The organism is Bradyrhizobium sp. UFLA05-109, from assembly GCF_054185165.1.
Genome location: NZ_JBBIAR010000033.1, coordinates 57,672 through 104,082 on the forward strand (window position 1 = coordinate 57,672; position 46,411 = coordinate 104,082).

Annotated in this window: 38 protein-coding genes and 5 pseudogenes (1 of these 43 running past the window's edge); 22 read left to right on the forward strand and 21 right to left on the reverse strand. The window is 58.3% G+C overall.

The features are described from left to right. A protein-coding gene (locus Q3C01_RS23895; protein ID WP_458147749.1) for a hypothetical protein crosses the window boundary here: on the forward strand, positions 1-541 show its 3' portion. 398 nt of this gene lie to the left of the window's left edge; 541 of the gene's 939 nt are visible here — the last part of the coding sequence; the start codon falls outside the window, past its left edge; it ends in the stop codon at positions 539-541. 38 nt (positions 542-579) lie between these two features. Here the strand turns inward: Q3C01_RS23895 and Q3C01_RS23900 are convergent, their stop codons facing one another. Continuing rightward, positions 580-2,568 (reverse strand): tetratricopeptide repeat protein, encoded by a 1,989-nt coding sequence (locus tag Q3C01_RS23900; protein WP_458147750.1) that lies wholly within the window; start codon positions 2,566-2,568, stop codon positions 580-582. Between the two features lie 664 nt (positions 2,569-3,232). Between Q3C01_RS23900 and Q3C01_RS23905 the strand changes: the two genes are divergently transcribed. Next, positions 3,233-4,075 carry a hypothetical protein gene (locus Q3C01_RS23905; RefSeq protein WP_458147751.1) on the forward strand — a complete coding sequence of 281 codons (843 nt, stop codon included), beginning with the start codon at positions 3,233-3,235 and terminating at the stop codon, positions 4,073-4,075. Positions 4,076-4,149: 74 nt separating this feature from the next. Continuing rightward, positions 4,150-4,677 (forward strand): hypothetical protein, encoded by a 528-nt coding sequence (locus Q3C01_RS23910; protein WP_458147752.1) that lies wholly within the window; start codon positions 4,150-4,152, stop codon positions 4,675-4,677. 21 nt (positions 4,678-4,698) lie between these two features. Here Q3C01_RS23910 and Q3C01_RS23915 read toward each other — a convergent pair whose 3' ends face one another. Next, positions 4,699-5,454, reverse strand: coding sequence for a hypothetical protein (locus Q3C01_RS23915; RefSeq protein ID WP_458147753.1), 756 nt, complete (start codon positions 5,452-5,454; stop codon positions 4,699-4,701). Between the two features lie 120 nt (positions 5,455-5,574). Beyond that, positions 5,575-6,699: a Fic family protein gene (locus tag Q3C01_RS23920; RefSeq protein ID WP_458147754.1), complete on the reverse strand. Its 1,125-nt coding sequence runs from the start codon at positions 6,697-6,699 to the stop codon at positions 5,575-5,577. A gap of 309 nt (positions 6,700-7,008) precedes the next feature. On the opposite strand from Q3C01_RS23920, the gene Q3C01_RS23925 reads away from it, so the two are divergent. The 4 genes from Q3C01_RS23925 (at position 7,009) to rpsU (ending at position 9,165) form a co-directional block, all read left to right on the forward strand. After that, positions 7,009-7,662 carry a restriction endonuclease gene (locus tag Q3C01_RS23925; protein ID WP_458147755.1) on the forward strand — a complete coding sequence of 218 codons (654 nt, stop codon included), beginning with the start codon at positions 7,009-7,011 and terminating at the stop codon, positions 7,660-7,662. After that, entirely contained in the window at positions 7,647-8,069 is a 423-nt protein-coding gene (locus tag Q3C01_RS23930) for a P-loop NTPase (RefSeq protein WP_458147756.1), read from the forward strand. The genes Q3C01_RS23925 and Q3C01_RS23930 overlap by 16 nt, the downstream gene beginning before the upstream one ends. 280 nt (positions 8,070-8,349) lie before the next feature. Beyond that, entirely contained in the window at positions 8,350-8,589 is a 240-nt protein-coding gene (locus Q3C01_RS23935) for a hypothetical protein (RefSeq protein WP_458147757.1), read from the forward strand. A 300-nt stretch (positions 8,590-8,889) separates the two neighbouring features. Continuing rightward, on the forward strand, positions 8,890-9,165 hold the full coding sequence (gene rpsU, locus Q3C01_RS23940; RefSeq protein WP_458147790.1) for a 30S ribosomal protein S21: 276 nt from the start codon (positions 8,890-8,892) through the stop codon (positions 9,163-9,165). Positions 9,166-9,576: 411 nt separating this feature from the next. Here the strand turns inward: rpsU and Q3C01_RS23945 are convergent. From Q3C01_RS23945 to Q3C01_RS23960, 4 genes and pseudogenes are all read right to left on the reverse strand, one after another. Next, positions 9,577-9,783, reverse strand: a pseudogene (locus Q3C01_RS23945) (ISL3 family transposase); the annotation flags it as partial. A gap of 106 nt (positions 9,784-9,889) precedes the next feature. After that, a pseudogene (locus tag Q3C01_RS23950) lies at positions 9,890-10,285 on the reverse strand (type II toxin-antitoxin system VapC family toxin). Beyond that, positions 10,285-10,530, reverse strand: a complete 246-nt coding sequence (locus tag Q3C01_RS23955; RefSeq protein WP_458147758.1) for a type II toxin-antitoxin system VapB family antitoxin — start codon at positions 10,528-10,530, stop codon at positions 10,285-10,287. Before Q3C01_RS23955 ends, Q3C01_RS23950 begins: the two are co-directional and overlap by 1 nt. Positions 10,531-11,053: 523 nt before the next feature. Beyond that, positions 11,054-11,251: a hypothetical protein gene (locus Q3C01_RS23960; protein WP_458147759.1), complete on the reverse strand. Its 198-nt coding sequence runs from the start codon at positions 11,249-11,251 to the stop codon at positions 11,054-11,056. Positions 11,252-11,329: 78 nt separating this feature from the next. Between Q3C01_RS23960 and Q3C01_RS23965 the strand changes: the two genes are divergently transcribed. Beyond that, positions 11,330-12,031, forward strand: coding sequence for a DUF5343 domain-containing protein (locus Q3C01_RS23965; protein ID WP_458147760.1), 702 nt, complete (start codon positions 11,330-11,332; stop codon positions 12,029-12,031). 355 nt (positions 12,032-12,386) lie between these two features. Then, entirely contained in the window at positions 12,387-13,277 is an 891-nt protein-coding gene (locus Q3C01_RS23970) for a transposase (RefSeq protein ID WP_458147761.1), read from the forward strand. Between the two features lie 88 nt (positions 13,278-13,365). Here Q3C01_RS23970 and Q3C01_RS23975 read toward each other — a convergent pair whose 3' ends face one another. Both Q3C01_RS23975 and Q3C01_RS23980 read right to left on the reverse strand, forming a co-directional pair. Continuing rightward, complete coding sequence (locus Q3C01_RS23975) at positions 13,366-13,512, reverse strand: hypothetical protein (protein ID WP_458147762.1); 147 nt, start codon at positions 13,510-13,512, stop codon at positions 13,366-13,368. 38 nt (positions 13,513-13,550) lie between these two features. Continuing rightward, positions 13,551-14,063, reverse strand: coding sequence for a hypothetical protein (locus tag Q3C01_RS23980; RefSeq protein ID WP_458147763.1), 513 nt, complete (start codon positions 14,061-14,063; stop codon positions 13,551-13,553). Between the two features lie 1,008 nt (positions 14,064-15,071). Here Q3C01_RS23980 and Q3C01_RS23985 point away from each other — a divergent pair. The 3 genes and pseudogenes from Q3C01_RS23985 to Q3C01_RS23995 all read left to right on the forward strand — a co-directional run. Further along, complete coding sequence (locus Q3C01_RS23985) at positions 15,072-16,322, forward strand: hypothetical protein (protein WP_458147764.1); 1,251 nt, start codon at positions 15,072-15,074, stop codon at positions 16,320-16,322. A 651-nt stretch (positions 16,323-16,973) separates the two neighbouring features. Continuing rightward, positions 16,974-18,575, forward strand: a complete 1,602-nt coding sequence (locus tag Q3C01_RS23990) for a hypothetical protein (protein ID WP_458147765.1) — start codon at positions 16,974-16,976, stop codon at positions 18,573-18,575. Between the two features lie 684 nt (positions 18,576-19,259). Further along, positions 19,260-19,508: pseudogene (locus Q3C01_RS23995) on the forward strand (conjugal transfer protein TraA); the annotation flags it as partial. 14 nt (positions 19,509-19,522) lie between these two features. Here Q3C01_RS23995 and Q3C01_RS24000 read toward each other — a convergent pair. From Q3C01_RS24000 to Q3C01_RS24015, 4 genes are all read right to left on the reverse strand, one after another. Then, positions 19,523-19,819, reverse strand: a complete 297-nt coding sequence (locus Q3C01_RS24000; RefSeq protein ID WP_458147766.1) for a hypothetical protein — start codon at positions 19,817-19,819, stop codon at positions 19,523-19,525. A 7-nt stretch (positions 19,820-19,826) separates the two neighbouring features. Further along, on the reverse strand, positions 19,827-20,141 hold the full coding sequence (locus Q3C01_RS24005) for a hypothetical protein (protein WP_458147767.1): 315 nt from the start codon (positions 20,139-20,141) through the stop codon (positions 19,827-19,829). A 106-nt stretch (positions 20,142-20,247) separates the two neighbouring features. Beyond that, positions 20,248-20,379 (reverse strand): hypothetical protein, encoded by a 132-nt coding sequence (locus Q3C01_RS24010; protein WP_458147768.1) that lies wholly within the window; start codon positions 20,377-20,379, stop codon positions 20,248-20,250. A 254-nt stretch (positions 20,380-20,633) separates the two neighbouring features. Continuing rightward, positions 20,634-21,863 (reverse strand): Fic family protein, encoded by a 1,230-nt coding sequence (locus Q3C01_RS24015; RefSeq protein ID WP_458147769.1) that lies wholly within the window; start codon positions 21,861-21,863, stop codon positions 20,634-20,636. Positions 21,864-22,262: 399 nt separating this feature from the next. Between Q3C01_RS24015 and Q3C01_RS24020 the strand changes: the two genes are divergently transcribed. Beyond that, on the forward strand, positions 22,263-22,559 hold the full coding sequence (locus Q3C01_RS24020; protein WP_458147770.1) for a hypothetical protein: 297 nt from the start codon (positions 22,263-22,265) through the stop codon (positions 22,557-22,559). On the opposite strand, the gene Q3C01_RS24025 is transcribed toward Q3C01_RS24020, so the two are convergent. Continuing rightward, positions 22,525-23,034 (reverse strand): hypothetical protein, encoded by a 510-nt coding sequence (locus Q3C01_RS24025; protein ID WP_458147771.1) that lies wholly within the window; start codon positions 23,032-23,034, stop codon positions 22,525-22,527. The two genes, Q3C01_RS24020 and Q3C01_RS24025, sit on opposite strands and share 35 nt — an antisense overlap. A gap of 303 nt (positions 23,035-23,337) precedes the next feature. Here Q3C01_RS24025 and Q3C01_RS24030 point away from each other — a divergent pair, with 303 nt between their 5' ends. Together Q3C01_RS24030 and Q3C01_RS24035 are read left to right on the forward strand one after the other, a co-directional pair. Then, entirely contained in the window at positions 23,338-23,715 is a 378-nt protein-coding gene (locus tag Q3C01_RS24030; RefSeq protein WP_458147772.1) for a hypothetical protein, read from the forward strand. A gap of 863 nt (positions 23,716-24,578) precedes the next feature. Beyond that, the gene (locus Q3C01_RS24035; protein WP_458147773.1) at positions 24,579-24,746 is read left to right on the forward strand and encodes a hypothetical protein; all 168 of its coding nucleotides are present in this window, start codon (positions 24,579-24,581) and stop codon (positions 24,744-24,746) included. A gap of 456 nt (positions 24,747-25,202) precedes the next feature. Here Q3C01_RS24035 and mutL read toward each other — a convergent pair. Beyond that, a pseudogene (gene mutL, locus Q3C01_RS24040) lies at positions 25,203-25,838 on the reverse strand (DNA mismatch repair endonuclease MutL); the annotation flags it as partial. A 320-nt stretch (positions 25,839-26,158) separates the two neighbouring features. Between mutL and Q3C01_RS24045 the strand changes: the two are divergent. Further along, positions 26,159-26,470 carry a hypothetical protein gene (locus Q3C01_RS24045; RefSeq protein WP_458147774.1) on the forward strand — a complete coding sequence of 104 codons (312 nt, stop codon included), beginning with the start codon at positions 26,159-26,161 and terminating at the stop codon, positions 26,468-26,470. A 56-nt stretch (positions 26,471-26,526) separates the two neighbouring features. On the opposite strand, the gene arfB is transcribed toward Q3C01_RS24045, so the two are convergent. From arfB to Q3C01_RS24070, 5 genes are all read right to left on the reverse strand, one after another. Then, entirely contained in the window at positions 26,527-26,943 is a 417-nt protein-coding gene (gene arfB, locus Q3C01_RS24050; protein ID WP_458147775.1) for an alternative ribosome rescue aminoacyl-tRNA hydrolase ArfB, read from the reverse strand. 117 nt (positions 26,944-27,060) lie between these two features. Continuing rightward, positions 27,061-28,443: a M16 family metallopeptidase gene (locus Q3C01_RS24055; RefSeq protein ID WP_458147776.1), complete on the reverse strand. Its 1,383-nt coding sequence runs from the start codon at positions 28,441-28,443 to the stop codon at positions 27,061-27,063. Then, on the reverse strand, positions 28,440-29,732 hold the full coding sequence (locus Q3C01_RS24060; RefSeq protein ID WP_458147777.1) for a M16 family metallopeptidase: 1,293 nt from the start codon (positions 29,730-29,732) through the stop codon (positions 28,440-28,442). Before Q3C01_RS24060 ends, Q3C01_RS24055 begins: the two co-directional genes overlap by 4 nt. Before the next feature lie 1,069 nt (positions 29,733-30,801). Then, positions 30,802-32,520, reverse strand: a complete 1,719-nt coding sequence (locus Q3C01_RS24065; protein WP_458147778.1) for an outer membrane beta-barrel protein — start codon at positions 32,518-32,520, stop codon at positions 30,802-30,804. A gap of 437 nt (positions 32,521-32,957) precedes the next feature. Further along, positions 32,958-33,128 carry a hypothetical protein gene (locus Q3C01_RS24070; protein WP_458147779.1) on the reverse strand — a complete coding sequence of 57 codons (171 nt, stop codon included), beginning with the start codon at positions 33,126-33,128 and terminating at the stop codon, positions 32,958-32,960. 191 nt (positions 33,129-33,319) lie between these two features. Between Q3C01_RS24070 and Q3C01_RS24075 the strand changes: the two genes are divergently transcribed. The 4 genes and pseudogenes from Q3C01_RS24075 (at position 33,320) to Q3C01_RS24090 (ending at position 42,735) form a co-directional block, all read left to right on the forward strand. Continuing rightward, complete coding sequence (locus Q3C01_RS24075; protein WP_458147780.1) at positions 33,320-33,499, forward strand: hypothetical protein; 180 nt, start codon at positions 33,320-33,322, stop codon at positions 33,497-33,499. 819 nt (positions 33,500-34,318) lie between these two features. Beyond that, a complete protein-coding gene (locus Q3C01_RS24080; RefSeq protein WP_458147781.1) occupies positions 34,319-40,270 on the forward strand; it encodes a DUF3320 domain-containing protein in 5,952 nt (1,983 codons plus the stop codon). Between the two features lie 219 nt (positions 40,271-40,489). Continuing rightward, positions 40,490-41,802, forward strand: a pseudogene (locus tag Q3C01_RS24085) (DUF2130 domain-containing protein). A gap of 492 nt (positions 41,803-42,294) precedes the next feature. Continuing rightward, entirely contained in the window at positions 42,295-42,735 is a 441-nt protein-coding gene (locus Q3C01_RS24090) for a hypothetical protein (RefSeq protein ID WP_458147782.1), read from the forward strand. A gap of 291 nt (positions 42,736-43,026) precedes the next feature. On the opposite strand, the gene Q3C01_RS24095 is transcribed toward Q3C01_RS24090, so the two are convergent. Then, positions 43,027-43,635: a hypothetical protein gene (locus Q3C01_RS24095; RefSeq protein WP_458147783.1), complete on the reverse strand. Its 609-nt coding sequence runs from the start codon at positions 43,633-43,635 to the stop codon at positions 43,027-43,029. Between the two features lie 755 nt (positions 43,636-44,390). Between Q3C01_RS24095 and Q3C01_RS24100 the strand changes: the two genes are divergently transcribed. Both Q3C01_RS24100 and Q3C01_RS24105 read left to right on the forward strand, forming a co-directional pair. After that, positions 44,391-45,338: a S1/P1 nuclease gene (locus Q3C01_RS24100; RefSeq protein ID WP_458147784.1), complete on the forward strand. Its 948-nt coding sequence runs from the start codon at positions 44,391-44,393 to the stop codon at positions 45,336-45,338. Positions 45,339-45,383: 45 nt separating this feature from the next. After that, on the forward strand, positions 45,384-45,926 hold the full coding sequence (locus tag Q3C01_RS24105; protein WP_458147785.1) for a hypothetical protein: 543 nt from the start codon (positions 45,384-45,386) through the stop codon (positions 45,924-45,926). Positions 45,927-46,411: the final 485 nt, after the last annotated feature.

The following is a 46,411-nucleotide window of genomic DNA, read 5'->3' on the forward strand; positions in this document are numbered from 1 at the left end:
CGCTTGGGAGGCGCGCTACTGGCATGCCTGCGATACGATCCTAGACCAAATGGGATCTTCGCTGGAGCAATGGCTCGGCGCCGCCGATGCGGCCGCTCCGCGCCAGCTACTCGACGAGGCGGCGAAGGCTTTGGAAGCAGCCGTCAAACTTCGCGTTCTGGCCGCCAAGGAACAGTTTGAGGCGCTGAAGAAGGCCGAGCGCGAGCGCCTCGCGGCCGAGGCCAACCTGCGGGAGCCCGAACACCAGATCGGCCTGTTCAAAGGCAGTTACGACGAAATTTGGTCAGAACGCTGCCCCGCGTGCAGCTGCCGCGCCTTCATGACCGGAGAACAGACCGGCGAAGACATCAGTGAAGAGCGCGATGAATACGCCATATGGGAGATCGTCGACCGCGAGTTCGCCGGCGAAGAATTTCGCTGCCCAACGTGCGACCTATCTCTGGTTGGCAGCGATGAAATCGCCGCTACCGGCCTGGACACGCTTCATGAGGACCGGCAGGAACGAGAGATGGAGTACGAGCCCGACTACGGGAACGATTGAATCTCTCGCGATCTGCTCTCACTTTCGATAATCGCGCCTTATCGAGAGTGCGAGCGCGTTACGACCAATACCGCATCAAGATAATCAGCAAATGCTTTGTCACCGTTGGACCGAAGCACATCGCGGGCTCGCTCTAACTGAGCCAATGCCCTTTTGAGTAATTGTCTGTTTCCCTCCAGCTTTGCGAGCTCAATCTGAGCAACGCCTTGGCCACCACTGCATTTGCCCCACTGCACAGGCACGCGCGCCCGGCTAAACTCCTTGAGCGCGAAGCCATAGGCGGCGATAGCTTCCGACAATCGCGTCTTATTGCTTTCTCGTCTCCCGAGGCCTAGCAGCGCTGTCCCGAGGTTGTACTGCGCTGAGGCCCATTTCAGCGGCACGCGGTCGCGCGTGTATTCTTGAAGTGATGATTGATACGCCGCGACCGCGTCCTTATATCGAGCCGTACCGATCTCGAGTTCAGCTAAGCTTAGGAGTGCATCACCGAGATTGTTCTGCGCAGCCGCCCAAAGCAATGGTACGCGATCGCGCCCATACTCCTCAAGCGCCGCCCGAAAAGCAGCGACGGCCTCTTCCAAACGTGTCTTGTCTTTTCCCTGCTCGCCAATTCTTAGAAGAACACCTCCAAGATTGTTTTGAGACATGGCCCAGTCGAGGGGAACACGCTCCCGGCGATATTCTTCGAGGGCCCTCCGATGAGCGGAAGCTGCTTCTTCAAATTTTGCAATGTCGCCCTCACGTTCCGCTTGTGAACTCAGTGCATTGCCAATGTTATTCTGTATCGAGGCCCAATAGAGCGGTTCTACCTCTCGCGTTCTACCGCTGAGCGCGGCGCGATAGGCTACGATGGCCTCTTGAAACCTCGCGGTCCCGTTCTCACGATCGCCGAGTTCGACAAGCACATTACCGATACCATTTTGGAGTGAAGCCCAAGAGCTCGGTGACTTCTCTTGCGAGCATTCCTCAAGCGCCGCGCGATAGACGACAAGCGCCTCCTCCAAACGCTTGGGGCTACTTTCACGTTCTCCTAGGCTTTTCAAGACGCCTGCAATATTCTCCTGGGTGTCGACCCATTCGAGTGGCGCTTGGTCACGCGAGAATTTGGAAAGCGCCGCTCGATGCGCAGCGAGCGCCTCCAGCAGGTGACTTGTGTCGCGTTCACGTTCACCAACCCCGGATAGGGCAGCCCCGAGATTATTCTGCGTCTGAGCCCATGCGATGGCGTCATTTCCCGGCGACAGCCGATCAAGGACACGCCTCCACAATTGGATTGCGGCAAGAAGGGCTTCGTTGTCTCCAAATTCGTCGCCTTGGTAGAATAGTGCACGAGCTTCTTTGCTCAAGTACTCAACTAGCGCCGCGCGATGACCGTCAGCAGGTAACACCTTTGCCGCAGCCGAAAAGTGTCGCGCGGCCTCGCGATAGCGCAGTCGTGCCATCGCAATATCGCCGCGTTGAGCGGATGTCTGCGCTGCATCAAGAGAAAGAGCTGCGATCGATCGCCTTCTTTCCTCCAATATCTCAGAAAGCAAGTGATCCGCTTTGGAGAGATCGCCGACATCGATCGCCACTCGCGCCCTGGTCTTTAGATCTGCAATTCTCGCGGTGTCGTCGGGCCGAGTTGAAGCTGGCGCCTGAAGCCCTTTAATCCGCTCGGCGACTTCAACAAGCTTGCTCGCTAGTCGCTCTGGGGGGACGTTGGCTTCGCCCACAATATTAAGGGCAGCACGAATTTGGCGCTCGTTTATTTCGAGCTTTTCCTTTAGGAGAGAGATCGTTTCTCCATGTGAGGCAATAAGTTTCTCGAGCACCTCGGTTCGTGCTTTGACCAATGATACAAGCACTTCTGGAGGTATGCCGCAAATGACAGAGATTGTGCTCAGCGCTACATTGCCGCCGACGCTAGAGGCACAGGATTTTGCCTCTACCTTTCCTGCCAACCCTTGAGCAACGGATACATTTGCGCTGTTGATCTCGGCCCAGACGGTGACGGCTACAAACACAATCGACAGGCGCCAGATCATGGATTCGTACCGTTCTGTTCCCACTCACTTTGACTTGCTGTTACAGTCTGCGCCACTGGTCGTACCGCCAGAGATCGTCGCACCAACCACGTTGCCTCCGACAGCCACACTGCCGCACTGGGCTTCCACAGCTCGTGCGCGAGGCTCCTGTGGCTTGGTTGGGGGAGAGAAATAGAGGAGGAGTGCAAAAGCTCCCGAAGCAACGGCTGCAAGCCCGGCGCCCAGCCACGCTAAAGTTTCGCGATTCCGTTTTTGCTGGACCAACTTCCAACATTTTGAGAACAGCTTCATCGCATCGCCTTCGAGTAGAAGGTTATTATTAGACAACACAGGATAGTATCGTTCGGACCGAGCTTTTTCCAGGGCCAAGTCGATCTGAGTTCGACTATCGCTTGTTATTGGTCAAACATGCGTCGAGAAGTCGTCGAATCGCCTCGGGGCGAGTGAGCGGTGACTGCTTCTGCCGAGCAATCCAAGCGTCCAACGCCACGAGTTGCTCTGGGCGTAGACGCACACCAAGAAGGGTTCCCTGCCCGGTCGCAGGCCGCCCTCTTTTTTTGATAACAGAATTGTTTGACTTGGCCATAATTTTTGTTATCATAAATCAAGCCGAAAGAAGGCGGCAACCTTCTCTCGGCTCTAACCATCGAGCACGAGGTAGATCATGCTGAAGGCTGATTCAAATGATACCACAATCGCGTCCCGAAACACCCCCTCTTCCGAAGTTGCTGTTGCGGCATCGCAGCCGTCGCTCCTGAATGACAGCGCCGGGGCCAATGAACCGGCTGTCAACAGGAGTAAGAGAATGACCCGACGAAACGCAATGACATCGGCGGCTGCGACCGCCGCGAGTCTGGCTCTGACGCTTAAGCCGACGGGGGCCGCACCGCAGCGCCGCGGCCTTTTGCCGAAGCATGATGCGGAATTCACTGCGTTGCTTGACGAATACCGGGCGGCCAGAAGGGATCTGTTCGCTGCAGAGGATCGTCTGGAATCTGCTCGGGAGCTGTTACCCGAGGAGTTTTGGTACGTCAGGAATTTCTCCCCGAGCATTGTGCTTATTCCCGGTCGCGGCAGAATGCCCGATCAGATCGCCTCCTCCCATGAAGACATTGACGCCTTCATGGCGACTGTAGATGTGTCGCCTGAGAGCCGGGTCGATCCAGAATCCAATATGAACGTATGGGCCCGAGAGCGCCGTGCAGAGCTTGAGACGGTAAAGCAGCGCTACGAGGACGCATGCAGATTAGCTGGCGTTACGGCAATCAAAGACACATTCCAGCGAGCCGTCCAACGCGAGAAAGATGCACTTGAGGCGATTGCGGTAACTCAGCCGCGGACAATTGAGGGGTGCTTGGCCCAAGCGGCCTTCCTGTCAACCTATCTCGAGCAAGAGGAGACGGATGAGCAGGAATTCGCGCAGCGGCTTTGCCGCAGCCTCGCTCAAGCGATGGCTCGTCTGGCCGATACTCCAATGCCCCGGGTGCCGGACTATCGGTTTGTCTGATCTCGCTACGGGCGGGATCAAATCCCGCCCGTTTGACTTTCGATAACCCACAATTATCAGAACGGACAAACGCGATGGACACCGAGCTCATCGTGCAGGCCACGAGTCTGCCTACCGTGATGGAAGAGCTGCGCGAGCGCGCCGGCGAGTATGTCAAGAACGCCCACTCGAAGAACACCCTGCGCGCCTACAAGACCGACTGGGAGCACTTTCATGCCTGGTGCGCGGCGCACCACCGCTCCTCACTCCCTGCCGATCTCTTCGAGACGATTGTGCCCTACCTCACTGCCCATGCCGGAACCCTCAAGGTCTCGACCCTCCTCCGACGGCTGACCGCCATCCGGGTCATTCACCGGACCCGAGGTGCCAAGCTCGACACCTCGGACGAGCGGTTTCGAATTTTCTGGCAGGGACTGCGCAACAAGCATCGCGTGCGCGCGACGAAGAAGGCTCCGCTGATGTCTCCCGACTTGCGAAGAGCCATCCAAGCGTTGCCAAACACATTGCAGGGGCATCGCGATCGCGCCCTTCTCCTGATCGGTTTCGCTGCCGGAGCTCGCCGGCTTGTGGACAGCGCAGGATCCCGCGGCGCCTGGCTGTAATATCGCTGATCATGTATCTCCTTAACACGAGCGAATCGATCTCAGCCGACCGTTGATCCCGGGGATTGATTCCAGCTCGCGCTCGGCATCAGCCTCGGCGACACTCATCACATGTTCGCAGTCTGACCGCCGAAATGTCCCTGCTCCGATTTCCTGTCGAGCATGACCAAGGAGGAACTGTCGTGAGTTGTGGGCTTCGGCTGTATTGACGCCGCCGCTAAATCCATCGGTCACCTCAGGCGAGTCCGCGGTATCTAACAGCCGATCCAACATCCAATAGGTCGTCTCATTGACGCTGAAATCTAGGAGATGAATCAGATCAAGTCGGGTCTGACCATCCAACGGCTGAGGTACGGCGATACTTTGAACCGCTGCGACCGGCGACTGTTTGGTGGGACCGAGATATCGCCATCCAGCAAGAAAAAGCATAAGCCCGATGAACAGCGGAAGCAGGTAGATCCAGGTGTTCGGCTCCCTTTGATAATTGGGAATGCCAGCAACGGCGGCGAGCGCCAAAAGCAATACGGCCCACAACCTGGCATCGGTCACCACCCTCGAGAGCGCGGTCATCAGCCTTGGCATTTTTGACTTCAGACCATCCCAGTAAATCAGGATCGCCATAAGGACAACGGCGACTAAAAAGCTACCGATCGCCGCACCTAACTTCACTTCCAAGAAGAGAACGACGGCCTCAAATCCCGACGCAAAGACGATGGTGCCACCAAGAAACCAGCGGGCGGCGCCTTCCCAATTCTTCGGTAAATCAGTGTCAGCCAATTTCACCCCCAAGAATCGCAGGGAAGAGAATCACGCCCTTCCTGCAATTCCTAGTATGACGCGATCGCGTCCGTAAAGTTAGAGGTCACCGCTTTCGAAGCTGCTCCAAACGGCGCACTTCTACCCTCCTCGCGACGTAGGACCGCTGAGGTTCAGATGGTAGCGCGTATGCCGTAGCTCGCCCGTTCTCGTGAGAGCCCCCTTCGCGACTAGGTCCTGTAGGTCGCGGGTGGCTGTCGCACGGGGAGCCTTCGTGATGCTGATGTAGTTTTCAGCGCTCAAGCCGCCCTTGAAGCCATCGATGCCCTCTTTGAACATACGAGCGATGGCCTTCTCCTGGCGGGCGTTGAACTGCCCGCGCAGACGTTCATAGAGCTTCGTCTTCGCAATATAAAAGTCGACGCGCTTATTGGTGTTTTCCTGCGCTTCGCGGACGATGTTTCCGAAGTACAGCAGCCAATCGGTTATCTCCATGCCCTTGTTGTTGTGTTCAAGAGCCTCGTAATAGGCCTTCCGCTTGCGTTCGATCGTATAGGCCAGCGCAATGAGCGTTGGCTGGCCGAGATTTTGGGCGAGAGATTTTTCCGCCAGCGCGCGAGCAATTCTGCCGTTCCCATCCTGGAATGGATGAATGCTGACGAAATACAAATGTGTGAGGGCGGAACGCGTAATCGCCGGCAGGGGGTGAGCTCCTTCGCGTGCGGTGTCGTTAAACCACGCGACGAATGCAGCCATCTCTTTCGCCATGATTGCATGAGGCGGCGCCTCAAAGTGAACCTTGCGGTGACCGATCGCGCCGGAGACCACCTGCATGGGTTCAGGATGATTGCGGTAAGCGCCGATCGTCTTGATGGTCCTGTCGTCGCTCATCAACAGGCCGTGCCATCCGAACATGGTCTCGTCGGTCAACGGCTTCGAGAAATTGAGATACAGGTCGACCATCATTTGCGCGATCCCGCGCTCGGCGGGAGGCACCCCGGCTTCCTCACCTCCTAAACCGAACTGATGCCGTAACGACGACTGGACACTATCCCGGTCCAGGATTTCACCCTCGATCTCTGAGGTCTTCAGGGCCTCATCGCTGATGAGCTCGATCCGAAGGTTCTCCTGATCGTCCGGGCTGACGTGCTTGAAGGCGCCAATGAACTCCCCCGAGCGGAGCAGGAATTCCGCCTCTAGGGGTTCAAGGGCGGTCGCGTCATAGGTAAAGCGGGGCCAAGTCGGCTCCTCCCAATTCCAAGCCATGAGTTATAGACCTCGTTTCTATAGCTCACCGCGGCCTCTTGGATGAGCTATAGCGAACGATCCTATAGCTCATTGAGGAACTGTGAGGCAACATAGCACCTCTTGACTGTCGTAACTCACTTTATGCGTGTTATCCAGAAAGTGAGTAAGAAATGGTATCGTCCACCTACCAGCGTTCAGCAAATTGCTGGTTGAACTCCGCCAGAAAGCGGGGATTTCCAGCCAGGGGAATTCGCGACCCTCGTTAAAAGCAGCCAGCAAACGGTGAGCCGCTGGGAGGCGGGGCTCTCGCGACCACGCGACGGCCAAATGCCGCTGATCGCCGCCGTGCTGAAGGCCGACGTTGCCGATCTCCTCGAGGCCGCCGGATTCATCCGGAAGACCGCCGTTGTGAGCTTTGACCAGCCGTTTCCGATTGATGGCCTAACCCCGGACAGTTTCGAACGCTTCTGCCGCCATTTCCTGCAAGCCATGTACCCTGAGGCCCGCGTCGAACATGCCGGCGGCCAGGGGCATACCCAGGACGGGCTCGATGTCACCGCCTCCTTTCCTGAAGGCACAACGTTCAGCTTTCAGTGCAAACGGGTCGGCGAATTCGGGCCGCAAAAGGTTCACGCAGCCGTCGCCAAGCATCCCGTCGCCGCTGCGAAAAAGGTTCTCCTGCTAACTAAGGTCGCAAGCCCACAGGCCCGCACCGCCATCAAAGACCATCCGGACTGGGAAATCTGGGACCGGGAGGACATCTCCTACAAAATCCGCCAGATTCCCGTCGCCGACCAGGTTGGGTTGGTCGACATCTTTTTCCGGGGACAACGCTTCGCCCTCCTCGGTGTCAATGAAGCAGGCCCATGGGAGACCAGTGAGAAATTCTTCGCCGCCTTCAACATGCCGAGGGCGTGTTCAATCATGTCTGGCATCTCGTCGGTCGCAAGGGTGATCTGGAGGCCATGGATCAGGCCTTAGGCGATCCGAGCGTTGCTGCGATCCTGCTGATCGGGACCGGCGGTTCGGGAAAATCTCGCATTCTCAAACAATCGATCGAGGCTTTCGAGGGGGGCCATAAAGGCGTCGCGGTCCGCTATCTCTCGCGAAACGCCGAACTCACGAAGAAGAGCCTCGAAGAGTTGGGCGGCAAGGAGAAGCTGCTCGTAGTCGACGACGCTCACGATCAAACTGATCTTCAGATCCTCTTTCAGTACGCTGCCGATCCCTCCAACAAGGCCAGGCTCGTCCTTTCTCTTCGCCCCTACGGTCTGGACCACATCAAGGCCCAAGCCAGCACGTTTTCCCTGATCGGCCCTCCGCTTCGGGAAATCGCGCTGGAGCGGCTGACCCTTGCCGAAGCGAACAGCTCGCGACCCAGGTCCTAAAGAAGCACGGCGGCCCACTCCCCGCGGCGAAAGATATCGCCCGCCTTACGCGCGATTGTCCGCTAGTCACCGTGGTCGGCGCACAAGTCGTCGCCAAGGAGAAGCGGCAGTTTAACCCAACTCGGCCTCGCAGCCGTCCAAGCCGGCAGCCTTCAGGGGACCATTTTGCATTCGAGGACCGCGGGTGTGCACCGTCTGTGCATTGGCGCGCATTTGGTGACCGGAACCTTGGGGGGCCGCGGGCAGTTGATCAGCAGTCCCCGACAAGCGGAGTTTTCCCATGCGCGAGAGGCGCAGGACGGCTGGCCCAGCGTCTGCCCGCTCCACCAAGGCATCGATTGAGCCTCTGAAGACCGGTTATGCCTTAATCGTCGACGGCCATGTCAAGGCGACCTTCACGGCGAAACCGAGCGCCCTGGAAGCTGGCACAGAGCTGAAGAACCGATTCCCTCGGCTTCAGGTCAAGATCTACGACGCCGAAAACAAGCTCAGCGAGGTTGTTGAGATCGGCCGCGCTTGACGCGCCGATCGGCGGCCGTTTGAAGTTGGCACCATCATGAGGCGAAGCACAATGGGTACCGGATGCTAGTCATTCGAGAGGACGAGCGCATGCGACGTGCAAGCAGGGCTTTATCGATTGACAGGGCGGCATGACAGTGGTCGCTGGTGATACGACCACAGCGTAGTGACAATTAGGTCGGTTTGTTCGAAGCCGGCGATGAACGTCAACGCCACCATCCTCGAAAACGCAATGAAGCTCCTGCGCAATTGGCTGCCATGCAGGATGTGTCGCAATTCGCAGCCCCATCGAGGAGGATTAATGCAGGTACTTGTCCGAGACAACAATGTTGAGCAGGCACTCCGTGTTCTTAAGAAGAAGATGCAACGGGAAGGCGTCTTCCGGGAAATGAAGCAGCGGCGCTCCTATGAGAAGCCGTCGGAAAAAAAGGCCCGCGAGAAATCTGAAGCTGTTCGCAGGGCTCGCAAGCTCGCTCGGAAGCAGGCGATCCGAGAAGGATTGCTGCCCGCACCGGTCAAAAAGAAGCCTTTTGAGCGCAAGCCGCCCCTGCCGGAGATCAAAGCACGGGCAGAGTAGAGAGTCCTTTGTTCAGGAGAATGCCACAGGTCGGCGAACGTTATGTTCTCGGATCTGCCCCATGATGGTTGCGTCACTTGTGACGCAGCAAAAAGGGACGCAGATCAGCAATCAGAACAGTCCAGATCAGGACGGCCAGGTATCGGATCGCGACGAACAGCAGCGCCGTTAGCGGCCTAGTAGCCGGATTTCGGACCGGCGAAGAAGAAGTAGCGAGGACCCGGCGCCGAACAGGCAACGCGAGAGTTCGAGGCCCCGAAGGCGCCTGGATGGCACTCTGAGCCGGCGGCCTCGATGCGCCTGTTGGCCCGTTGGCTACCTCGCAATCACACACGAAATGTCTGCTTCGTACCAAGAGCGTGTCAACCGGCGTCCAATTTTGGCTCTGACGCAATCTTGGTGCAGCTCCGATTATTCTGCGCCAATTAGTCTGGCTTGAAGCAGATCGATTTTCCCGCGGCCGTACATTTGACGTCTGACGAGCTTGAGGCGCGTGATCTGACCTTCAGTCTGCCCGTTGAACCACGGCGAAGTGATTGCTGCCCGAACGGCCGCTTCATCCTTGACGACGCCGTTGGCGAACGAGCCTACGAGACTGGTGCGGGCGCGCTCGATCCATGGCGCGAACACCGGACGGTTTTCTGTAAGTCGGTCAGCCGCTCAATGATTTCATTAGCATCGCTCGCAAAAATGTCTTGCGGTGAGCACTCCGGCGCCGACGGCGTCATGCAGCTTCGATGTCGGTCTGCGGGAAATCGGTGCCTTTGAACATCAAAGGCTCCCCTAAATGGCGGGCGCATCCATAGGCAAAAGAGCCCCCGAAATTGAGCCGTGCCGGGTGCCGCCCTTTGCCTTAACGGTCAAAGGCGTCGAGCGCGATCCGAGCCGTTTCGGGCGGCACGTGCACCATGCTGATCTCCATCAGCGCCAGGTAGCTCTCGACCGCTTCCGTAGCCTCAGCGATCGGGAGATCAAGCACTCAGGCTACGGCGATCGCTGCCTCCCACACTGCCAGCGGCGAGGTCAGGCGCATGGCCGCTAGGTGAAGGCGCGCCAACAGCTCCCGCGCTTCATCTTCGTCGGTCAGCAGGGCCGTCAGCGCCGAGGCATCGATAAACATCAGGCATCCCCGTAAAGGCCGTCGCGAAACGCCTTGTCTGCCGGCTTGCCCTTTTGCAGATTGCCCCTGGCCCGGAGATCGCGACAGAACTGCACGCCCAGATGGACTAAGGACGGCTTGCCCTGTTCGCGCTCCAGCTCATGAGCAAGCGCCGTGTGCACCGCCTCGGTGAGCCCGATCTTCTTGAGAGCCGCGACCCTGCGGGCCAGCGCGTCGGTCTCGGGATTCTTGATATGCAAGGCCATTCGGCGGTCCTCTAGCTGCAGTCGTGTATCCCTACATATCATTCCGGATACACAATTGAAGGCTGGCCAATTCCTCGCCAAGTTTTTTTAGAAAGAGCGGCGCCGATCTCATGCTTAATGTTCTGTGAAGTTGCTGAATCCGGGTCGAGCTCGCGAGCTTCCATCCGGTTTCGGTCGGTTCGGGCCGGGCGTGCCTGGCTCCCCCACTTCCCAGCGGCGCCCCGGACCTTACGTGCAGATCGAATCCTTCGAGATCGGGCACTGTCCGTATTTAACCGCTAGTGTCCTAAGTCGAATTTTGCAATGTCCTGATTTGTTCGCGTCCGCCACCAGAACGCCAAGGTCTGTTCATCCCTCACACGGACGAGGCGTTTGTGAGTATACCTTGGTACCTGCGAACACTTGGCGAACGGCACACAACCGCACAACCAGATAAATCGCCCTTAGGTTGCTAACGATTATTCCGTCTCGCGTTCATGTAGATGAACGTAGAAGTATGTTCATCTACATGAACAAGGCGGCCTCAATTGGCGGCTTCTTTCATTTTCACATCGGCCAATGGGAAGCCAACCTCAATACACGCCTCGGGATGGCGTATTGCCTCTTCATATTTGGCCTCTGAGCAGCAATAGGCCGTCTCGCCCTCCAAGCGCACCAACGCAAGTGCGTGAAACTCACCATCCGCGCCGCGCACAGAGACTTTATGATTTTTCGCAGTCATTCTGATTTCTCCCGCTTGACTTTCTGCGTGGCTGCATTTAGTAGAATAGCCACGCAGAACCGATCAGGACATTTCACCATGAATGATAAGGCCAAGGCTATCTCCCCGCCATACGCTACATTCAGTGCTTTTATTAGCTTTATCAATAAGCTGCGCGACACCACCGTTCCTAGCCGGATCGATCCTTCTGTGTTCGGAAACGCATCGGGCAGCTTATCCTACAGTATAATCGCTTCGCTGAAATACCTCAAGCTAATCAACGACAATGGCGCGCCCACGCAGGATTTCATTTCGCTGGTCAAAGCATCCGACGATGCGCGGCCGGCCATCTGGAAGAAGATCATGGTGGCAGGTTACCCGTCGCTCTTGTCAAGCGATGTTGACCTAACGGCTATTACGGCGGGCCAGTTCGATGAGCACCTTCGCAAGGAATACAATGTGCAGGGCTCGACCGTGGACAAAGTGGCCTTGTTTTTCATCGCGGGCGCCAAGTTGGCGGACATCCCCCTCTCAGGACTGCTGCTAGCCCGAAAGCCCGTCGCCACTTCGACAGCAGCAAAAAAGAGCGTGAAGCAGCGTAAACGCTCTGATGTTGGAGACGATGAAGGCGATGATGTCGAGCCCGACCCTCCGCCTCCACAAACCCAAAAGGCGCTCGAATATCAGCTTATCGATTTGATGTCGGAACCGGACATCGACGCCGACGTGAAGAATTCAATTTGGTCGCTCGTGCAGTACCTCACTGCACGGAAGGCCAAGAAGGCCTCCGGAGAAGCCTAATGAGCCTCTCCGCAACTGAGGAGCATGTTTTGACTAGGAGGGTTTGAGCCCCCGACGCGCTAGCCGAGCTAGGGGGCGCACAAAAGGAAGGGCCGCCGCGTCACCCGTCGAAAAGGAACGCAAGCGGCCCTGCAATCGGCTCTAGTTTCTCAGGGCTCTCCCCTACAAGCGTGGAGATGTCGGTCCGAATCCGGCACCCTGAACCACCGAATTAGCGGGACCGACGGCGTTGGCGCTCCCTAGCTACCAACCCCGGGATTGCGCCCCGAAGCGATAACCAAATCTGGATATACGCCTTGGCGGGCGTGTTTTCTAGAGTCGCGGACGGGCCATCCTTAACGAGGATTGCGCCCTCATGAACGTTCTCTCCCGCGACCAACAGATCCAAATCATCGCCTGCCTCACCGAAGGCCAGAGCATGCGCGCCACTGAGCGCATCACCGGCGTTCGCCGCGACACTATCATGCGCCTTGGCGAGCGCGTTGGTCGTGGCTCTGCCGAGCTGCATGACCGCATGATGATCGGCATCCGCACCGGCCGCTTAGAGCTTGACGAAATCTGGGGTTACGTCGGCAAGAAACAAAAGAAGGTTGAGCGCCACGAGCTGAGCCATAAGGACGATCAGTACACGTTCATCGCACTCGCCTCCTCCGCCAACGCGATCATCAGCTACCGCACTGGCAAGCGCGATAGCGAAAACACTGACTTGTTCGTGCAAGACCTTCGTCAGCGCGTGCTTGGCGTTCCTGAGATCAGCACGGACGGCTTCCACCCGTATAAGAACGCCATCCGCGACGCCTTCAACGGGCGCGCCTCGCATGGCGTGATCGTAAAGACCTACAGTGTAGTGAACCTGGCTGTAAAAGACGCCGCGCGCCGCTATTCGCCGGCCGAAGTAATTGCCGTAGAGCGCGAGGTAGTAAGCGGCATTCCGGGTCATATCTCGACCAGCTACGTTGAACGCCAGAACCTGACCTTGCGCATGACGCAGCGTCGGTTCGCTCGCCTCACTAACGGCTTCTCAAAGAAGCTCACCAACCACGCTGCGGCGGTTAGCCTGTACGTGTCTCATTATAACCTCTGCCGCGTCCATGAAGCGCTGCGGACCACGCCAGCGGTTGCACTGGGCGCAGCCGATCGCGTCTGGACGATTGGGGATTTGATCGATACCGTGCTGTCGCTGGAGCCGAACCGGCCGGTTCGCGTAACTCGTAACTTCCGAGTAATCGACGGCGGAAAAGCATAGCGTGCAGGTACCTGCACGAGTGCAATTAATTGCACAAACAAAAAACCCGCCGTTATCGGCGGGTTTTTCCTATTCGATTAGAGAGCCTTTAGGCGGCGCGCTTTGTTGCTTGCGCCTGCTCGTTCGAAGCGAACCAAGAGATGCGCTTGAAGTTGCCAAAACCAACCTTCTTGATGGCTTCAACGAAAGCGCCTTCTAGGGCAGCCCTAAACTCAGCGTTCTCATATGGGTTCATGATCGTCTCCGCGGCCTCTGGGGGTACATATAAGGCATTCACTGCTTTTTGGTTACATATAGCCATGCACCTTTCACCTCTACGTTGTCAAATAAAGGTATTTTTAGTAAAGGCTCGGTCAGGGCTTGAAAGAAGGTTCGGTCAGCCGGACTTCTCAGGTGGAACTTGATGTGAGCAGCTTTTCTAAGTGCATGAGATAACGCAAGAATTCCTCCGAAAAGACCCGTTAACGCCTTCCCATAGGCGTCCACGCCCAAGTCTTCAAAATCAAACCTCGGGGCGAACGTCATGTTCCGGACGCGGAGGACATATCCATCATATCCGGGTAACATTGTGTGATTGGCCTCACATATAACCCAGCACTCGTCGCTGACATGGAACCCATAGACTTCTGCCTTTGGATGCCCAACGTCCGCCAAGGGCGCGAGAACTCCGATGGTAGCTACGGCAAATTCTTCGAAATCCTGACCGTAACCCTCGCACTGCTTTTTCCATGCATCGAGCACAGCATGCCAAGAACCGTCTTGAACGGATAACTGCTTTAAGGACATGGGGGAACAACTATCGCGGGAAGAATCGATATCCCACACTAGCCAAGCGGTAGGATGAAAGCTAGTTCGACGAAAGGTGTCCTAATTCCCCTCCGCGAGTATCCTAATTAGGACAGCACCCGAGATCGGATGGCGACAGAGCCGTGCACCCGCACCAGGTTTGAGGCACTAGCAATATGTGTTCTCCGACACTGGGCGCGCCATCATCGTCCCGGAGATCGAGCCCATGGTCTCCTCATCGCGCCAGCAGCTTAGTTGTTCATGTCCGCAACTTCCTTGATCGTCGCACCGAGTGCGAGCACGTGCTAGCAAGCGACCTCAGATGGAGCGGCGAGTCGTCCGCTTGGCCGAGGCCGATGGCGATACCCTTCAGTTGGTGAGACCGCAATCCGCGAAATTCGCTTCACTCGGCCACAACCGACGAGCCGTCTGTGCCGCTCGATCCACCCTATTTGCTGGACCCCGATGAGCCTTCGCAATCCGCCTCAAGCGTCGCGGGTTGGGCTCCCACTGAGGTGCGCAAAGGGCTGCAGAACGAGGGCCGATGCTTCCCCTCTTTTTAGAGGGCCATCCGGGCAGGTGCCCGGTATCGCGGCCCGCTATATGACTGGGAGCTGCGTGGACGGGGATACCTGAGACGCGATGCAGCGGTTCCAAGGTCGGTCAGTGCAGCTGGTGGATTGGTTGTTGCTCGCCGGTGTCGGACGAGTCACCGCCAACGGGTGGCCTACGATGTTGTCAGCGGACAACAGGGGCGACATTCGGCACGTTGTCAGCTGACAACAATGCCTCAAATGAAAGCTCCGGTTGGGATGACCTTTCCTCAGACAGCCAAAAGTCGTCCGAAAGGGGCGGCTTGCGAAGCAATTCACCGATCTGGGGCGAATGAGCCCGGTCGATTGGCTGGCCAATATTTTCGCGCAGCTTTTCGTCCTAAAGGCCGAACATTCCGCTGCAAAGCACTAGCGCGGACCGGTTAGCTTCTCGCCTCCGTTGAGGGAGGCTGCTTTGTCAACTACAGCGATTGAACTTAGGCGCGAGACCTATATCGCGCCGGCGATTGTAACACTCGGCGTTCTGTTTGCCGTGTTCTACCGCAACCCGCTGCTCTTGACCGACCCCCAGATGTTCAGCGAGGACCTGTTCATCTATTTCAACGAGGACCGCCTGTTCGGCGCGGACGCGCTGGTACGGCCCTATGCCGGCTATCTCCAGATTTGCTGCCGGATTATCGCTTTCGTCACCGGGTTTTTCCCGGCTCGATATGCCGCAGAATTATATGCGACGTTTTTCGTGGGAACGATCTTCGCGACCGCAGCGGTGATCTATGCCTCGCCGATCTTCACTGGCTGGGGAAAAGTACTTGCCGCTCTGGCATTGGTCTACTCACCGACCGGCTCCGAAACCCTATTCGGGATGCCTTACACCCAATGGATCATGGCACCGGTTGCCGGGCTGGCGTTGTACGAAAGTCCTGCGTCCAAGGGACGAATGGTGGTTCTGCTCGGTTATTTCGCCTTGATCGGCCTGTCGTCTCCGATGGTAATCCTTGCCGCGCCGTTCGTGCTCTGGAAGACCTTCAGCGAGCGCACCCGCTACGCGCTCTGGCTTTGCGCAATCACCGCGCTCTGCGTCGCTGTTCAACTCCACGGCATTATCACCCGATCCGCGGCGAATCCGGCCGATGGGACTGTGGTCGAGCGCGCCTTCGCGGCCAGCAGCATTTTCTATAGTTGGCTTACAGGTCCACATTATCCGGGCTTTTGGACTGCGTTGGCGATATCGCTGCCGACATTCGTGCTCGCCGCTTGGTACCTCTGGGACAATAGAACTGAGCGAGCCATCATCTATTTGGTCGGCTACGGCGGGCTCGCACTGATCGCCGGTTGTTTGCAAGTCGACGCCTCGCTTCACGCCAATCAATTCCTGTTCGGCGCGAGATACTTCTATCCCCCGATAGTTCTGTTCGTCCTTGCCCTCATTGCAATCGAGCAGAAGACCGAGCGGGGTTTTATGACATTGCCGATCGCAGCTGTCTCGTTAGGGCTCATCTACGCGGCGCGCGTCACCAACATGAACGTTCACTTCACCAACCGAAATTGGATTGAGACGGCCGAGTGCGTCGAGCACAGCGCCGACTGCATCACGGGGCTCAATCCGGGCAACACCGGCTCGGTGCGCGTGCCCTCCGACGCCGAACTTAAGACTATGTCCAGTCACGAGCGTGTAGCGTTTCGCAATTCTGAAAGAACCCCATGAAGCGATATGCTCAGGGCGCGAGCGTCGTACTGATGTTTGCGCTGGTCATCGTGGCTGTCGCGCTCGTCGCGCGAGCGGGGGGATTTTAGGCGGTGATGTGGCTGAGATCGAGCCCAGTGAGGACCGATCGCTTGTTACCGGGTCGGTGGCTGCGATACGAAATCCCGCATGGACGCGATGTTGGTTTTTCAGAAAGTCGGATCCGCCTATGCAAGCAGCGGCAGTTCAACAACGCTGGTTACAGTAAGAAGATAGGTTTTCACGGGTACGTCCCTTGTCTTGAGAACGGCATCACGCCTTGACGTTCCTGGGCGCAAAAAAGAAACATCCGGACGCCGAAAGCCGTTGCTGCGTCAAGGCCTCTGAAATTTCTCAAAATTCAGGTTCCGCTATAGCATCGCCGATATCAATCGGACTGTGATAGCATCCGCAACGGGCGAGGCATCCAAAGCAGCACACTGGACCACCATCCACAACCACTATGGGCGACGCCAACGAGAGCCTTTCGACCGAGCATTCTCCTCGACAACGGTTGCGTCACCTTTGAGCTTTCTTCGCCGAGGCTGAACGAATGCAGAGGCTCGCCATTAACGACAGGTTTCAACGCTCGGAAGTAGGACAGCGTGGATCTTGTCAAAAAGGGAAAAAATGATGAGCGGCAGCAGAACATTTCTCCTGGCTCTGTTGTCGATCACGCTTACATCTTGCCTTGCAGGGAATGGGCTCGCGGCGCCCACAATTTCGGCATACTACCTGACTGGCCCCGGAGCAGAGAAAGGCACGCCGGACTACTACGCGAGTCTGCAAAATCTCAAGGAGCTCAGCGAAAAGATCGAGCACGAGCAGACAAACTTCAACAGCCTCGTGCTGTCGTTCGTGCACCCCAGTTTGACCAAATACACGTCGAACGATCTGACCTGCACGGGACTTTTTGGTTATACCTGCAGCAGCGACAAAGGCACAACCACGACTGTGCCCACGGAGACTAGAGATCCGAAAGCCGATTTCCAGACTCTGAAAAGGATCGTTGCCGATCTAAAAGCCCGTGGAGTGGCAACCTCTATAGCAGTCGGCGGATGGAACTTCAGTTGTCATCCCAAGATCTACGATGCAACCGCAGGAAAGAAGGATTCATGCGGCCCCAATGATGAAGTGTATGACACCTTCCCGAACCCTTCGGCTGAAATACCTCGTCCTCACTTTGAAAGCAGCATCAAAGGAGGCGACGCGGACAGCGCATACAAGAACATTGTTGCACTCGCAAACGATCTTGGGGTTGCGGGCATCGATGTCGATTATGAAGAAATCTGGCACGCCGACATCAACGCCAAGGCTTGGACGCTCACTCCCGACAAGATCACGCCACCCGCACCAACCAATGGTGCCATGAAAGCGGAGATGCTAAACAACAAGGCTTTAATGGAGCTTGGCATCGGAGCAGACGTATTCGACAACACGATGAAGCTCAATCCTGACAGCAACAAGCTTCCACGTGCCATGCCCCAGACGGTCGAGAAGTTCGCTGCGATTCTGAGGTCGCTGCACAACGCGATCACAAGCATCAATCAATCGTTGAAACTCAGCGTTGCAGCCCCTGCCAACGGCGGCATCCCCAATATGTCGGCCAATTGGGATACTGTCGCTCCGAACTCGGGCATTTACGGGGGTGTATGGCGGGGCGGCAATCTTTATGGCCTGATCTACAACACCGCCCTGCTCCACAAGGCGGAGATCGACAAGTTAAGCCAGGTCGGCATTATGACATACGATCTTGGTGAACTGGACTGTGAGCGCACCCGCCTCGGGACTCACATTCCATGTGATCTCGTGGGACAAGTAAACTATTACTACGCTCAGTTCGCGGTTTGGCTCAAAAATGGCAACCGAGTGCCTGCAGATTCGAAGCTCGCAGACTTGCACGCAAAAGTCTCTGGATCGAGAACCGGCGCACGAGCGTCAATTCCGCCCCGCAAGCTCCTGATCACGCCACCGATCACGGTCGGCTTTGAAGTGGGACAACCAGGAAGCGGGAATCTGCCACTTACCAGAGATGATCTGACGAAGATTATTGATGAGACAATCAAGCATTCTCGGTCAGGGATCATCATGTGGGATTTATACAAGGACGTCCGCTTCGATCGAGATCAATGGAAATCCAACTGGGCGACACCGAAGGACGTGCTGAAGGAGGCTTGCGCGAAAATGGGGCTTTCCGGACAGTATTATAACTGCGAGGCCAACATCCCACGCTAGAGGAAGTCCAGTTACTCAGGGTCGTATCCTGCGGCCCTGTAAGAGGTTCGGGCTCTGCCGGCGTGAATTTGTCGAAAGGGAAAGCCAATAATTTCCTATAGGGCCGCGATTGCCTGCTCGGCCGAGGCTTGCCAGATTGCTGAAGCTTTGAAACCGAGCGTCCCATATGCACGTGATTTTTGCCAAGGAGCACCCTTGGATCTCACGAAACTCTCGCGTGGAACAAGAATCGGGTAGCATGCCTTGAGTTCTCCAAACGAGAGCTGGTACGCGCTGTTTGCGAAGAGATGACCGCGAATTCACTCCGAGCAGCCGCCGATTGTGCAGGGTAAGAATAAATCGTGCTTGCGTCATTTCGGTTGGGCAGCTTCAGGCCAATTTGTGAACTCAATCTCGAATCGACGAGCACCGGCGGGCTTCGTCGTAAAATTGATAGTCTTTCCGGAGAGAGCCGCCAACGAGCCGTATGCGAACTTAAACACGGCCTTTCCCGAAGCTGCGATGCCAGCAGTCCTGTTGTCCTCCATGACAGAGGAGCCGATCCCCTCCAGAAGCTGGCCAACAGCAACCTTCGAGTGCGCGATGAACGTCGAGAGAAGCCAGGTACGTCCCCTTCTCACCGTCCCACTCGCTGACCGATATTGCCGTAAGGAGCGGTGCGCCAGCCGAACGGCGCGGAACGAAGCGCAGGAAAAGAAGGTGGCGGCAGACCCGGAAGCGGAAGCACGTCGCCTCCGCACCCGGGCGCTCGTGCGCCATGCCCGCGCCGTGGATGCGATTTTCGAGGCGCAGGAAATGGGCGGCGAGGCAAGTCCCGAGCAGGTGAAAGAACTACAAAGGGCGCGCCGGGTCTTCGAGAAAGTGCGGCCCTATGGCTCGGTCGACGCCGAAGCCGCCTACAAAAAGAACCCGGAGCTTGCCCAACGGGCGGCGAACTTCTCGCTCGGTTAGCCATTGTCAGGGCTTGCCTTTTCGCGAGGTTGCGACGAGCCTCGCCCCAGCTTTTCATACCAGTGCCGCAACTGCACCAAGAGCATCCCTACATCAAAGGAAAGCTCTGCCACGTCTGATGTCGCCGTGTCGATGTACGCAGCATCCACTTGTTCTTGATCGAACGATATCTCTCCCGTCTTGCGCGTCCGCTTGCTGCGCAGAGGAGGGTGACCGATTTCCATAAAGTCAAAAATATAGAGAGAATGGACGATCTTGTTACGCCTGGTCGCTTCGGTCCGGAGTCGTTGCATGATTTCATCAAAAGACTTCAGCCATGTCTCCTGCTGCTGGCTTCCGTCTGCGATTTCCGAGGAATGAACGATCGATTGGAACCAAATCTATCTTCTGGCTGTTCGACAGAGTACGAATGACACCATGGCTGACATGCCATCGGTCCAAACCTATGGCGAGCTGAATGATCTGGTTGAGCTTCGATTCTGCGTCCTGAAAGACGACTACATATGTGCCGATGAATTGAAATAGGCGCTCGATCTCGGCCTTTTCCTTCTGCTCCTTTTCGTCCAGGGCGGGCGGCTCCGCGGATGGATTTTTTTTACTCGGGATTTTGCTCAATCGCGGCGACGAGACTCTTCCACGTGACGACCATTTTAAGCCCTTCTCTTAGCTCCTGATCGAGGTGCGATTGCCCAACATCTTTTCAAGCTCTGCTTCCACGCGCTCAACCGAGGCCGAATCGTTCAAAGAGCGAGGCAATCAGGGGATGCAGATAGGTCGCGAGGTTGGATGGGATTTCCTTCTGAGGAACGATGGTCTCCAGCATGGCCTCATCACTGCGCGCGCCGCCTTCCATGAAGAGGTCTCCCATTGGGCTCGCCCAGCCGCCGACGATGAGTAAGCAAGTCTACCTGCACTCCAACGGCTTCGCGCTGATCATGCTTTGGTGCGAGCCCACGGACGATCCTGACTTCGACGCGGACGGCAAACGGACGGCCAAAGAATGCCTGCAGCATCGTCGCGCGGTTCTCCTGAATACCGTCAGCGCCTTTTGGTCTAGGATGCGACGCGCCGGAGCACGCATTCCGCGGCGATCGAATCTCGCGCGGGTCACGGCCCCCTGGGTCCGACCGGCTCTTCTTCTAGATCCAACTGATTGGGAAGTAGAGGCTCTTCGCCGAACGGACGATTGATGATACCGAGCGCTTCGGTGGCGGCATAAACGCGATTGCGCGAGTAACCGGTACGTTCTTTCAGAATACCCGCTTCTTCTAATTGCGCGATCGCCTGATGGACCTGCGGCGGACTGACGTCCAGCAGTTCGCCAAGCCGCTTGGCGGTCACGACCGGATAGTTGTGAAGTTCGTCGAGAGCGCGCGCGGCCGCCGACCCCTTGCGGAATTTGCGGCGCTCCCGCCAGACATCGGATAATTCGGACAACGCCTCACGGGTCCGAATGAGTTCTTCAACCGTGTTGGTGACGGCGTCCGCCATGAAAGTGATGATCGGCTGCCAGTCCAACCGTTGTTGGGCATCCTTGAGCGAGGCGTAGTACATACCCTTTTTGCTCTCGATATATGGCGACAGGTACAACGGCACATGCTTCTCGGCCGCCATCATGAGCGGAAGGAGGAGACGACCGACACGGCCATTGCCGTCGCGGAAGGGATGGACCGCTTCGAAATGAGTATGCGCTATCGCCATGCGCGTGACGAATCCTTGTGTCATCTGCTGCATTCCCTCGTTCCGCAGAAAGTCGACAGTTTGAGCGAGGCAGCCGGGGACGTCTTCAGGAGGCGGAGGATTCAAACTCGAATACGCGATGTCCTTATTTCCACCGATCCATACGACGCGCGTGCGAAGGTCGCCCGGAACGTCCTTATAATCCCGATCGTCCTTCATCACGGCGCGGTGGAGATCACTGATCAGATCCATCGTGAACACGCCGTACCCGTCCTTTGCTGCCAGCGGAATGAATCCATCGAGTGCCACGGCGTAGTTGCGTACTTGACGCGCTTCATCCCTGGCCCCGTCGTCCCCCGTCTCCTCGACTGACAGCAGTTCGTCGAGAGTGCTCTGGGTACCTTCGATTGACGACGAGCTCACCGCCTCACGCCTGATAAGCACGCGGCTGACGATGTAGGGGTCTTTCATCTGGGCGGCGATGGCATCGACCTTACCGAAGGCCACTTGGGCGGCATCCAAGGCTTTCGCCGCAGCGGCTACCGATACGCCCTCCTCCGGGGGTGCCGGTGGAATGATTCCGTAATGGGAATCGTACGGCGGCGGCAAACGTTTCAAGGTTTCCCGGATGGTATGGCTGAGATCGCTACGCTTCATGGGAAGCCCAAATTAAGGGATGGATTTCCTATTTATAATTAGGGTTTCTGAAAAAAGCCATACCATGTTGCGATCTCAAGATCACGAATGTAGGTTTTCGGAATCGACTAAAGTTCCCATTGCAGGCCGTTGTTTCCTATATGTTCTATATACAGTGGCATCCGGCAATACCGCAGGCTCCATGTTGAAGCCCCCGAATAGACGGAAAGGCTGGCCGCCAAAATGGCTCTCGGCAGAAACCCTACTCCAATCGCGTCTGTCGGACGGAAGACGAGATGCCAGCGCTTACTAGCGAGCCATCCTGGACAACGCATTCTGCCGAAGTTCAGACGCCGCCGCCAACCGCACTGGCGGGATAAAGTTGGAGCATGAGAGCAATTCATAACGAACCGCGTCGAAATGTTAGACGAGCACGCGGTCGACAGTTCATTCGCGCCGCCGTGTGGCTCGGCATGGAAACCCAATACAGGCTCGACTTGGCCCGAAAGGAGGAAAACCAGCAGCTTGCAGGTCTCTCGTGGTGACTTCACGCTGGATCTGTCTCTGTCTCATCCGAACGTTCTGCGTTTCGCGACTCAAGGCCGTCGTGGTGATCCTATCACCGCAATCAAGGACAAGGTGATCGAAGATGACGTGAAGGGTGCCGCCGTGGCGCACGGCGTCACTTTAGTTGGGCAGCTTCAGGCCAATTTGTGAACTCAATCTCGAATCGACGAGCACCGGCGGGCTTGGTCGTAAAATTGATAGTCTTTCCGGAGAGTGCCGCCAACGAGCCGGATGCGAACTTAAACACGGTCTTACCTGAAGCTGCGATGCCAGCAGTCCTGTTGTCCTCGATGACAGAGGAGCCGATCCCCTCCAGAAGCTGGCCAACAGCAAATCCTTCGAGTGCGCGATGAACGTCGAGAGAAGCCAGGTACGTCCCCTTCTCACCGTCCCACTCGCTGACCGATATTGCCGTAATTCCCGCGTCCTTCAACAGCCCATCGGCGACGCGACAGGTGTATTGAAGGCTGACAATGATGTGCCCATTCCGATCGCCTACCGGCTCTCGATCGGTCCCGTCGATGGTGCAATCATAGCGCCGGGTGGAGTCCGCGAGCGCAACCGCATTCAGCCCGAGCAAATCGAAAACGGAACATAGTACAACAACGAGAAAGGGCTGTTTCATTTGCGTATACTTCGCGGATATGCCTCCGGAATGGTGTACAACTTGACGCTACGACCGATTCAAGCTCATTTGACACGTTGGCCTCCTCACTCTGGCAACGGCACCATTCGCGGCTGATTCGACCGAGAGGCACGCAAGTGCCAGCTGAAATGCAAGGTTTGATGCTGCTGGAGGGCAGCACCAGGAATCCTTCGTCCGCGGGATGATCTCGTACTTCGCCAACCGACTCGTGGAGCGCGCGTGACTGGCGCGAGCGAATCATCGAGGCGTCCGCGCTGATCGAGGCCGGCATCGACTTCTCCGATGAAGGCGACGTATCGGCGAAATTGCTCGCGCCGGCGCGCGCGAAGATACCTGATCTTCGACAAGCTGGTGCTCTGCGGGCCCCGCACCGGGATAGCTGAAGCAACGGTTGCGCGCGAGCTGAACAACATCAAGGTCGCTCTGCTGGAGAGACGGGACCGGGTTCTTGATGATTTCGTCCACGGCATGACGGGAGACGAACGGATGAAGAAGGACGCGGTCGTGAGCATCGTCAATACCCAGTCCAACAGCCAAGGCGCCGTTCAGCAGGTTGGAGTTGGCGAATTCTCTCAGTCCGCGATCATCAACCGCCATCAACAGCTCGTGGCGGCGATCGACGCGGAGCGCTTTCCTAACTGGTCCAGAACACCATACTGAAAGCATTGCGGCCACGAGGGGACCCGCTGCCCGACGAACATCGCTATTACAGGCTACAATAAGCCTCTACAATTTCAGACCTGGGTCGCGCCTGGATCACAGCTGTACGGCCCCAAACACACCTGACATCGAACATCTCACAAGATCTCTCCATCGATCTGGAACACCGAATGGCAGATCACTGCTGCTGCTCGATCTGCTTGCAGATTCCGCTCGATATGGCGCACCATTCCGAAACGATCTCGCACACCGCTCCGAGATGATCTCGCCCAGCATTCCGGGATGATGTCGCCCGGGGGTGACGAGGCGTCTTCCGGCTCCGATACGGTGCTTTCGGCTTTGCGAAGAGGACCTGGATGCCGATGGAGAGGCTTGCGATGCGCCATATACGCGATGATTTGGTGAGAGTCCTTTCCGACGTGGGTGTTCTCCTTTAATTGCGCGCCCGACGGCGGTGGCGACGCTTCAAAGGGCGAGCGGCATCAGGCTGACGGTTATGCTCTTACAGGGAGCGCAGCGATGGAGCGGGATTGATCGGCGGACGCCAATCGCCATCACCGCGCGGATACCCGCCGTCAGATCACGAGAAGGGCATCTCCATGAAGATCCACAAGAGACGGATCTGGCGACAATGCCTTTCCGGCGGCCGGAGCTGTTACTGTCGGCTATGGTAGCTATTGAAAGGGCATATGGCTGTGCCGACCGTGCTCCCTGTCATCGGCGTCACGGCACTGATGAGCGCAATGGTACTGTTGACTGGAAAGTGGCACGGGTCGCCGTCACAAATTTGTAGCTTTCGGACGCCGAACCTTTCTGCTGCTCCAATTTTTCCATATGCTGGGGGCCTCGTAGAGGGGGAAGCCATGACCGAACGCATGCAAGTAGGTAAGGCGCCGCTTGATCGGCTCTTAGAGGCGGCCCGGAAGGAGCTGCTTGATTTCGAGCGGCGGGAGAACGAGTTTCGCAAGAAGGATCGCGAGGAACGCGCCGCAGAGCTGCGCCTTCCCTTGGATAGGATCAAAGTCCACTAACGCCAAGCCCGAGTTCATAAGATCGCCACATGACATTTTTAGCTTGATCGATGCGACGGGTGTGGCCGTCGCACAGCTCCCCGTCCTCTCGACGGCCTAGACCACCAGACCGGGCGGGGAGCTTGGTTTTGCTTCGGATGTCACCTGCTGCCCTGAAACCAACATAGTCCCAGGTCGCCTCTTCGCGATGGACCGGGCGCCATACTTGCACGGTTTATTCACGTCTGATTGCCCACAGGAATGACACAGCTTCACCCGCTTTCAAAGCGGCGGTGAAGATGGCGCACGTTTGGTTGACCACGCTCAGGTCGAAGCTCGGCAGAGGAGCCTCAGCCGCTTGGGCATACTTTCTTCTATACTGTTCTTTCAGGGCCAGGCTTTCGGTTTGGACCGCTCCCCCACTGAGGCCTTTGTTTCCCTTGTGCAAGATGTTCGCTTGCCCTCTGTTTCTTTAGTGCCGGAGCCCGTCCGCCTACCGGCAGCGCCGGGCAGGGCGGCGGCCCAGGTGACCGGCGCGCGCTCTTCGCCGGCGAGCGTGAAGGCAATGTCGGGACGGGCCATCGCCAGCCGCCGCACCACCTCGCGGATCGCCTCGGCCTCGGCGCGATCGGTCTTCAGGAATTTCAGCCGCGCCGGCGTCGCATAGAAGAGGTCGCTGACCTCGACGCGCGTGCCATGCGCCAGCGCCGCCGGCATGATCTCGGACTTCTCGCCGCCCTCGACCGACAGTGCCCAGGCGTGCGGCTCGCTGGCGTGGCGCGTGGTGATGGAGAGCCGCGCGACCGAGCCGATCGAGGGCAGCGCCTCGCCGCGGAACCCGAGCGTTCGGATTTGCAGGAGGTCTTCGTCGTCGAGCTTCGAGGTCGCGTGGCGCTCGACTGCGAGCGACAGGTCCTTCGCGGTCATGCCGCCGCCGTCATCGGTGATGCCGATCCGCCGCCGGCCGCCGCCATCGGTGAATACGTCGATGCGGCTCGCCCCGGCATCGATGGCATTCTCCACGAGTTCGTTGACCACGCTCGCCGGACGCTCGACCACCTCGCCGGCGGCGATGCGGTTAACGATCTGTTCGGGAAGTTGGCGGACGGGCATGGGTTCACTCGGCGAATTGACCCAATCTAACGTCGCTCGGACGCAAATGCATGGGGAAGCTTGAGCTTCCCACATACCACATATAGGCCATTTCCAGCTTTGAGCGGCCCTTATGAATGCGGCGTGCATTCGCGCGCTGCCGCACATGAGGAGCGCAATACCGCGAAACCGCCGCGAAATCCCTCAACGATCACCACACCAGACGGTTTGCATCACAGGCGCACCGTTCGCACACCCTTACGCGATGAAATGGTCCGGCCCAGGCGAACGGTGCGTAGAATCACCGGACCGTTCATCGCGAAAAAATCCAGGAGAAATGGATGAAGTTGGTGAAGACCTCCGTGATCGTATGCGCCATCTCGACTCTGATTGCGACGCCCGTTCTTGCTCAAGGTGCGTCAACCGACGCTAAAACGCGCGGCACCGTTCAAAGCAAGCCCATGCAGGGCGGCCTGTCAGGCAGCGAAGATGAGGACATTGGCGCGCAGCAGGGCGCTGTCGGCGACAAGGTGGGCATGAAGTCGACGAAGGGCACGAAGGGCACGGTCGGCACCACCGGCAGCGCCGCGCACAAGGGAACGGTCGACGATTCCACGTCAGGTGGTGCTGCGGCAACCGGCAAACGCTACTGACACCGAGATTCGAAACGGCGAAATCTCCGGTCGCCCTGCGGCCGGAGATTTTTTGCTCAATCGTCGAAACCGCCGCCGCGCCTGGCCTTGATGTCGCCGCGGCGCTTCTTGCTGTCGAGCCGGCGCTGCTTGGAGGCGACGGTCGGTCGTGTCGCACGGCATGGCGTCGGCCGTACCATGGCCTCGCGCAGCATCTCGAGCAGGCGGTCGATCGCGTCCTGGCGGTTGCGCTCCTGGGTGCGGAAACGCTGCGCCTGGATCACGATGACGCCGTCCTTGGTCATGCGCTGGCCGGCGGGGCGCGCAAGGCGCAAGGCAGCGTCCTCCGGCAAAGTCAGCTTGCGCGTATCGAAGCGCAGTTGCGCTGATGTCGCGACCTTGTTGACGTTCTGTCCGCCCGGGCCGGAGGCGCGGACGAAGCCGATCTCGATGTCGTCTTCGTCGATGACGAGATCGCGGGAAATCCGCAGCATGTGGCACCATTCGTGATGCCCCGACCTATCGCGGGCACCCTCATTTGGCAATGCTGCATCATGGAAAATGCGAATGGCCGGGGCAAGCCCGGCCATTCAGCGCGGAGAAGCGCGAGTTCAGTTCGACTTCGGCGCGGCCGCAGTGGCCGCTGCGGCGGGCTGCGCGGCCGCCTGGGGGGCGCGGCCGACAGCGACGGTCAACAAGCCCTGGCCCCACAGCCGCTTTGCGGCCTGCCTGGCGTCGTCCAGCGTCACGGCATCGACGATGGCATTGTGCTTCTCGATATAATTGATCGGCAGCTTGTCCTGCTGATATTGCAGCAGCGCCTGGGCGAGCTTGGCGGAGGTGTCGAGCGAGAGCATCTGTGAGCCCTTGAGATAGGACTTCGCTTCGTCGAGCTCCTTCTGCGTCGGTCCCGCCTCGGCGATGCGGTGCACCTCCTTCTCGATCGCATCGATGGTGTCGCCGGCGCGATCGGCGCGCGTGCCGGCGCTGCCGATAAAGACGGCCGAGTGCTCCATCCACAGCAGCGATTCCGACACCGAATAGGCGAGCCCGCGCTTCTCGCGCACCTCGCGATAAAGCCGGGAGGACAATCCGCCGCCGCCCAGGATGTGGTTGACGATGTAGGCGGCCATGAAGTTGGGATCGCTGCGCTTCACGCCGGGGCCGCCGAAGGCCATGACGGTCTGCGGCACGTCGAGCGGCACGAAAGCGCGCTGCGGCGGCGCGACTGGCTCGACATCGGCGACCGGGGTGAGGTTCGCCTTGGCCGGCAGGCCGCCAAAGGTCTTGTCGAGCAGCTTGCCGAGGGTGTCCGGATCGACGTCGCCGACGACCGCGACCTTCAAGGTGTCCTTGGCCAGCACGCGGCCGACATAGTCCTTCAGGTCGGCAACGGTTATCGTGGGCACGATGTCCAGCGTGCCGCTGGCCTGGCGTCCGTAAGGATGGTCGCCGAATGCGATCTCGAGAAACTTGCGGCTGGCGAGCGCCGTCGGATTTGTGGTGCGCTCGCGCAGCCCCGAGATGACTTGAGAACGAATGCGCTCGACGTCGGCGGTGTCGAAATGCGGCGAGGTCAGCGCCATCCGCAACAGGTCGAAAGCCTCATCCTTGTTGTCGCGGAGCATGCGCAGGCTGCCGTGGAAGGTGTCACGGGTGGCGCTGAAGCTGAGCTCGATCGCGCGGCGCTCGAGCCGCTCGCGGAATGTTTTGGAGTCGAGATCGCCGGAGCCTTCGTCAAGGAGGGCGCCCACCAGGTTAGCGACGCCGGACTTGTCAGCGGGATCCTGTGCTGCGCCACCGGCAAAGGAATACTCCATCGCGATCAGCGGTACGGTCGCATCCTGCACGAACCAGGCTTCGATGCCGCCGGGCGAGACCAAATGCTCAATCTTGGCAGCAGCGTACGACGGCGCCGGCGCCGCGAGCGAGATTACGAGCCCACCTGCAAGGGAGAGCGCAGCGCGTCGTGTGCAAAGAAACGAATGGGTCACGAACGCTTCTCCTCGCGCTTGGCCGTGGTGGTGTCCTTGATCAGATAGCCGGTGACGGAACGCTTCTTTTCGAGCCATTTTTGTGCGGCAGCGCGTACCTGTTCAGCGGTCACGGCGCGGATGCGATCGGGCCAGCTGCGGATGTCCTCGATGGACAGGCCCGTGGTCAACCCGCCACCATACCATTGCGCGAGCACCCCCTGATCGTCCTGGGCGTAGATCGCTCCCGCGATGAGCCCGCTCTTAACTCGTTCGAGATCCTCGGCGCGGATCGGGTTCCGCGCGATGTCGGCGATAATGTTGTCGATGACCTGCTCGACCTCCGCGAAGCTGACGCCCTGCTTAGGCGAGGCCGAGATTGAGAACTGGCTCGGGTCGAGCGAGGTCGTTGAATAGCTGGCACTGGCCGAGACTGCGAGCGGCTTGTCAACGACCAGCGCGCGGTAGAGATAGGAGTTGTTGCCGCCGCCCATCAATTGCGCGAGCACCTCAAGTGCCGCGCTTTCGCCGGGCGCCGCGGTCGCGGCTGAGGGCACGAGATAAATGCGGTGCACGCTCGGCTGCTCGACGCGCGGATCGGACAGGGTGACGGTGCGCGGGCCGGCGGGCTCCGGCTCCTGGGGACGGATGCGTTGTGCGGGAATCGCGGGCCGTGCCGGAATCGAGCTGAAATTGTGCTCGACAAGCGGGCGCACGTCGGCGGCTTCGACGTCGCCAGCGATCACCAGGATCGCATTGTTCGGTGCATAAAAGCGGCGATAGAAGGCGAGCGCGTCCTCGCGATCCAACTTTTCGATCTCTTGTCGCCAACCGATGATCGGCCGTCCATAGGGATGATTGAGGTAGAGCGCTGCTTCCATCTGCTCGTAAAGCCACGCATCGGGGCTGTTGCCAACTGACATGTTGTGCTCTTCGAGCACGACGTCACGCTCGATCCGCACGTTCTCGTCCTTCAGAACCAGACCGGTCATCCGGTCGGCCTCGAGGTCCATTATGGTCGACAGTTGTTCGCGCGGGACGCGCTGAAAATAGGCAGTGAAATCAGTGGACGTGAAGGCGTTTTGGTCTCCACCGACGCGATGCACGATCTGCGAAAGATCACCGAGCGCATGCTCCTCCGTGCCTTTGAACATGAGATGTTCGAGAAAATGGGCGAGCCCGGATTTGCCAGGCGCCTCATCTGCGGAGCCTACTTTGTACCAGATCATCTGGGTCACCACCGGTGTGCGATGATCCGGGATCACGACCACTTGCAGGCCGTTACCAAGCGCAAAGCTGGTGAGTTGCATGGAGCTCGCAAGACTCTCTTCTGATACGCCACCTATTGCGAAGGCGCACGTCAGGACCCGCGCTAGAAGGCAAACGACCGATCGAGATGAGGACGTCGGAAACTTTGACAGCAGTCGTAGTAGAATTTTCAAAACGAAAGCCCGATCGCGCCGTCGATGGGGCCCGGCATTGTTTTCAAAATGGTTCGTCAACTGCTGGATCGGCATGGCTTTTTGCAAGCTCCATTGCGATTGGTTCTGGATGAGCAATTTGGTCATGATCGAAGTCATCTGTCGGATGCTCCATCCTTTTGGCTAACCAATCGACAGATCGCTTTGCTGCAGGGGATATCGTCGGCCAGGCGTGTCGCCGACGAACCCAAAGCATTAGTCGTGCCAAAGGAGAAACCTTTTGAACTACAACGTAGTCCCCTAAGCAGCCTGTCAGACTCTTCACACATCGTCATACATCGGACACGGTGCGGGCGCGTTGGAACAGGTGCGGCTATCGAGAGACTCCTTCTTGCGAAGCACAGTTGGACCCGCCCGGCGCGTTGCTGGCACGCCCATACGTGTCCTCCGGAATGACATGAGCAAGTGCATGGGTGGTCGCGATCAGCGCCAGTTCTAGAACTTGTGCAAGGTCCCCGCACCCATGCCGCTGTTCGGCTCGTGGTCAGCTCAGCGATTAAGGCTGCAGAAAGCTGTGATCGGAGTTTCGGTTAAACTTGCGCGAGCGTAGAAATGGCAGCTGTCGCGCGAGTGCAGAACGATCTGAGCTTGCAGTAGAGAAATCGTTGCGCGATTTGCAGTTGCCGTAGCTGACCGTGAGCGAACGCCATCTTCGCCAATAACGCATTTAGGATGTGGCGGAGCGTAATGGCGAAACTATCGGCTAAAGCACATCATTCTAGCCGGCCGCAACGCCGGCCTCCCGTCATAACGATGCAAGCTTTTGAGCTTTGAAGGCCCAAAAGCTTACAGTTTTGCGGCGTCCGGCCGACACGAGGCACGGAACTTGAGCTTTCGCCTTTGTTGGTCGCCCTGTAGCCGGCGTCTTCCGAAGCTTAGCGCGACGAGCGAGCGAGTTTTAATGAAACTTGTAGGAGACCTGCAGGAACGTGCCCCATCTTTCCATTTGAAAGCTTGCAGGAATAGGCCCATAGGTCACAGGATAGCTGGGCGCCTGCTCGGCTTTGGCGAATAGATCACTACCTCTCGGACTCCACATCGCCCAGTAACGGCCGCCGACGCCGACGCTGAAATTGCTGGTGATGAGGTACGACAGAACGCCTTCTATTTGTATTCCATGGCCACCGCTCCCGCGTTGATCGATGAAGGTCGTGAAGCCGCGCAGCAGATGGTTATCGCGCCCTTGGAAATCCGCCCAGGGCAGGTATGCGACATCGGCGCTCAAGCGCCAACGATCGAGCAACATGGTCTCAGCGTTAAGGCCGATACGCACTGCATTCCAGTTGGTGTCTTGGCTGCCAATCGTCCTTTTATCGCCCGGCGCGAGACATTGAAGCGAAGCGATCCGAACGCATCCTGTCGAGTCAGACGTTTGGCCGTAATAGGTCCAGCCGGCGAATCCACCGATCTTGTACGTGCTGCCCCGCAGAAAATCATAACCGGCATCGGCCGTGTAGTACATGAACCTTCCGTTCGCCTGACCCGATATCGTGTTGGTATAGGCCATGGGATTGCCGAAGTCGCCGGCTAAGCCCCAATCCTCATCATTCATATTCCCGCTACTAAAGCGCCCCAAACCGATATTTCCCTTCAGGAAGATTCCCCAGGGGCTGTCAAGTCGTTCGAACAACTCACCGGAAATCCCATCCAGCTTGTGATAGGTCAGCCTCGACACCAAAAGATCGGACGGACCATTATCCCATTGAAATCTTCCTCGGCTCAGCCAAAGCCGTGTGCCGCTTTCTAGCGACCAGCCTGCAGTGGACGGAATCGCAGGTGCGCTAAAGGCCGGCTCTATCGCGTAGAGCGGCGTATCGGACCATCGCGTCGTCCCTGGGTCGGCGTTAAAATGGTAGTTCACAGCGACCTTGCCGATGTGATAGCCGCTGGACAGGTTAGTGCCGTTAGCTGGGACCATCGCCAGAGGCGGATACTGCAGCGTCGGAGGGGTTGCCACACTTGGTCCCCCGAACCTCAGATAATCATATCCGATATTGACCGACCACGTCGGCGTGAGCGCGTGCTCGACACCTGCGCCGATGATGCCCCCGATACGGTTATAGTCGAAATGGGTTGCATTCTGTGGCCATCCAGATGGGTAGGTCTCGCTAGGAAACTCGTTACCGTTGGCGATATCGCCGCGGTTGTGTTGCCAGGCCAAACCTGCTTTGAGATAGGCAAGCGTGTGGCCCTGCGGGCCAAAGGCATAACCCAGCCTGCCCGTCCCCGTGACGAAGACGTCAGGACCTGCCTTGCAGTTTGCGCTCACGACAACACCGGAAGCTGCAAGACAGGTGTTTGCACCATCCGAGATGGCGCCGCTGGCATTCAATTCAAGGCCAAAAACCCAGCGATCCCTCTGCCAATTGTAGCCGATCTGCGCTCCTGCCAGGAATACTGGGGTATCGACCACGTCGCCATAGATCGAGCCACCGTAGGGATCACTAAATGATGTCCGGCCGTAACCCCCGCCGACGTGCCCACCAAAATATCCTCCGGTCCAGCCCCATACTGCAGGCGGGACTTTTACTGCCGGCTTAAAATCTGCGCAATTGGCAACCCCATTTGCAACGAGCGCAGCTGTTGCGGTCCCCCAAAACAAAAGTTCAGATCTCATATCACCTCACGTACACACAACGCGCGCGCCATCTTGCAACGAAGGCCGAATGACCGACGTTGTCGCGCTGCTTCCACGGGGCGTATGTGTGCAGGATCTAGGCCATCGGAGGCGGCGCGCATTCCCTGCAGTTGCTCGTCAGTGATGTCGCCTTCGCAACAAGACCGATGAACTTTGAAACAAGTCCGCGTCTGATGTCGGTCATAACGCGCACGCTACACGCTCGGCATCCAGTGCTGGAGCCGAATATCCGGCGCGCTCCTCGACACGCGCGATGATTGACGGCGTAGATAACCGAGATTCGCCGACTACTCGCAGTCTGCGTGTGGCACGGTCATTTTGAGCGCGCTACGTGAATGATGAAGATCAGTATGCCGGGGGCGAGGACTTGAACCTGCGCCCTGAGAGGTAGAAGCTCCCCGCTCTTTCCCGCTGAGCTACGAGGGCATATGGCTGAGGTCATAATTACCGCTAATCGATCCGACGAAGAAGGCTGGCGCATCGAGCGCCTCGAGGAAGTGCGCGATCGCTTGCGCGAGAAGGGATTGAGGAACGTTCTCGCGCTTCACGATCACAAGGGCAATCTCTACGTCGATTGGTCCGAGCATCCCAGCACGTACAAACTAGCCACCGCCATCAACATATGGGCCGCCAACCACCACGAGCCATACTCGCACCATTCCGTACGCGGCCGCCCGCTTGTGTGGGAATATGGGCCGCTACAATCCGTTCGACGGTCCAGCCTTCCCCTGACGGCAGAGCGATTTCCATGACGGCACTTTGGACTGGGTCACAATGAATGGTGACCAAAAACGGCGTCGACACCACCGACAGGAAGTATTTCATCGCGAAGAACCGTGTGCATGAGGAAAATCCACCGGGATACACCTGGGAGCGGCACATGGAAGAGAAAGACTGGGTCGACTTGACCGATTTCCGACGAGCCATGAATTTCGCGCGCGCAAAATGGCCGAAGTGATGGCTGCGCACAGGATCTCCGATATACTCTCGCCGAGATTTTATGGAGAGCGTCGCGATGGCGAACGACGTCGGGCTTGTCGACGAGATCGCACTCGATGAGGCGGCTACGATCATAAATATGAAGTTCGTAAGCTCGAAGGACAGCGCAAAGGAATGTGCGCGATCTCGGCGACGCAGAGTTCGTCTGTAAGAACTGAGAGACTTGTACGCGGAGCGCGCGTCGTCTGAACAGTTTGCTTGCCGGCGCTGATTACATGCTCGCCGGATGGAGCCGCGGCGGCGCGATGGGACTGCCTGCCTAGATTCCCTGCGCCGCCTGTTCAATTTGGCGCTGCGCGCGCTCGTATTTGCTTTCGGAGCGCCGATCCCAAATAGAGTGAGAGCCCTCTCCACATAAGCGGGGCCAAGTTGGCGGGAGAACCAAAACGATTGCGGTCGGGGATGGCGACGGAGACTCGCGATGCCCCTGATTAAACAAAGCGAGCTTGCCGCCGACGCATCAGTTAGGCGCGTTTCCACAGTTCGCCTCGAAACATTCGAAAAGCAAACCGCAACGTCGTCGTGCTCGCTGGCGTGCTCGTAGCGCTCCCGCGGCGCGCGAATTTGGGCAGGGGCGCGCAAGTTATTCCATTTTCCAATGCACAACTCAAAAATATTGTCGAATTGCGGAAGCAAGCTGGCGTATTATCGCAAGTTGCGCAGAACGAAAGAGTATCGGCACGCAACACGTTCTGCGGCGCGGCTAGCTCTTGCACTCCGCGCATAATATCGACTCGAAAAACGTTTATCTTAACTTCATTTTTTGGGGTGCAATAGCTTGGAGCAGACAGGAGCTGAAGGATCGGCGGCGGGAACCCTTAAAATAGCTTGCACCACCGCCGACAACATCAATGTTGCCTTCTATCAGAATGCGGTTCCGATTATCCGCGAACTGGCGCTCGAAAATAGTGAAGGCCGCGACCTGAGGGAGCTTTCGGTACACCTCGCGTCAGAGCCCGCGTTCATAACGCCGGGGGTCTGGCGTATTGAACAAATCGCGGACGGGGCAACTCACCACATCCGTAGCTTGGACCTGAAACTGGACCCGGCGTTCTTAGCAGCCATCAATGCTTCGAGACGAGCCGAGTTGCGCATCCGTGTGGAAGCGGCTGGCGAAACCCTGGTCGAGAATGCCATTGAGGTCAATCTGCTGCCGCCGTCGCACTGGGGCGGCGTCAATGCCGCGCCCGAACTGTTGGCGGCCTTCGTCAGACCCACCGATCCCAGCGTCGACGTCATCCTGCGGGAAGCCTCGGGCAAGCTCGCCGCTGTGGGACGAGACGACGCCATGGACGGGTATCGTAAGAAGACCAAGGCTCGAGCCTGGGAGATCGCCGACGCTCTTTGGGCGGCGCTCGTTTCCCACTCGATCGCCTACGTTCTTCCTCCGAAGAGTTTCGAACGGTCGGGCCAGCAGATTCGCGGACCGAGCGAAATCCTTTCTCGGAAGGTCGGCACCTGCCTTGATCTGACGCTTCTCTATGCGTCCTGTCTCGAACAGGCAGGCCTCAATCCGGTGCTGGTCTTAACCGAGGGTCATGCTTTCGTTGGCCTATGGCTCGTTGATGAGGACTTCTCGAGCCTTGTCATCGATGACCCGCAGATGCTGCGCAAGCGCGTGCAGCTCGAAGAGATGGTGCTGGTTGAGACGACACTTCTCACCGGAGCGCATCCAGGACGCTTCAAGCAAGCCGTCGATGCCGGCGCAAAGCTAATCGCCGAGGACGCGACATCGCCGTTCGAACTTGCCATCGACGTCAGGCGCGCGCGAAGTGCCAAAATTCGGCCTCTCGATCTCTCCGGTTCCGGCGAACCGACCATCACACCGGCTGGGGCACCTTCCATCGCCCAGGAAGTCGGTGACGTTCCGAAATTCGAGGAGGATCTCGATAAGCCGCGCGAACCCGTTTCCGAGCGGAGCCTGGATCGGCTCGAGATATGGAAGCGGAACCTCTTAGATCTCACGCTGAAGAACCGCCTACTGAACTTCAGGGACGCGAAATCCACCATCTCGATCGAGTGCCCGGATGCGGCAATGCTCGAGGACAAGCTTTCCGGCGGGGATCGCTTCAAATTGCTGGGAAGGACGACCGTCCTCGACGGTTCAGATGGGCGCGACGCCTCTCTGCTCGCGCAGCGTCGGCACGACGACGCCCGTCAGGATTTCATTAAAGAGGCAATGGCCCGCGGCGAACTGCACACCGTCGTTCCGGAGGCTGAGCTTGACGGGCGCCTCACCGACCTCTTCCGCGCCTCCCGCCTCGCTTTTGAGGAAGGCGGCGCAAATATCCTGTATCTGTGCCTAGGCTTCCTGAAGTGGACGCCGCAGGAGGGCGCGGGACCTTACCGCGCACCGTTGATCCTCGTTCCGGTTCAGCTTGAGCGCAAAAGTGTGCGTTCTGGATTTCGGCTGGCGCTACACGAGGATGAAGCGCGGTTCAATCCGACATTGCTACAGATGCTGAAGCAGGATTTCGACCTGTCGTTACCGGAGCTTGAAGGAGAATTGCCGCAGGACGCCAAAGGTGTCGATGTCGCGGGGATCTGGAAGACGATCAGACGTCATATCAAGAGCATCAAGGGCTGGGAGGTCACCGAGCAGGTCGTGCTCGCAACGCTCTCCTTCACGAAGTACCTGATGTGGAAGGATCTTGTCGACCGCTCCGATATCCTGAAGCGGAATCCTGTCGTCCGCCATTTGATCGATACCCCAACGCACACCTATGATGGATCGGGAGCCGCCTTCGCCGCCGAGAATACGATCGACCAGATCGTAGATCCGGCTGAGCTCTTTACGCCGTTGTCTGCCGATTCCTCGCAGGTCGCTGCCGTTCTGGCCGCTCAACGTGGGGCCGATTTCGTGCTGTTCGGCCCGCCCGGTACGGGCAAGAGCCAAACGATCGCGAACATGATCACCAACTGCCTTGCCCACCAGAAGACAGTGCTGTTCGTGTCGCAGAAGACGGCGGCACTGGAGGTCGTGAGACAGCGCATGCACGCGATCGGCCTTGGCAACTACTGTCTTGAGGTCCATTCGACGAAGGCTCAAAAGTCGAGCGTGCTCAACCAGCTTGCCACCGCCTGGCGCGAACGCAATCTTGTCACCGAGGAGCATTGGTCGGCTGCGGCCAGCGAACTGAAGCGGCGGCGCGATCAGCTGAATGAGCTTGTTTCCGCGCTGCACCGGCGTCGGCCTAATGGGATGACGGCTTATGAGGCCTTCGGACGCGTCATTGCCGACCGCGAACGGTTTCCGGATGTCGGACTGACATGGCCCGCTGGGACGATGCACGCTCCCGAAGACCTCGCGAGGATGCGCGAGACTTGCGCGGATATTCGCACTGCACTTGAGGCCATCGGCGATCCCGTCAGCCATCCGCTCAAGGGCATCGAGCAGACCCGCTGGAATCCGGCCTGGGTGCAGTCACTTCAGCAGCTGGTCGACCGCCTCCATCTCGCGTTGCATGAAGTAAGGGCCGCTGCCGCCGATCTGGCGTCTTCGATTGAGCTCGACGGCAGCGCCAGCGATGATGCTCTGCTGCCGCAACTGATCAAGCTCGTCTCGCTAATGCTCCACGCCGATGCCGCAGACGGAGCGCTTTTGCTCTCCGCCGACGCACCAGAACGCGTGAACGCATTGTACGATCTTGCAGACGTCGTGGCTCGAGTGAACGAAACGGCATCGGAACTCTCTGTCCGATACGATCTCAAAGCTGCGCTGCTTGACCTGCAATCGCTCGAGCGGGATTGGATCGACGCGTGCGCGTCGAACATGTTCGTTCGAAGTGGAAAGAAAAAGAAGGCCAGACTAGCATTGAGCCCATATTGTTCGGACGAGGTGCCCGACGATATCGGCCGAGACCTCGTAGTGCTGCAGGATCTTGGCGTCCTGCTACGTGAAATTGAGAACATCAAGCCTCGCTTCAGGGGCATGGAGCGCTTGTGGCGCGGAGTGCAGAGCGAGGTGTCGCGTTTCCAGGGGCTGATCGACTGGGCCGCAAGCATACGCGACGCGGTCGATGCCTATCCGATCGAGGGAACCGCGCCGGATCGGCTTCTTTCGCACGTCACAGACCTGTTGTTACGCGACATTTCACGCTTTCGGTCGGGGGGACAGATCCGTCAGGCCTTCGAAACAATGTATAAGGCATTTCCGACGATGCACCGAACGGCCCAAGAGCTTGGTGTATGTATCGGCCTCGATGATCCAGACGACATCGTCAAGATCGAGAGCGGCTGGATTGGGGCCCTTCTCCAACGAACCGCCAACTGGAAGGCAAACCTCAACAAGGCTCCGCAATGGGCGACTTGGCGTTCGGCCGCTCAGACGGCCCGGACGGCCGGACTTTCCCCTCTTGTCGATGCCGTCGAAATCGGGACCGTAGATGGCAGCGTCCTCACCAGCATCTTCGATTATGCTTATGCACGCTGGGTCGCTGAAACCATCGTGAACGAGGACGCGACCCTCAGTAGCTTTCTAGCAGTGAAACACGAGGCCACGATCGAGGCGTTCGTTGCCGCCGACCGAAAAGTTGCAGAGCTCGCGAGAGATATCGTGAAGGCCCGCATCGGAACGGCAATCCCAACCCAGACCAACTTCGGCAAAGATCCGGAATGGGGCACGCTTGCGCGTGAAATCAGCAAGAAGGCGCGACAGATGCCGCTTCGGCAACTGTTCGGCCGCATCCCAAGCGTGCTGACCCAACTTGCCCCGTGCGTGATGATGAGCCCACTTTCCATCGCACAATATCTGCCCGCGGAAGCCAAACCTTTCGACGTGGTAATCTTCGACGAGGCTTCCCAGATCCCGGTATGGGACGCGATCGGAGCGATTGCACGCGGCAGCCAGGTCGTGATCGTTGGTGATCCGGAACAACTGCCTCCAACAAACGTGGGACAGCGTGGCCTCGACGATGATGACGACGACGGCTCGATCGTCCAAAGCCAGCAGAGCATACTTGACGAGTGTCTGGCATCGAACGTCTCGAGCATGCGGCTATCATGGCACTATCGCAGCCGCCACGAGAGCCTGATCGCGTTCTCGAACGCCAAATACTATCGCGGCGAACTGACGACCTTCCCCTCACCAGTGACGCGCGATACCGCCGTGCGCTACGTTCATGTCGACGGAGGCGTATACGAGCGGGGCGGCGCCAAGGTGAACCGGAAGGAGGCCGAGGCCGTCGTGGCCGAGGTTGTCAGGCGCATGAGGACATCTACCCATTCGATCGGCGTCGTCACCTTCAACGGCGAACAGCAGCGTCTGATCGAGAACTTGCTTGATCAGGCCCGCCGGGCCGACCCATCGCTGGAGCCGCATTTCGACCGCAACCAGACTAGGGAGCCTATTCTCGTCAAAAATATCGAAAACGTGCAGGGCGATGAACGTGACGTAATCATCTTCTCGGTCGCCGTCGGGCCAGACAAAACGGGACGGGTCACGGCCCAGATCTCTTCATTGAACAGCGAGGGCGGCCACCGCCGCCTCAACGTTGCCGTCACTCGTGCCCGTCGCGAACTTCTGGTATTCGCGACCTTGCGGCCCGAGCAGATTGACATGGGACGCACCAGCGCCAAAGGCGTGGTCGACTTCAAGCACTTTCTCGAGTTCGCCGCGAACGGCGCGCGCGCCATCGCCGAAGCGTTCGCGCCAACCGGGCGCGACACGGAATCGCCGTTCGAGGACGCTGTGATGCGAGCCCTCCAGGAGAAGGGGTGGGAAGTGCATCCTCAAGTGGGCGTCTCGTTTTTCCGGATCGACCTCGGCATCGTCCATCCGGATTCTCCGGGACGCTACCTCGCAGGGGTCGAATGCGACGGAGCTGCCTATCACCGATCCGCAACCGCGCGCGATCGCGATCACCTACGTGAAATGGTGCTCACGGATCTCGGCTGGCGAATCCGCCGAATCTGGAGCACCGAATGGTGGATGGATTCATCGGCCGCGATGGAAAAGCTTCACACCAGGCTGATGGCTGATCTCGAGGCCGAGCGTGCCTCCCGTCCAATCGTTGCCATAAATGATGAAGCTCAGTCTCCACTGGAGGCGCCCCCACCTGCAGGTGGCCCCGACCTGCCCGTTGATGCCGAAATCTCGAGCGGAGAGACGCAGGCCGAAGCGGAGCAGGCCGAAGTCACGTCTGAACCGGCAAACGACGACAGACAGCCCGGCGAACAGACGAAAGTCTACGCGCGAGGACCGGCAAACGAATCGCGTGAGATGGCAAAGAAACCGGCCACATATGTTCGGGCTGATCCCACTAGCGTTGCTACGCCGGACCGAGAGCGTTTCTATGACGTCGGTTACCGCGGAACTCTGCGCAGCATGGTTGACCACGTCATCGCGATCGAGGGCCCTATCTACTTCGATGTCCTCGTTGAACGCATTGCCCGCGCTCATGGTTTCCTGCGCTCCGGCGAGACCGTGCAGAAAATCGTCACGGCATCGCTCGGTCGTAATCGCTTTCCGACGACCAAGGATGGTGAACGGCAGATCATATGGCCGCAGGATGGCGCGCTTGACGACCGCACGCCTTATCGAGAGGCTGGCGGGCGCGATCACGCAGACATTCCTGTCCCTGAATTAGCGGGACTTGCCCGAATGCTCCGGAGTAGTGGCCTGGAAGAAGATGAGGACATCATCCGCGGTATGCAGGACCACTTCGGTTTGGGACGCCTCGCAGCTTCGACACGCGAACGCTTCGAAGCCGCTGTGACGATCGCGGGTTAGAGGAACAGGTCCCGTTTCGCTTCGTCCTGGCGATGCCGTGGCGCGCCGAGATCAGCTCCCGATTACCGGCGGTCCGCTTATGTGTAGACCGCCATGAGCTGGTTTCAGTGGAAAAGCTGACGAGAGTGCTCGATGCCGCCGCTAGTGTGTGGAATTCGCGCTAAAACAGCGTCATTCACGTGACGAGCGTTTATGCAGGTGGCAGAGACAAGAGGATACATGAAGCTCGCAGCAACCATGACCGCCGTCGCGCATGAGCCTATGCTCCAATGCCCACACTGCAGAAATGAGATTAAGCTGACGGAATCGCTTGCGGCTCCGCTCCTTGAAGAGACACGCAAGCACTTCCAGACGCTGCTGACCAACAAAGACGAAGAGGTCTTCCGGAAGACCGAAGCGTTGCGCTTAGAGCGTGAGCAGATTGCGAGAGCGCGCGAAGAGATCGAAGATCAGGTGACGAAACGACTTTCAGCCGAGCGCGCCTTGCTGGTCGCGACGGAAGCCAAAAAGGCCCGCGAGGCCACTGCAGCAGAGCTGCAGGCCAGAGAGACGGAGGCCGCGGAGCTTCGTCAGAGCCTTGAGGCAAACAACGCTAAACTCGCTGAGGCGCAGCAACAGCAGGTGGAGCTGATTCGCAAGCAGCGTGCTCTCGATGAGGAGAAACGCGAACTTGAACTCACGGTCGAGAGGCGGGTTCAGGCATCCATCGACACCATTCGTGCAAAGGCGAGACAGGAAGCTGATGAGGCAACGCGCCTGAGAGTTCTCGAGAAGGATCAGACGATTGAATCGATGTCGCGCACAATCGAGGAACTCAAGCGCAAGGCCGAGCAAGGGTCGCAGCAATCTCAAGGCGAGGTGCTCGAGCTTGAGCTCGAACAGCTTTTGCGCGGGCGATTTCCCTCAGATCTTATCGAACCTGTCGCCAAGGGCGAACTGGGGGCCGACGTCGTACAACAGGTCAATGGGCTGGTAGGACGGTCCGCAGGGATCATTCTTTGGGAATCGAAGCGGACGAAAGCCTGGAGCGATGGTTGGCTAGGTAAGCTGCGCGACGATCAGCGCCGCTGCGGCGCAGACATCGCACTCATTATTTCTCATGCGCTTCCAAAGCACGTTGAGCACTTCGATCTGATCGACGGAGTGTGGGTTGCGCATCCCCGGTACGCGGTACCTGTTGCTATTGCACTCCGTCAGACCTCATCGAGGTCAAGAGCTCGCGCTCGGCCCAGCAAGGACAACAGACGAAGATGGAGCAGGTCTATCAATATCTGATTGGCATGAAGTTCCGACAGCGAGTGGAAGCAGTTGTCGAAAAATTCAACGATATGCGCGAAGACCTCGATAAAGAGCGAAAGTTTATGGGGAGGCAATGGGCCAAACGCGAAGCTCAGATCGTTTCGGTCGTCGAGTCCACCGTCGGCCTGGTTGGAGATCTGCAAGCGATCGCTGGTAAGGCAATGCCAGAGATTCCAAGCCTCGATTTGCCATTACTGGAGGATTCGAGCGAAGCCGAGCGGCAGGTCAGCTGAAGTCTGGCGCGGCTTGATCTGCAGTTGTTCCTGGTGGGAGCATTGTTATCTGCGCGATCATGGGGGCTGACGTCTTCCATGCGGGTGCCTCGGACAACGGTGCACGCGAACTTGCAAGCAAGGCGCAGAGGCTTAGGTCAGACCTCCTTAATATCGCGCCTGGGCGAAAGTGGGATCAAGGCAGAGGGAATGCTCGTCAGACGCCTGGTCCGGAGAGGCGCCGACGCTAGCAGGAGGATAGGAGCAGGCCTCGGACACACAATCGGGGATGCGGCGATTAACCCCGCGCATCAGAGCTGGTTAGCCGACATTCTTCGGTCCACTCCATTCATGCGCAACCGTTTGTATGAAGACGATAGACGATCGGTGAGCCTCCTGCGTTCTAACCTTTGAGCAGAGAGAGCATCGTTCTCAGGGCGTAGCTTTTATCGTGCGGATGACTTTGCTTTCAAGAGTAGCCGCAGCTTCTCTCGGCGTTCGATTTTTGGCCGAATGAGACGCGTGGTCGCAAGCCCTTTCGGCACCTCGATGGACCAGAAGGCGCAAACCTTCGTATGTATGGACATGGGGCACTGCGCGGTTAACTTACGAATCGATACTGTTGCGTATGTGAACCCCTGGCTCACCAGCCGATTTTTCTTTCGCGATGTAGCGATGCGCCCAAACAGGCATTCCAACTACTTAATCTGCTGGCATGGTTCCGGTCGCTATATGATCCGCGAACTACGTACTGACGGCAGTTCGGAGCTTTTGATCGGAAGCTTTGATTCTGCCGATGCCGCTGAGCAATGGATTTTGGGTAGATGCACCAAATGTTCGGGAGCGGTCGGGATCGCCAATTCTCGTTCATCCGCGATGCCGAGCGAGCGGGCGATAGGCCACGAGAAAAACAAGTGCGCGCCTCGAGCGGAAGAATTCGAACCCAATCTCTAGCTGGTAGCTCGACGCAGACGTTTTGACTCTTTGAGAATCACCAGATTTGGATAGAGACCTCGGATAAGCGAGCCATTTTAGCACTCGCCCTTTTCGATCGTGACATCCATTTGACGCGGGCGTGTTCGGCATTGCGCGCTGTTTCTGCCCGGCGATGGTACTGCCATAATGTTTGGGGAACCCTTTCATCCTAATGCAAGTTCGCATCGTATCGGATGCTCCGCGTTGGAGGACGATAGAGCAGCTGGCAGGCACATTTTCCCGCGCAAATGTGCATCGTTATGACGCCTCTTACGCACCTCGCCTGGGAGGGTCACTGTCGACGCGCGCTAACTGCTCACGCCGCCAAAGACACGCGGCCATCCAAGCGCAGCCAACTGCGATCAGTAATCCATGAGCAATGCGGAGTGGCTGCGCACCGAAGAATTGCGGAATGTACAAGGACATCCCGACGGCGAAGGGAACGCCGCTTGCCTTCGGATAATGACAGGAGCGCCAAAGCGCCGTTGCGGTCACAATTGCTGAGACCGCAAGGAGCAGCAGGCCGACAAGGAACATGACGAGACCAGGTCCGGAGCGGATGGCGTCGACCAGGCCGAGCGGAGCGTCGGAGTTCTGCCGTAGCGCTTCCTGCCCCAGCGCATGAAGACCATAGGATTCGCCGCCATAAAACGGCAGCGTCAAGCCTATTCCAATGACGCACAAGACGACGGAGACAAAGAGCAGGCGTTCAGCCCGCGTCCCAAGGAGAGAGCGTTGCAGCCCTAGTAGCCCCAATGGCAGCAATGTAAACGCCACAATGGCAAGCATGTGCGACGCCAGCCATGCCCCAGACCCGAAAGCAGCGGCGCCCAGCAGCGACCTCTCGTCGGAGAACGGTCGAAGTGCCGGGTAGATCACGAATAGGATTCCGGAGACGGCGAGAGCGCCAGCGCCGAACCGGATACGGTTCGCAAACATCGATCCCTCTGAGGCGATTACATGAGTCTAACTTCGCGACCGTGCATCTCAAGCGTAGCTTTTCCGAGAAGGCATAGCGAAGTCGGGATGGCTTTTCGCAAATTCGATCGTTTCGTCATAGCGCCACAGACAGTGCCCATCCTCAACGGCTGTGGCGCGGCAGCCTTCCAAAAGCGGGAGAAGCGATGTTCCTTGGACAGCTGAGAGGACTGACCTGCCACTTAGCTTCGTCCAGCGGCGGTTGAAGGCTCGGGATTGATGAGACGCACGAGCCAATCACGAGCATCTTAAGTGCCAGGATCGCGCAGGAAAACGCGCCTTCGAGGCGACGAGCGAAGAAAAGCTGCGCTCGGGCCAACAAAAGGCCTGCAGAATGCCTGGACGATGAAGCAGGATACCGTCGTGCTATGCATACCCATGCGTTTGATGCCCGCCGCCACGTTAACAACGAGCGGTCATCGCTCTGCTTGCCCTCTGTGATCGTGAGCTCAACTGCGAATCCCGCAAGTTGAAGGTGATGTTCGCCGTCGGCCGCAGCGGTCCCGCAAGTCGGTATGGTCGTGGCGCCGCACCAACACTTTGTAACAAGGTCCGCGCAACCCGCGTCGCCCTGTCATACAGTTCTGGTAAAACAAACAGGATAGTTGCAACCTCTAAACGCAACCTCTGGCAACAAAGAGTGGAGGCATCTCAAGATGCGTCGCGCGATTTCGATCTCGTTTTTGGCCGTGACCCTCGGCTTGGCCTCGTGTCCCGCCCGCGCGTGGTGGGACGAGGGGCACATGCAGATCGCCTATCTGGCCTACAAGCGATTGTCCGATCCCGTCCGGGACAAGGCCGACGCCTTGTTGAAGCTTAACGCCGACTACGCAAAGTGGACGGCGGGCGCGCCCGACGAGAAGACGGCCAAGATGTATGCATTCGTTCACGCCGCCACGTGGGCCGACGACATCAAGACCAAACAATACGGCTACACACGCGACGCCGTCACGAGCCCCGCGGCGGGACAGAACATCGGCTATTCGGACCATAACCAGCACGCATTTTGGCACTTCAAGGACATCGATTTCACTCCAGACGGGACGCCCCTGCCGCCCGGAGATCCGGTCGACTTCGTCACGCAGCTAAAGCTCCTGACTGCGGCCCTGCCCGCATCCTCGGGCGCATCTGACGACGTGCGTTCGTACGATCTTGTCTGGATCCTGCATCTCGTCGGCGACGCCCACCAGCCTCTGCACGCGGCCGCGCGGTACACTGTCCAGATCCCGGATGGCGATGCCGGGGGCAACGCCGAATCCGTGGTTCCGGCGAGCGGCTGGAGCATGGCGCTGCATGCCTATTGGGACGCGATCTTCGGCGGCTATTCCTCGCCCTATGGCGCGATCTTCGACGCGGACGACAAGGACGGATTGTCGAGCGTCGGCGTCAGCCAAGCTGAAGCGCAGATTGCCGATCCCGCTGTCTGGGCTCAGGAGAGCGCGGATCTTGCGAAACAGTTCGCGTATGCGCCGCCGGTCAGCGCGGGAAAGAACCCGGTCTTCCTAACGCGCGAGTACGAGACCAGTGCCAAGAATGTGGCCCGAGCGCGGGCCGCCTTGGCTGCGGCCCGATTGGCCAATCTGATCGACAACGCGCTGAAGTAGATTTTTGCCGACCACCGGCGATATGAAGATTTGGAGGATCGAACAATGATCAGAATTTTCGCGGCCATCGTGGTGTCCATAGCGTCGTTCCTGGTCGAACCCGTATTCGCAGCATCGCCTCACGCCCAATTGACGCCAATCACCGGGACGCCTGTCTTCTTTGACGCCAAGAAAATCACGGCTGTCGTCGCTCTGCCGACCAGCGAGTTTCGCGTCGACGCCGAGACTCTGCGCCTTTCGCCGCAAATCTTCTTTCCGCTGCCGGCCGAGTTGTCGTCGAACGGTCCGAAACCGCCGGTCACGCAGGTGCTCGGCGTCTTCGCAAACCTGATGCCAGTAAAAGAGTCCGTGGACGACGTCCTCAAGCTTGCGGGGCGCGACCAATTCGTTCAGTTCACGCTGCTTTCCGGCGACAAGGTCTGGATGCGAGCCTCCACGATCGGCTGGGTATCGCGCGAATACCCGGCCGCGGCGAACCCGGGCGCCGGCAGCTACCTCGGTCTTGGCCTTCCTCCCGGACGGCCGACGGCGGTGAAGGAAGACGTCGATACAGTCAGTAAGACCATCGAGCAGGCTTTGCCGCACTAAGGCCGCTGCTCCTGTGCGCATATGTGCCGCCGGCACGCGCCCTGTTCGTCGGCGCTGGCCTGGAGATAGGCCAGGACGAGCATGCTAAACTCTCACTTTCTCGCGATTCCGGGCTTCTTGCAGCTCCTTCATCTCCGCTTCCGAGAGCTTTTCCTCGGCCTGCGATATCGTGTCGAGCGCTTGGTGCTCCTCTCGATCGCCACCGCACTCCGGTCGTGACCGCCTTTGCCTCTCCAACGTTGTGCCTTGTCGACGGCGGCCCTTTTTCTCGGACGCCGTCTTCCCTTTGGCACCGGCGTAACGGGGGAAGGTAGCGTAACGCTCGGTGTATGATCCGGGAGTTACTGCTCGGGAGCAGGCACACTAAGCGCCCATCACGAGCATCCTATTCATTAATCCCAACTCAGTGCTCCCCCGTTCTGGTATTCGATGACGCGGGTCTCGAAGAAGTTCTTCTCCTTTTTAAGGTCCATCGCCTCCGACAT

Bases quoted from the DNA above. Each gene is read 5' to 3' on its own strand.
- Q3C01_RS23900 (WP_458147750.1), bottom strand. From the start codon at position 2,568: ATGATCTGGCGCCTGTCGATTGTGTTTGTAGCCGTCACCGTCTGGGCC.
- Q3C01_RS23910 (WP_458147752.1), top strand. From the start codon at position 4,150: ATGGACACCGAGCTCATCGTGCAGGCCACGAGTCTGCCTACCGTGATG.
- Q3C01_RS24060 (WP_458147777.1), bottom strand. From the start codon at position 29,732: ATGCAACTCACCAGCTTTGCGCTTGGTAACGGCCTGCAAGTGGTCGTG.
- Q3C01_RS23990 (WP_458147765.1), top strand. From the start codon at position 16,974: ATGAGCGGCAGCAGAACATTTCTCCTGGCTCTGTTGTCGATCACGCTT.
- Q3C01_RS24020 (WP_458147770.1), top strand. From the start codon at position 22,263: ATGTTAGACGAGCACGCGGTCGACAGTTCATTCGCGCCGCCGTGTGGC.
- Q3C01_RS24010 (WP_458147768.1), bottom strand. From the start codon at position 20,379: ATGGAAGGCGGCGCGCGCAGTGATGAGGCCATGCTGGAGACCATCGTT.
- rpsU (WP_458147790.1), top strand. From the start codon at position 8,890: ATGCAGGTACTTGTCCGAGACAACAATGTTGAGCAGGCACTCCGTGTT.
- Q3C01_RS23965 (WP_458147760.1), top strand. From the start codon at position 11,330: ATGAATGATAAGGCCAAGGCTATCTCCCCGCCATACGCTACATTCAGT.
- Q3C01_RS23975 (WP_458147762.1), bottom strand. From the start codon at position 13,512: ATGAACCCATATGAGAACGCTGAGTTTAGGGCTGCCCTAGAAGGCGCT.
- Q3C01_RS24105 (WP_458147785.1), top strand. From the start codon at position 45,384: ATGATCAGAATTTTCGCGGCCATCGTGGTGTCCATAGCGTCGTTCCTG.
- Q3C01_RS23970 (WP_458147761.1), top strand. From the start codon at position 12,387: ATGAACGTTCTCTCCCGCGACCAACAGATCCAAATCATCGCCTGCCTC.
- Q3C01_RS24045 (WP_458147774.1), top strand. From the start codon at position 26,159: ATGAAGTTGGTGAAGACCTCCGTGATCGTATGCGCCATCTCGACTCTG.
- Q3C01_RS24035 (WP_458147773.1), top strand. From the start codon at position 24,579: ATGACCGAACGCATGCAAGTAGGTAAGGCGCCGCTTGATCGGCTCTTA.
- Q3C01_RS24000 (WP_458147766.1), bottom strand. From the start codon at position 19,819: ATGCAACGACTCCGGACCGAAGCGACCAGGCGTAACAAGATCGTCCAT.
- Q3C01_RS24070 (WP_458147779.1), bottom strand. From the start codon at position 33,128: ATGCTCGGACCAATCGACGTAGAGATTGCCCTTGTGATCGTGAAGCGC.
- Q3C01_RS24025 (WP_458147771.1), bottom strand. From the start codon at position 23,034: ATGAAACAGCCCTTTCTCGTTGTTGTACTATGTTCCGTTTTCGATTTG.
- Q3C01_RS24065 (WP_458147778.1), bottom strand. From the start codon at position 32,520: ATGAGATCTGAACTTTTGTTTTGGGGGACCGCAACAGCTGCGCTCGTT.
- Q3C01_RS24030 (WP_458147772.1), top strand. From the start codon at position 23,338: ATGAAGGCGACGTATCGGCGAAATTGCTCGCGCCGGCGCGCGCGAAGA.
- Q3C01_RS24015 (WP_458147769.1), bottom strand. From the start codon at position 21,863: ATGAAGCGTAGCGATCTCAGCCATACCATCCGGGAAACCTTGAAACGT.
- Q3C01_RS23935 (WP_458147757.1), top strand. From the start codon at position 8,350: ATGCGCGAGAGGCGCAGGACGGCTGGCCCAGCGTCTGCCCGCTCCACC.
- arfB (WP_458147775.1), bottom strand. From the start codon at position 26,943: ATGCTGCGGATTTCCCGCGATCTCGTCATCGACGAAGACGACATCGAG.
- Q3C01_RS24100 (WP_458147784.1), top strand. From the start codon at position 44,391: ATGCGTCGCGCGATTTCGATCTCGTTTTTGGCCGTGACCCTCGGCTTG.
- Q3C01_RS23905 (WP_458147751.1), top strand. From the start codon at position 3,233: ATGCTGAAGGCTGATTCAAATGATACCACAATCGCGTCCCGAAACACC.
- Q3C01_RS24075 (WP_458147780.1), top strand. From the start codon at position 33,320: ATGGTGACCAAAAACGGCGTCGACACCACCGACAGGAAGTATTTCATC.
- Q3C01_RS23930 (WP_458147756.1), top strand. From the start codon at position 7,647: ATGGATCAGGCCTTAGGCGATCCGAGCGTTGCTGCGATCCTGCTGATC.
- Q3C01_RS23960 (WP_458147759.1), bottom strand. From the start codon at position 11,251: ATGACTGCGAAAAATCATAAAGTCTCTGTGCGCGGCGCGGATGGTGAG.
- Q3C01_RS23955 (WP_458147758.1), bottom strand. From the start codon at position 10,530: ATGGCCTTGCATATCAAGAATCCCGAGACCGACGCGCTGGCCCGCAGG.
- Q3C01_RS23925 (WP_458147755.1), top strand. From the start codon at position 7,009: ATGCCGCTGATCGCCGCCGTGCTGAAGGCCGACGTTGCCGATCTCCTC.
- Q3C01_RS24090 (WP_458147782.1), top strand. From the start codon at position 42,295: ATGAGACGCGTGGTCGCAAGCCCTTTCGGCACCTCGATGGACCAGAAG.
- Q3C01_RS23980 (WP_458147763.1), bottom strand. From the start codon at position 14,063: ATGTCCTTAAAGCAGTTATCCGTTCAAGACGGTTCTTGGCATGCTGTG.
- Q3C01_RS23920 (WP_458147754.1), bottom strand. From the start codon at position 6,699: ATGGCTTGGAATTGGGAGGAGCCGACTTGGCCCCGCTTTACCTATGAC.